Below are 57,671 nucleotides of genomic sequence, written 5' to 3'. Positions count from 1 at the left end.
GGGCGGTTGGCGCTTCTCTGCTGGTCCTCACACTCGCCAGTGCAGGCGGCAAAATGACCTCCGTCAAGCTGGTGCTGGCCGGGATGGTCATTAACGCTCTATGTACCGCCTTCGCCAACTTCATTGTCTATTTCGCGAACAATGCCGAAGGCATCAAGACGGTTACCTTCTGGACGATGGGCAGCCTGGCCGCCTCCAGCTGGGACAAGCTGCCGCTGATCTCGGTTACCGTCCTGCTCGCCGTTATCCTGTTCCTCTCGCAGTTCCGTGTGCTGAATGCCATGCTGCTCGGAGATGAAGCGGCGGTTACGCTGGGCATTCATCTGGGTGCCTACCGCAGAGTCTACATGATTCTCACCGCGCTGATTACCGGAGTTATGGTAGCAAGCTGCGGGATGATCGGCTTCGTGGGACTGATTATCCCCCATCTGGTGCGGGGACTGGTGGGCTCGGACCACCGCAGGCTGCTGCCGGCGTCGATTCTGTTCGGAGCGATCTTCCTGATCTGGACGGATGTCATTGCCCGGACCATCGTACCGAATGTGGAGCTGCCGATCGGGATCATTACCGCCTTGATTGGCGCACCGATGTTCATGTACATGCTGATTAGAAAAGGCTATGCCTTCGGAGGGAAAAGCTGATGAATCTGAATGTTGAACGGCTAAGTGTCTCTTTCGGTGAGGCGAGGATTGTGCAGGAGGTCTCGCTGAGGGTGCAAAACAAGCAATTCGTTGGCCTGATCGGCCCGAACGGCTGCGGCAAATCGACGCTGCTCAAAAGCATCTACAAGGTCATCAAGCCCCGTCAGGGAGAGGTCTTCCTTTCTGAGCTTAATGTGATCAAGGCCAGCCCGAAGCTTGTTGCCCAGAAGCTGGGCGTAGTCGGCCAGTTCAACGAGCTGAGCTTCGACTTCACCGTCCGTGAGATGGTGGCGATGGGCCGGACGCCCCACAAAGGGATGCTGGAAACCGATACCCAACAGGATGCTGACATTATCTCTGCAGCACTCCGCAAGGTCAATCTGGAGGGGCATACAAGCCGCAGCTATAACTCCTTATCCGGCGGCGAGAAGCAGCGTGTCATTCTGGCGCGTGTGCTGGCCCAGCAGCCGGAATTCATGATTCTGGACGAACCGACCAACCATCTCGATATCAAATACCAGCTGCAGATTCTGAATATCGTTAAAAAGCTGGATATCGGCATTCTCGCCGCCCTCCATGATCTCACCCTGGCCGCAGAGTACTGTGATTATCTGTATGTCATGAAGGAAGGCAGGGTCGCCGCCAGCGGAGTCCCTGAGGATATTCTGACCAAGGAATTAATCGGCGAGGTCTTCGATGTGGAGTGCGAGACCTACCGCAATCCGGTCACTGGAGCGCTGGGCATCGCCTATCTGGAGACAAGGTAACTCTTAGGCAGAAACAATAGATCTTCTACAACCTGCGGCTCCTTGCCCGCAGGTTTATTCTTTTTGCAGGATGTTGAAACTATTCTCACCCCTTGACGGTCTAATAGTCAATCAAATGCTTCAAGAAGCCAATAAAGGAGTGAAAGAACTGAAAGCCCAGCCGCAAGTATACCAACCATTCGCTGAACAACTTCAAGACTGCCGGAACAACCTGTTCCGCAAGGCCTACTGTTATGTCAAAAACGAGCATGAAGCGCTCGAAATCGTCTCGGAGGCTACCTACAAAGGGTATCTTGCCTTCGGAAGGATGAAGACACCGCAGTATTTCGAGACCTGGATGACCCGGATTGTCATCAACACCGCTATTGACCATCTTAACCGGAACAAACGGGTTACTTACATGGAGGATCACTCGCAGAGCTATGCCGGGGATGAGCATGCTGTTCCACTGGAGGAGAAGCTGGATCTGTACCAGGCTCTGGACAGACTATTGCCCGAGGAGAAGGCGTATATTATCCTGAAATTTTTTGAGGATCTGCGCTTCAAGGACATGGCGGATATTCTGGAGCTGCCGGAGAACACCGTCAAGACCAGGTTCTACCGGATCATCGGCAAACTGAAAGCTCACTTAAAGGATGGGGAGGTCGAGGGAATATGACAGGAAAAGACCGTTATACACAGATCGAAATTCCCGCACAGCTCGGAGACGTTCTGGTGGAAGCGCAGAATAAAGCAGCGGCCCGCAGTAAAAGAACCGTACGCTTGCGATGGTTAGGCTCGGCGGCCGCAGCCCTCATAGCCTGTCTGCTAGTGTTGAATATCCCGGATGTGGCAAGCGCCCTCTCCAAGGTTCCTGTAGTGGGAAGCATCGTGAAAGTGCTGCAATTCGGGTCTGGAGGCGAGCGTACTGACGGCGCTGCCGTAAGCACGGTGACCGCTGAGGATACGATTCGCATCGTATTCAATCAGGAAGGTAATACAGCCGCAAGTGTACCTTCCTATACTGTCGACCAGCGGGAGGCTCCGAACCGTCTGATCTTCACTTTTGGCGGCGTCCGCAGCTTTGATTATGACGCACTGGAGCAGGATATGATCGCCTCTCCGCTGGTCAGCGATGTCTACAGAAATATCATCCTGGACGACTCCGCCATGCGGTTCGTGGTTGAACTGAAGGAAGGCACCCGCCATACCCTGACCGAGTTCAGTAATCCGGGTACGCTTGAGCTTAAGCTGACAGCAGAGGGCAAGGCCGCTGCACCTAAAGAAGTCTATTATGTACGCAGCGAAGGAATGCCGCAGGGAGAATCACTGGCTATCCTGGAAGAGGTCTATCTGGAGGATGATGTCACCTTCCTGAAGACTGCCTCCGGTGATTTCGCCGCTGTCATCGGGGGGTTTGCCACCCGTGAAGAAGCTGAGCAGAAGCTCGCGGAAATAACCGCGCGTGAGAACTATGCCGGGGACCTGCACGTGGACAGCTGGATGAGCAACGGGCATCCGGAGTAATTCTCGTATATAAAAGTCTAAGCCGCTTGTCATGCCAATTCCGTCCGGTATTAGCCGGTAGAATTAGGGGCTGTCCCAAAATTGACAGCCCCTTTTATTGCGGGAACGAAAAACAGCATACATTTGCTGACGTGCAGGCGTGTGGCCTGAATGTATGCGGAAAACAGCATACATTGGCGAGGTGTCCCCCTCCCCCAAGTGCTCACGCTAAATCTTCTCCATCATAAAGAGCTATCCCAAGCAGCCGTTTCACGGCTTCCGAGACAGCTCCTTCATTATGTTCTGCATTTGGGGCGGAACTTACGCCGCTGCACTATATTTCATCCGGCGGATAGACCAGGCCGACAGGATGACCAGATACACTCCGCTCATGGAGAAAAACAGCAGATTCTCCATAGCTGTCAGCCCGCGCTGGGTAAGCACGCCCATACCAATGGTCAGCAGTGAATAAGGAAACAGCAGCCCCAGCTTCAGCACATACAGCCCCAGCCCGACAAAAACCGCACACAGGCTGATTCCGACCGGCGTGGCAAAGCTGCGGATACGGATGGACAAGCCGAGCTGCAGAGCGGCAATGCTGAGCGAAGCCACCCAGCCGCGAAAGGTCCACAGGATGATGTCCAGCGGAAAAGCCCCCGTCAAAGACAGCATCTGTCCTGCCGCCCAATACATTAGAAGGAATAGCGCCTGCGCTCCGGCAATCAGCGCGCCTACAATAACAAGCTTGGCTATAAAGATGCCGGTTACGGATACTGGAGCAGCCAAAATCATATTCCAGTTCCGGTTCACATGCTCCAGCCGGCAGACAAAGGCGCAGCAAATGGCAATCAGAATTGGCAGGAAGAACTCCCCGTAAAATAAGCTGACCTGCGTCCACAGGCTAAACCAGCCGCCTTCGAGCGCCTCACGATTCATAACAAAGTTGGCACAGCCGATCATCAGGCTGACCACAGGCAGGCTGACCAGCACCAGTCCCATCCGCGAGTGGCGCAGCTTAGGCCATTCGGCAGCAACACTTCTGAGCATAAGTTCCCTCCTTATATCGCTTGTCTTGAGATATGGGCATTTCCGCCCACATACAGCAGCAGTGTAATAACTAAAGCTGTAATGCATTGAAGGACAGGTATTGTCCCTGTAATATATGACCCGGCAGAAGCTTGATAGAGATAAGTCACCGGACTGAGATCCAAATAATAAGACCAGACGATCATCTGCCGGACAGCGGCTGGGAATAGGCTTGCGGTCGTCCCCAGGAATCCGCCCAGCATGCCAAGACATAGGGCAAACGCCTGATTCTTCACCACCAGCGATATCCATTGCTGCATGGCAATAATCAGCAGACTGGCAATCAGAGTACCCGCAGTGAACTGAAGCAGCAGGCCTGCCGGAAGCGGTTCTGCGAGTCTATGGAACATGCCAAGGCCGGCAATAAAAACAACCTGGGCCAGAATGCCGTAGAGAATCAGACTTCCGGCACAGACGAATTTGGCGGCATAGACCGCCTGGCGTCCGACAGAGGTGGTCATCAGCATTTTCCAGGTATCCCCTTTATGCTCCATGTCGCAAATCCTTGACACCACAATCGCCGACAGAATCGGCAGGAACAGCCCGTTCATGGACGAGAGGCTGAAAATCAGCGCTTCCCAGGCGGCATTGTCTGCACTCCGCGAGATCGAGATGCTTATGGACATGGCCGCCCAGCCCAGCTCGGCGGCCAGAAAGAGCGTCAGCATCGCCCACACCTTTCTCCGCCGGATTTTGTAATATTCGAGGAACAAGGCTCTCGTCACAGGCTCCGCTCCTTTCCGGTAAGATCCAGGAAGATATCCTCCAGGCTCTTCCTCGACTCCACGATCCGGCTCACAGCAAGCTGGCCTGACACCAGGATCTCATTGATCCGCGCCACCTCAGAGTCCGGCATGGCACTGAACACCAGCTGCCCCTCTTGCATTCTGGGCCGGTACCCGTGCTCCGACAGTATCCTTACTGCCCTGGCTGGATCATCAATCCGAAAGTGAACCGCCGCCCGGTTCTGCGCCTGAAGCGCAGCCATCGTCCCCTGGAACAGCAGCTTGCCGTCACTGATAATTCCAACAGAGGTAGCAGTCTGCTCGATCTCGGACAACAGATGGCTGGATACCACAATCGTCATGTCATACTGGGCAGGCAAGGATTTAATCAGCTCCCGGATCTCTCCGATCCCCGCAGGATCAAGACCATTGGTGGGCTCGTCCAGTATGAGCAGACTGGGGAAAGCCAGCAGGGCTATCGCCAGACCCAGGCGCTGCTTCATTCCGAGTGAATATTGCCTGGCAGGCTTATGGCGGTGATTATCCAGCCGCACAATCTGCAGCACCTTATCGATATTCTTGGCGGGCAGGCTGCGCAGCCGCTGCATCACTCTCAGATTCTCAAGACCTGTCAGATGTCCGTAATAGGAAGGCGACTCGATCAGGGAACCCGTCCGGTTCAGAATCTCCAGCCGGTGGTTCCGCAGCTCTTGGCCGAACAGCTTAACTGTTCCCTGGGTGGGCTGCACCAGTCCCAACAGCATCTTGAGCGTAGTCGTCTTCCCTGCTCCATTCGGACCGAGGAAGCCAAAGATCTCTCCCTGCTGCACCTTCAGATTCACCTGATCGACCCGTGGTGTTCCCCCATAGGTCTTGGTCAATTGCTGTGTCTCTATCATTGGATGAGTGTTCATAGGCTCCAGTTCAGCTCCATTTCTGTCAAGTTGACTCTTGCTTCCAAGCATAGAGGCCTTCCCTTGCTACAGACTGAAGATAACCTTACGCCTACCTTAAATACTCCGGCCCCTCCCATTCTTCAACGCCTGATCGTGTATACTAATTCATGGGTGATGACGATTGAATACGATGAAGAACCGCAAAATAATGATCGTTGAGGACGAACCGAAGATACGTGAGATGATCGAGCTCTTTTTACGAAAAGAAGGGTATTACCGCATCTATACGGCTGGAGATTATAGCTGTGCCCTCGCCATGTGCCGCCAGGAGAAACCGGATATCGCCATTCTCGATGTGATGCTGCCGGACGGGGACGGGTTCTCGCTTCTCTCTGCCATACGCACCTTCTCCGGGATGCCGGTACTCTTCCTGTCGGCGCGCGGTGAAGATGAGGACAGGCTGCTGGGGCTGGGACTGGGGGCCGATGATTATATCGTTAAGCCATTCCTGCCGCGTGAGTTAATGCTGCGTCTGAGCGCTGTGCTGAAGCGGGTATATGCGCCTTCCATACCAGAGCGGCTGCCTGCCTTCAGAGTGGGTGAACAGGTGGTAGATCTGGACAGCGCTGTGGTACTGAGAGAAGGGCAGGAGCTGCCGCTGACGGCGAAAGAACACGCCATTCTGGTCAAACTCTATGAGAACCACGGCCGGATTGTGACCAGTGATGCCCTTTGCCAGGCGGTATGGGGGGATGACAGCTACGGGTACGAGAACACATTAATGGTACATATCCGGCGTATTCGCGAGAAGATCGAAACAGACCCCTCGAAGCCAGAGCAACTGCTAACGGTCAGAGGGCTTGGGTATAAGCTCTTGGCGCAGGAGGCGCTCTAATGGACAGTGCGGTCCGGATTTTACGCAAATTCGTAGGCTCTACCCTGCTGGTCTCTACGCTGCTGCTCCTGTTCAATCTGATTCTGCTCGGTTCGCTGATCTTCAAGGAGACCCATCAGGAGGCTTCACCGGAAAAGGTTGTGCAGGAGATATCCTCAGCTCTGCAAGGTTCTGACGGCGAGTATTCCCTTGATCCCAAGGCGGCAGCGCTGCTTCAGCTGAACCGGGCCTGGGCCATGCTGCTGGATGCAAACGGCAAGGTGACATGGAGTGAGCAGTTGCCGCCGGAGATTCCGCGCGCTTACAACATCGTAGAGGTGGCGAAATTCTCACGCTACTACTTGCTGGAGTATCCTGTGTACATCTGGGAGCACCCGGAAGAAGGACTTCTCGTCGTGGGCTATCCCAAATATTCATATGAAAAATATCAGCTCGAATACTTGACCGACTGGCTGCGTTCCCTTCCCTTAAGGGTGCTGCTGCTACTGGTCTGCAACGTGGTACTAGCTGTAGCCCTCTCCTTGTTCATCGGCACCCGGCTGATCCGCAGTATCCGGCCCCTGATCAACAGCATTCATGCCCTGGCCAAAGACAAACCGGTTAACCTGGAGACCGCTGGGATCTTCAGCGATTTGTCCGAGAGCATTAATTCGGCTTCCGCTACCCTGCAGACCAGGAACACGCAGCTGAAATCACGGGATGAAGCCCGCTCGAACTGGATCGCCGGGATCTCCCATGACATCCGTACTCCGCTCTCGATGATCCTGGGCTACGCGAGCAATCTGGAGGAGCAGGATAATTTGACCAGAGAGCAACGCCAGCAGGCTGCCATCATCCGCCGCCAAGGAGAGCAGCTAAGATCGCTGGTCAGCGACTTGAACCTCGTCTCTATGCTGGAGTATGATATGCAGCCGTTGCAGCTTAAGCCGGTCCGCTTATCCGCACTGGCCCGGACCGTGGTATCTGACACCATCAATAACGGCCTGGAGGAGCGTTATTCACTGGACCTGTGCATTATGGACGAACGTCTGCAAGTGATGGGCGACGAGAAACTGCTGTACCGTGCGGTAAGCAATCTGGTCCAGAACAGCATCCGCCATAATCCGTACGGCAGGCGGATTACGGTAACGGTCTCCCGCAGTCCGAACCCGAAGGAGCCGGAATGCTGTCTATCCGTATCCGATGACGGGCCTGGGGTTCCGTCAGAGCTTTTGCCGGAGCTGATCCTGCTGCCTTACTCCGGGAAGCGGACCCGCCCCGTCCGTCAGGGCCACGGGCTTGGCCTCCCGATGGTCGCCCGCATCGCTGAAGCTCATATGGGTAAGCTTGTTCTGGAGAGTAACACCGGCCACGGCCTGCGGGCCACCCTGCAAATCCCCCCTTTAGCGTGAAGAAGAATAGACAGCGAATGTACGAGCCTCTTGTGCGGAAAGAGGTTCTTTCATTTAGGCTAAAATCCTCTCTCCAAGATTCCCCATTTTCTGCTATGCTAATAGAAATTCATAGTAGATACAGGAGGCGTAACCCGGAATGGATGCATTTCAATATGAGCTTACCTCAGAGAGTTCGATTAACCTGAAATATGAGTACGGCGGTGAGTACTTCACGTTCAGCCTGTACCGGGATGACAGAGGGTGGGTGCTTCATCCGTTTGACGGGATGCTGCTGCGGAATCAGGCGATGTGTACGCTGGTTGCGCAGGAGCTGTTCAAGCACAAGCCTTTTCAGGTGATGCTGGCCAAGGAAGGGATTCTGTTCACCGATATACGCTCCACCGTCAATCTGGATAATGTCAACGCGCCGGTTGCCGCACGCAATGAACGCGAGCCGCGCGGTAATCCTGCAGACGACCTGATGGAATTCGTTCAGCAGCACTCGATTGAAGAGGTCATTGACTACGAAGGCAAACTGGTGGGGAGCCGTATCTCCTTTTACAAAGAAATTCTGCAGCGCATGTTCATGGACAACCTGGGCCCCTCAGACCCCGAGTTCCAGAAGATACAGGATATTGTACGGATCTACGAGCAATGCCTGGAGCGGCTGACGGATCTGAACGGTCCGAACCTGGATGCCGGAAGCCGGGGCAGATTCTGATTCTGCCCGTGCACTTATACAAGCTTGAACTACTCATAGGAAAGGCTGGTTCTCATGACACTTGAGCTTATCAAGGGGCAAAAATACAGCTTAACCAAAGACAACCCCCGCCTCACGCATCTCATCATTGGCCTGGGCTGGCAGGCTGCGGGAGCCGGAATTGAGATTGATAGCTCTGCTGTTCTGCTTACAGAGACACAGCGGGTCTCTTCTGCGGCGGATCTCATATTCTATGGGCATCCCGCTGCCGATGATCAGTCTGTAGCTCTATTGCCGCCTGAGCAACAGAGCAGCACAGGCATGGCGGAACACGCACAAATCGCTGTCCGGCTGGACCAGATTCCTGCGGAGTACGAGCGCATTACGTTTGCGCTGACGATTCATGAAGCCGTGAAGCGGCAGCAGAGCTTCTCTTCCTTGGACGGCGCCTATCTGCGGATCATGAGCGCTGCGGACGGAACGGAGCTGCTCCGTTATCCGCTGGGTAACGGTTATACGGTGGAAACTGCCATCGTTGCCGGGGAGCTCTACCGGTATCGGAGCGAATGGAAATTCAGCGCGGTCGGCTCTGGTTATGCCGGCGGCCTGCCCGCCCTATTCCATAGCTACGGGATATCGGCGGATGAGGCTCAGGCATTGGTTCAGACAGCGAGACCGGAGGCTCCGCCCCGGGAGTCTCCTTTTGTTCTGCCGGAGCTGCGGCCACGCCCTAAGCAGAGGCCAGCAGACCTGTTGCCTCCGGCTTCGCCGCCGGGTTCTCCGGGTAATTCGGGAGACCGGCTGCTGAAGAACCACGGGGAGGCGGTCCGGCTTCAGAGCGGGCCGGGAGCTGCGGGCGAGATCGTAATCAATCTCAACTGGGTTCAGACCGAATCCTCCAGCTGGTTTGGCAGAAAAGGAATAGATCTCGATCTGGGCTGTCTGTTTGAACTGAGCAATGGTCTCAAAGGCGCGGTCCAGGCGCTCGGAGAATCCTTCGGCAGCCTGAACCGGCCTCCTTACATCCTCCTGGACGGAGATGACCGTACCGGCTCGATTGCCACAGGCGAGAATCTGCGGATTAACAGCCGCCATCTCTCCGAGATCAAACGGGTTGTTATCTTTGCCCTCATCTATGAGGGAGTGGCAAACTGGTCGCAAGCTGGTGCCGTTGTAACCATAAGCCAACAGGGTGGGCCTGAGATCAAGATCCAGCTGGACGAGCACAACAACGATAAGGGAATGTGCGCCATCGCCATGCTTCACAGCCAGCCGGATGGAACCATCCTCGTGGAACGGCTTGTAGAGTATTTCAGCGGTCATGAGGAGCTGGACCAGCGTTACCAGTGGAATCTGCGGTGGGAGGCCGGGAGCAAGTAGGGAGCAGTCATAATCATGTGCGGCATCACCTTAACGGGGGACGCCGCTTATTGTGTGTGTTCGGTTTTTCGATTTCATTGAGCTCACTCGCGCCCACACTGCAAAAACAGCCCTTCCCCGTCAAAGACGGATGGAAGGGCTGTTTTGTGCTGTAATTATTTTATTCTGCAGTATGATCTACAGAAGCTGCCTGGATGCTGCCGAATGCCCAGAAGCCCGCCGGGACATCTGTCCATTTCTGGGCCGCACTGGTCAGCGGAGCGATGCCAAGGGCACGGTTAACGATGGTTACGGCTTCTGCACGCGTTAACGTCTGGTCTGGACGGAAAGAGCCGTCTTCGTAACCGCTGATGATGCCTGCCTGAGACATCCGTTCAATGGCTGCCTGAGCCCAGTGTCCGGCAATATCACTGAAGCCTGCCGCTTGGTCTTGAGCGCTTGTAATCAAACGGGACAGGAGGGTCGCCATTTCAGCTCTTGTAATCGTCTGGTTAGGCTTGAAGCTGCCGCCCCCATAACCTTTCATGATGCCGCTTCGGGTCACTTGACCGATTGCGTCTGCCGCCCAGTGTCCGGCAGGAACATCAGAATACACTACGCCAGCAGTAGCAGCGGACTGGCCGAAGGTGCGGGCAATGATGCTGGCCGCTTCTGCCCGGGTGATGCTGTTCCCTGGCTTGAAGGTGCCATCGGCATAACCTGTCATATACGCCTTCACCTGTACCTCAGGATCTTGTGCAAGTACAACGGTAAAGGTACTAAATTTGCTGATGCTAAATTGAATGCCTGACTTTCCGGTCTGGCCAAAAGGTACGATCTCTCCCTTGACCAATTCTTTGGTACCGTCGCTGTGCTGGGTGAAGACCGCAAGTGCCTTCAGTTGCTCCGCCGTTAACGAAGAGTTGTTAAGCGGTAATACCAGCGTAACCGGACGGCTCTGCAGATTGGTCTCAATCGTTACCGGACGGCTTACGAGCGTGACCGATGCACCGCGGGATACACTCTGCACCTGGGTTTTCGCAAGGGCTTCTACCTCTGCGCTCTGCTGTGATGTCTTCAGCGGAACGAGGTTGAAGTAAATATCTGTACCGAACCCAGCCATCGAGCTGCCCGGAACCTTCACCTCAGCATTCACTGTGAATAGATCCAGCGTGATCTGATTATCAGCAAATTGCTTGCTGGAAGTTGCCGGAATGGTCAATCTGGTCCCAGCCACCTCATCATTCTTATCAGGCACGTTGATTCTGGCAATACTGGACCCAGCGGCCTTAAGCTCATGAACTGCCCGGATAGCTTGCTCCAATGTGAACGTAAGCGTATCACTCTTCACTCCGTTTGCATCCTTAGTGCGGGTAATGACAACGGAGGATACCATGGAGCCTTGAGCGGCGCCGTTCTCAACGTTCGCATTAATGCTTTCTGTCTGCGGAGAAGGTGTCGGTACCGGAGCCGGCGCTCCCCCTCCTGATCCTGAACCACCGCCGCCCGGTGCCGGTGCAGGAGGATCAGTTGGCGTGACCGGAACAGGAACTGTCGAGAAGCTCCAGACCTTACTATCCGTAATTCCTGCATAGCTGTTACCTGATTCATCTGTAAAAGCACCCGGGTGAATCAGCACATAATAGCTGCCGCCCTGCTTGAGCAGACCGCTTGTATTGATGCTGACGGTAGAGTCCGTGACAGCGACAAGTGCTTTATTTCCCGCTTGAATTCTCGTTACAACCTCATTATTCGCTGCATTCACAAGCTCAATAGCGGCATCTCCAGCTAACACATTCTCGTTAAAAGTCAATGTGAGTGTAGCAGATACAGGTACATGCGTTGTATTGCCTGCCGGACTGTAAGATGTTACTACAGGCGGTGCCGTATCTGGTGCACTGGTGGTCACAAACCGCCAAGCGTTAATGCCTGAGATGCCGCTATAGCTGTTGCCAGCGAGATCTGTAAATGCTCCTTCCGAGATACGTACAAAGTAGCTTGTCCCATGCTCCAGATTATCCGCCGGATTGATGGTTACGACATTGTTCAGAATGGTTACCCTGTCCGAAAGAGCAGGAATCGCCGCTAACGGATGAATATCATCGGTGCTGCGGAATATCTCAATGGTACCCACTGCCGCCCGTACATTTTCGCTGAAGGTAAGGACCAGATTCGCGTTCACTGCCAATTCGGTGGCCCATGGCTCCGGCGAATACGTGATCACCGTTGGCGAGATCCGATCCGGTGCATCTGTGGTTGTGAACTGCCAGAGTGTATTCTCCGCATTACCATCATAGCCGTTACCTGCGAGATCAGTAAATGCCCCGGCTCCAATCTGTACATAGTAGCTCACACCATACTTCAGATCATTCGTAGGATTAATCGTAACTACATTGCTATGAATAATTACATTCCCGGAAGCTGCAGGAATCGTCGCTACTGGTGCATGATTCGCACTATTGTAGATGACGATATCGCCTTCCCCTGCTCTTACTTTCTCGCTGAAGGTAAGCTCCAGATTAGCTCCAATAGCTACACCTGTTGCACCATTCGCAGGTGAGTACGTGTTCAACACAGGTGCAGTTGTATCTGGCGCAGCCGGGGTGGTGAACTGCCAAATGGTGTCGTCTGCGATACCAGCATAGTAATTGCCGGATGAATCTGCAAATGCATTATTGCTAATCCGCACATGGTAGCTTGTGCCATACTGCAGATTGTGGACCGGATTAATCGTTACTACATTGTTCAGGATGCTTACATCCTTGGCAGCAATGATAGCTTCCAATTTGTCAGTTGTGCTGTTGTAAATCACAATACTGCCTTCCCCTGCTCTAACATTTTCGCTAAAAGCAAGCTCCAGGTTAGCTCCGATAGCTACCTCTGTTGCCCCATTCTCAGGCGAGTAAGTGCTTACGATTGGCGCTGTCGTATCCGGTTCGCTGGTGGTACTAAAGCGCCAGGTTGTATCGTTAGTGATACCGGCATAAGGGTTGCCCGCTTTATCCATGAATGCATTATTTGCAATCAACACATGGTATTTCCTGCCATAATCCAGATTCTCTTCTGGATTAATCGTTACTACGTTGCCGTCAATGGTTACCACATCCGAAGTGACAGGAATGCTCATCATTGGGGCATTTAGAATCTCGCTGTAGATCTCAATTTGGCCCGCACCCTTCATTACATCCTCATTAAAAGTAAGCGTCAGGTTGTTGCCAATCTCTACATCCTTCGCTCCATCTGCAGGATAATAACTGCTCACCACCGGCGGTGTAGTATCAGGCGCTTCGGCGGTTGTGAACTGCCAGGTGTCCTTGTCCGAGATACCTGTATAGGAGTTAGAGTTTTCTGCTAGATCTTTGAATGCTCCGTCATCGATGTTTACAAAGTACGTAGAACTGTATTTAAAATCTTCATACGGAACAATGGTTACCACTTTATCCTTAACCGTAACATTCTCTGAGTTAACCGGAATTACCATTAGATTACCTTCGTCTGTACTGTCATAAATCAGAATGTTACCGCTATCCGTTGTTACATTCTCATCGAAAGTTAGTGTCAGTTGGGCATCAGTCGCTACTCCCGCTTCGCCCTGGTCAGGAGAGTAGCCGGTAACAGTCGGAGCTTTCGTATCTCCTGATCCAGCAACAGTCGTGAAGCTCCACTCACCCGCTGCGATCGCTACATTGCCACTGTCACCGTTAGTAAAAGCATTCGCGTCAACTGTAACGGCATATTTCGTCCCTGGATCAAAATTGATGCCCGGATTAATCGTTACCGCATTAGTGTCCGGATCTAATGTTACTCTGCTGGCCTCATCAGCCGGGATGGTTTCAACCGGAGAGGACAGATCTGCAGCTTTAAAAATATGGATATTTTCAGTTCCTGCCTCTACCAGCTGATTAAACATGATCTCGAGATTTGCATCTATTTCTACATCTGTCTCATCATTCCCTGGATTCAGACTGAGAACCCGCGGAATGTTGGGAATGACATAAGACATAATGATCACACCGGAATCACCCGCTGCAATAAATTGATTAAGACCTCGGAAAAATACGATGCCGTTAAGCTTAGTAGTCGCGTTTGTAGTCTCAGGCTTCCATGTCCGCCACAGATCGGTAGTGGAGAACACTTTCCCCCCATCTCCTGCAGCTATAAACACGCTGTTTCCGAAAGCTACACCGTTTAGATTTATATTAGCTTCAAGAATCTTCTCTGCGCCTTTAGTACCCTCCGGAGAGGTAACAATAAGTCCAGAATCACCGACAGCTACGAAGATCCCGCCGCCAAAGGTAATTCCGTTCAAGTTAAGGTTTGAGTAATCGGTTGTTTTGCGCGTTACCTTTACCCATGTCGTTCCATTTCCTGAAGTTAAAACTGTACCGTTATCACCCACTGCAACAAACTTGTTGTTGCCATAGGCAATACCATTCAGATTAACATTAACGCCTGCAACGGATGATGCAGTCCAATTGCTACCGCCGTCGATCGATGTAATTATCTTTCCAGCATCGCCGACTGCGACTAATTTATCTTTGCCGTCGTAGGCGATGGCATTCAAGTTGTTAATGATGCCTGTATTCCGGGAAGTCCAATCCTCATTATCTGTAGACACTAAAACTGTTCCAGCATTGCCTGCAGCAACATATTTGCCATCCGTCCCTGTATGAACAATACCGTTCAAATCTACAGTTACACCAGAATTACGAACTGCCCATGTCGAAGGGTCGCTTGCGGCAACAATTCTTCCTCCTTCCCCGACTGTAACTAAAATATTTGAGCCTACAGCCACTCCGTTTACTTTGCTGCTGTCTGGCAGCGGACCAACATTCTCCCAGCTTGCCTCACCGTTGTCTGTTGAACCTGCATATACCGGAAAGGCCCCGGTCCAAACTAAGCTGATCACGAGTAGCAACGAGAAATATTTTTTCAATCCCTTACCCTTAAACAATGTATCGCTCCCCCTTGTTCATTCATCACTTTTCATCCGCTGCAGAGCAGTAGAAATTTTCATATATGCGCCCATTCTAGCAGACAGCTCTAAACAAACTCTTAACAATTCTCGACAAAAACCGATTCATCAGGACCTAATTGGGGATAGCTCTAAAAAAAATGAAAAAACAGTGATTTTCTAACCTCTTATCAATAAAAATGTCTAAACCTAAAAAAAGCGCACGGAGCTTTTGCTCACATGCGCAATTGTGTTCACATTTCCCCGAAAAATCCCTTGGCAACCAGGATCGCCGATGCGGAACGCGGCCAGCCTGTATAAAAAGCGAGGTGAGTCATTGCCTCGATCAATTCTTCTTCGGAGTAGGCCTTCCACGCACCGCACCATTCCCTCTGTATTGAATTCAATCGGCACTCAAGCCTAACCCTTCTAAATCAGACTGAAATCGGTCTGAGTCAGACCTCCATGTGAAATGTGTTACATGGTACCTTCAAGCAGAGGACTTTTTCCTCGTAGATCATTAGGGAGGTAACTGCATGATGCAAAAAAAACACTGGGGATACAAAGGGATTCTGCTGGTTGTGATCACGATTCTGCTGATCTCGATGGTAGGCTGCAACAACGCGTCGAACAAGGCAGCCGAAGGAGCGGTAGAGAACGATCAGAAGCCAGCGGCGGCAAGCCCAAGCCAGACCACGGGGACAGGCACTTCCGATAAAAGCGCTGCACTCTCCTTCAAGCCGGGGAAATACACAGCCAAGGGGAACGGGAAGAACGGCCCGATCGAGGTTGAGACAGAATTCACTGATAACGCTATTAAAGACGTAAAGGTGTTAAGTCAGAATGAAACAGAAGGCATTGCCCAAGGGCCGCTAAAGATTGTTCCTGAAAAAATCATCAGTGAGCAAAGCCTCGCAATCGATGCCGTCTCCGGCGCATCTATGACCACCAAGGGGATTCTGGAGGCTGTAGAGGATTGCGCCAAGCAGGCAGGCGGGGATCTGACGGTCTTGAAGCAGGCCAAAGCCACTGCTGAGAACAAGGAAGTGGAAGAGATCACAGTTGATGTGGCCGTAGTGGGCGCCGGTGCTGCCGGTACAGCTGCGGCGCTTGCCGCCGAAGACAGCGGAGCCAGCGTCGTACTGCTGGAGAAGACAGCTACACCTATGGGAGCCGGCACTATGGCCGGAGGCATGTTCGCAGCCGATTCCCAGCAGCAGAAGGACAGAAAACAAACGGTCAGCAAGCAATGGCTCTATGACCAGTACATGGCAGCCTCCGATGGCTACATGAACTCGCTGCTGGTCCGCAACATCATTGATGAAGCAGGGAAAACCGTTGACTGGCTGAATGCGAACGGCGCCAAAATGACCCTGGTGGATGCCGGTACCGGCTTTGCCTTTGAGCATATCGGAATGCCTGCCACGCTGCACGGATACCAGGAAGGCGGCACAGTAGCGATCACCAAGCTGATCAAGTCTTTTGAAGCCAAATCGGGACAGGTTCGCTTCAGCACTCCGGTGACTGAGCTGCTGACAGACTCTAACGGTGCAGTAACCGGCGTGCTGGCTAAGAAAGAGGATGGCTCCAAGCTCAAAGTGAACGCCAAGGCTGTCGTCATTGCAACAGGCGGCTTCGGCGGCAACAGCGAGATGATGGAGAAATATTTCGGCAAGAAGTTCACTCCGGGACAGATTGCTACAAATACAGGTGACGGCATTCAGATGGCCTGGAAGGTTGGTGCAGACCCATACGGGATGACCTCGACCCAGTATTTTGCGCAAATCTTTACGCCGGAAGAGATCGCTAAACTGGCCCCGATCAACAAGGATTGGTACAGCCTGACCAAGTTCAGCGAGTACCCGAACCTGAGAGTGAATACGCTGGGCCAGCGCTTTTCCGATGAGACTAAGGTTACCCTCTTCGCTGTACACGGCGCTGAGATTCACATGCAGCCCAAAGAGACGGAATTCCTGATTCTGGACTCCGCCATGCTGAACACCATCAAGAAGAAGGGCCTGGCAGCCATCGAACCCCACTTCTCCAAATGGAAGGGCAAGCGCCAGTTCTACATGGAATTCAATGAACCGAATGATACAGATGTTATTCTTGCAGATGAGAATAGACCTACGGACTACACCCCTTTGCTGGATTCAATGAAAGATACCGGTGTTGTTCACAGAGCAGATTCACTGGAGGTACTGGCTCAAGAGATCGGTGTGGACAAGGATACCTTCCTCGCATCCGCCAAGCAGTACAATACAGCCATTGCCCAGGGCAATGACCCTATGTTCTTCTCCGACACGAAGCGGCTGGTTCCGCTCAAGCAAGGTCCTTATTATGCCATTAAGTATGTCGGACGTAACCTAGGAACGCTGGGCGGCGTACGCATCAATGAGAAGATCGAAGCTACCGATTCGGACGGCCGGGCCATCCGTGGACTTTACGTCGCCGGTGCTGATGCAGGCGGGATGTACGGACAGGCTTATGTTGATTTTGAAGGCGGTACACTGGGCTTTGCCTATACCTCCGGCCGGCTGGCCGGTATCCATGCTGCGGGGTACTCGCATAAGTAATTAGACAACGAATTGCACAATTGTTAAAAAATCGCCCTACCTTTACCCGGTATGGGCGATTTTTGCTGATTCTCCTGAATTGGATTTGGATTATAATGAAGCAAAACTATAAAGGGAGTCTGTGCATCATGTTAGATATTCTCGCGCTGCTGGAGTGCTATAACACCTATGATCAGGATGATATTTACTTTGATGTAGCCAAAACTATGCTGGAGAACTATAACCGACTTCAGACTTCAAGCATACAGGAATTCGCTGAGTCCAACCACATCTCTGTCTCTACGGTCAGCCGCTTCATGCGGCAGATGTATTATGACAACTTCTCAAGCTTCCGGATGATCTATGAGCAGACGCCTCTGCAATATCAATATGACGGCAAATACTATCCTGCAGTGAAGGAAGAGGACATAGATCCGGTAGCCTACGGTGAGCTGCTGGCCGAGAAGATTAAGGCAACCACCAGCCAACTGGATGAACAGGCGATCACTTCGCTGCTGTCCATGATCGAATCCAGTGACGAGATCGTTTTCATCGGCATTCCCTTGCATTCCGAGATCTGGCGGCTGCAGGTCGAGCTGGTGCTCCTGGGCAAAAAGACCAAAGCGTTCATCGACCCCAACTATCAAGTCAATGCCGTTGACGGTGTGAACGAAAAGTCGGCCGTCATCAGCTTGATCTATATGCCGCAGTATAATCTTCATCAGGTGCAACAGTTGAAGAGAGCTAAGGAAAAAGGCGCTCGGACTGCCTGCATAGCTCACGTAAGATTACAAGGTATAGAGAACATTGTTGACCTGTCGCTGCAATACGAAGGCACCGGCACACAAGTAGACAGCCTGCTGATGCAGGTGCTGCTCAATTACATTGGACTCCGCTTACGGAACAAGCTGCTCTTAGGGAAGAGATAGAGGGGAGGCCATTTATGAATCACGATTATTATGTGAATTGCATCACTCAGGGAATGGAACAATATCTGCATACCCTGGCGTTGGCAGAACATATGCAATGACGTTAGATTTAGCAACAACCCCGTAACTGGCCACATTCTAGTCCGCGACTACATATACACAGGGTTACGTCATCGTCTGAATTTACATTATGGATTGATGTGGTGAATGAGGCGCTGCATGGCTGGCCTATGTTGAATCAGGCATATTACGAATTTTGGCTTTCACGTAGCGAGCTATCTTTTTATCTTGCTTACCTGGATGGTGTTCCCATAGCTACCTCCGCTGCCATGCAGACCGGTAATCAGGCATCCATTGAGTTTGTATCCACCCTGCAGCAGTATCGAAATCAAGGTGCTGCAAGCGCTCTGTGCCTCACAACCCTCCATGATTTACATAACAAAGGTGTACATACAGCAACCTTGAGAGCAAGCCACAAAGCCAATGCGCTTTATACAAAGCTTGGATTTAAGCCTTATTTTCAAACCGTAGTTATGTCTTATGAAGAAATAGAACGCTAGCCTCATGTATGCCAGCGATGCGTTCTTTTCCTCAGTTCAGCTATAGCACCGTTCCCGGCACTCGATAAGAACTTTGTGATATCCGGCCTAAATTCAATTTCAATCTGATCTTTGAATACTGTTATCCTTTCAATGATCCATCTCAACATAACTTTTTTGTGGTCATGGCTAGCTTCATTATATTTTAAATTCCACCCACTAATATTTTTGGCCAATTCTTTAATTTCACTTAATTCTAGTTTTTTCGTCTGAAGTTGCTCCTCAAGTGATCTGACTTCCTGATCAAGTTTTTGCAATTCCTTTTCTTTATCCTCAATCATTTCATTTAATAGTTCTGGCTTGAAGGCACTCTTTCCCAAAATACTTTTTGTCACTTCCTTTTTAAGTAAGTTCAATTCAACATATTCGCTTGCCAACTCTTGATTTTTTTTATCAAGGAATTCTTTAATATCCTTATACTCCTCTAGATCATAACCTCTGGAAAATTCTATGTAGTCTATCTTTTTCAAAGATGCGAGATATTGATTAACAACATCAGCTACAGTATCTTCAATTTTATTTTGTGCATAAATAGTCTGCCCCTTGCAATCAACCTTCCTTAACGCTTTGCCAGAACATCGATAAACCGCCCGTTTCCACATTTTAATCGTACCATCAGCAAGAGTGTATTTTTTGGCATTATATGTTGTAGTCAAAGGGGAGCCACAATAACCACATTTTATAAACCCGACCAATAGAAGCGGGCCTACCGAGGTGTTAACTCGTTCCCGATTATGGTCTTTAACTTGTTCTTTCGACCTAGAACTTCTTAGCAATTGAATATTATCAAAATCTTCTTTATCGATAATTACTAATTGAAGTTGTTGTTTTTCGGGCATCGTCCATTCTGCTTTACCTTTAGTCTCAAAAATCCCTTCAACCGATTTTCTTTTCCCATAGGCCGGATACCCTTTATACACAGGATTTCTAAGAATAAAGTTCACAGCAGCAGTGTTCCATTTACCTCCGGTAGAAGTGGGGATTGTATTTTCATTAAGAAACTTAGCAATTCGATTACTTCCAAAACCCTCTTTTATCACCATATTGAACATCTGTTTGACGATAGTAGCTTGTTCTTTATTTATTTCCAGCTTCATCAGCTCTTTGCCTTTCTTATTTTTAATTCCTGAAGGTGTTAACCGGTATCCGAATGGTGCAGTGCCACCTCTAAATACACCATCTTCGGCCATTTGTGTATGTTTTTCATCAACGCGCATCGAAGTTTTTTGAGATTCGTTATTCGATTGCCAGAATCTAAGGAAGTTTGTAATGTCATGCCCTTCGTCTGTAAATTCTTGTTGACCTTCTTTTACTGACCAGACTTCAATTCCCATTGAGTTGAACCATTTTAATAACAGAGGAGTTTCATATGTCCTTCTTCCTAATCTGTCGAACATGAAACAAAGCAATACATCAAAGTGACTATTTTCCGCATCATATCTAGCACGTTGAATTTCATCTCTGTCCTCATTCGCTGTCTTATATCCAGAAACGCCTTTCTCCGTAAACTCTTTTACCAACACCCAACCCTTACTATTAATAAACTCTTGACAAGCCCTACGTTGCATAGGAATATCATTTCCTTCAAGCTGCCCCTTTGTTGATACTCTATAAAATGCTGCGACCCGTCTCTTATCCCCCATACCGAAAGCCCTCCCATCAGTCATATGTACTACCATATTTTATCCTTATTATTCTTTTTGTAAATAATGTTGACTGAGAATTATATTTATGATATATTATTTCTTGTGAGAAAAACGAATGGGGAATTAGTTCAGTGGGAGAACGCTTCGCTGGCAGCGAAGAGGTCAGGGGTTCGAATCCCCTATTCTCCACCATTCTATGGACTCTTAGCTCAGTTGGTAGAGCAGTAGACTCTTAATCTATTTGTCCAGGGTTCGAGCCCCTGAGAGTCCATCACATTTTTAAAGACCCTGACCAGGGTCTTTTTTTTGTTCAAATTAAAGCCCCTTAATCCTATACGTTCATAAGCAATTCAACAAAAAGGCACCCATCGGTTTATTCACCAATAAGTACCTTGTACATTGTGCGGCTGTCCCGTAAACCCCAGAGCCAGCCCCCCCCAATGAGGGCTTACCCTCCCTAAACCGCTTACAGCCCGTCCAGCTCCTCCGTGTTCTTGGACAGCAGTCCTTTCAGTTCCTTCATGAACATGTTAATGTCCTTGAACTGGCGATACACGGACGCGAAGCGGACGTACGCTACCTCGTCGACAGGGTAGAGCTGCTCCATGACCAGCTCGCCGATCTGGCGGCTCTCGATCTCGGCGAGGGCGATGCCGCGCAGGCTTTTCTCCACCTCGGATACGATGACCTCCAGGCGCTCTACAGGGACCGGACGCTTCTCGCAGGCACGGATCAGGCCGCGGAGGATTTTGTCACGGCTGAACTCTTCACGGCTGCCGCCTTTTTTGATCACAATCAGCGGGGTCTCTTCAATCATCTCGAAGGTGGTGAAACGGCGGCTGCATAGCTCGCATTCCCGCCTGCGGCGGATGGACTTATTCTCATTAGCCGGGCGCGAGTCCAGGACTTTGGTATTGGTGTGGTCACAGTAAGGGCATTTCATAAGCTTCTTCACTTCCTCATCATTAGAATGGATAGGCCCGGTCCATTGATACACAAGGGCTATGCGGGCATTATTTAATTTCCAGAAAACACCGTTTATTTGTTGTTATGAATCTGACATGTCCGGCACATAATACAGTTACCAACCGATAGGAGGTGAACAGCAATGAGCCAAAATAACAACTCCAATAACCTGGTAGCTCCAAACTCACGCGGTGCCTTGGAACAACTGAAATATGAAGTTGCCCAGGAACTAGGTATTACCCTCTCCCCAGACGGATACCAAGGCAATAAAACTTCTTACGAAAACGGTTCGATCGGTGGTTACATCACTAAACGTCTTGTAACCCTGGCTGAACAGCAATTGGCAGGTCAGTACAAATAAGTACAAATAACCTGCTAAACACGACATAAGCTTGCCTAAGAAGTATCGAACGGCCTCCGGCCGTTTGATGCTTCTTTTTACATAATAGCAGCAGAAGTAACAAGCACCCTAGAACTCACTGTAGAGCTCGGTGTATTGATCATAATAATAAATCACACGCTGCACGTAATGCCGGGTCTCACCGAACGGAATGTCCTTCACAGAGGCTTCTGTTCCGTCCCACTGCCCTTCATCCAGCCAGCTCTGCACCTTGCCGGGTCCGGCATTATAGGCGGCTATAACTGCTATACGGTTGCCGTCGAACTGCTTAGAGAGCGTAGACAAATACCAAGTGCCCAGTTCAATGTTGGAGGAGGGCTCTTCCTTTAGCCGTTCCAGCGATACCTCAGGAAGCTTGGCCTTTTCGAGCGCCCACTTGGCGGTATCCGGCATCAGCTGCATGAGTCCCAGCGCGCCTTTTTTGGATTCGCGGCCGGTCTTATAATTGGTCTCCACACGGATAATGGATGCTACCAGGAACGGGTCCATCTCATACGTCCGGCTGTGCTGGCGGATCTCTGCTTTATAATGAATAGGATAAAACCATGACATCCAGTTGGAGCCTAGAAACAGGATCGCGGTGAAGCCGATGAACAGCAGCAGCAGGACTCTTTTGGAGCGCAGCCACTTCATCATATCAGGCCCAGCCTGTCCCACAGCCGGGCAACCTGAAGCTCGGCAGACTCCGGATCACCGCTATTGTCGATCACATAATCCGCTTTCCTGCGCTTCAGTTCAATATCCATCTGCGACCTCAGCCGGTCCTCAGCCTGCTCCAGCTTCATTCCGCTGCGCTCCATGAGGCGGGCTAACTGCACCCTTCTCGGAACATAGACCACAATAATCTGCTCAAACAAGGAATCCAGCTCTGATTCGTAGAGCAGCGGAATGTCGACAATGACCAGCCGCTGCGGATTCTCCTGCTCAAGCGCATACATTCTGTCCTTGATCTCCCTGCGGATTGCCGGATGGGTCAGGTTATTCAGTGTCTTGAGCGCCTCCGGGTCCCGGAAGACAATCTCACCAAGACCCGCCCGGTCCAGCGAACCGTCAGGCAGCAGGATGCGGTCTCCAAAAGCCTCCACCGCTGCCGCCAGCACCGGATGTCCGGGGAGCATCACCTCTCTGGCGATGACATCGGCATCCACCAGTGCAGCTCCCTTGCGGACAAACAGTGCAGACACGGTGCTTTTTCCCGAAGCTATGCCTCCGGTTAAGCCTATAATCATGTACTCACCTCATAATAACTTCATTATACCCATTACAATTAATAATATCGCGGGCAGCGCAGCCGCATGCTTCATCCAGTAGCTGCCGGATAATCTAAGTCCCGTCTTCATTCCCATTAGCAAAAAGGTTCCGCTGAATACAGCGATCATCAGCGAGGTGGACCACGGGCTGAATCCGAGCAGTGCCGCACCGAGGCCGGCTCCGAAGGCATCCAGCGACAACGCGATCCCCAGAATCATGGCTTCCATGGAGGAGATGCTCCCCGAGGCATCCATATCAGCGGAAGACGGTGTGCGGAGAATCTGTATCACCACGCCCAGATGGCGCAGTTCCAGCGAGAATACAGCCGGCTTCAGCACCGTTTCCGCATTCTGTGCGGCAGCAGCCGTCTCCAGTATGGTCTCTAATCCTGAATGATCCTCTGCGGCAGCTGGCGCAGTCTCTTCCTGCTCCTTCTGCGTCAGCATCTGAAACAGTGACCAGCAGCCCATTAAGACGAGAATAACCGCTCCGACACTGGAAGCGGCATTCGGCGAGACTACCTTGGCCAGCAGCACGCCGACCTGCATAGAACCATAAATGACGACCCCTGAACAGAGCGAAATAATGATAATGGAGAGCAAGGGGATTTTCATTTTACGCAGTCCATATGTAATACCTACACCAAATCCATCCAGACTAAGCGCAAACGCAAGCAACAGCAAAGACAACAATGGGCTCAGCACCCGCAATCCCTCCCGTGAAGAACCGGAGCCGGTGGATTAAGCATCCAAGCCGGAGCTCCGTTTCGCCATAATCAGCAATCTTCACACATTATATGGGCGGGACGGGCAGTAAGTGCCTGCCTTTATACATAGCAGTTATAACTCAAGTGTAACTAACCCGTAAACGGGCTCTAACCGCAGCGCTGACTCTAAATAAAAATCACAGAATCAGTACAGGTACGGGCTGGCAGCTGGGACAATAATGCGTTCCCCGTCCGCCGACCACGCTCTTCTCAATCAGCGTGCCGCAGGTAGCACACGGCTGATCCTTGCGTCCATAGATCTTGTGCTGATCCTGGTAACTCCCGCTCTCCCCCTGGCCGTTGACATACGACTTCACGGAGGAGCCTCCGGCATTCACCGCTTCCGTCAGTGTTGCGACAATAGCATGGTGCAGTCTGGCCAGCTGATCCTCGGTGAGGGACTTCGCGGTCTCCTCCGGGTGGATTCCTGCACGATGCAGGGACTCATCTACATAAATATTGCCGATGCCTACTATATATTCCTGATTGAGCAGCAGCGGCTTGATCTTGGTGCTCCGCTTCGCGACAATCTCCTTGAACCGTTCCAGCGTGAAATCGGCATCCAGCGGCTCCTGCCCCAGCTTGTTCAGCGGCTTCAGCTGCAGATCCTCTCCCGGCTGGAACAGATGCATCGTCCCGAATTGGCGCACATCCGTATAACGCAGCTCCGTCCCATCTGTGAAATGGAAAATAACATGCGTATGCTTGTCCAGCAGCTCGCCCTTACGGTACACGCCGTAACGGCCCTCCATCCGAAGATGTGAGACCATCACCAGCCCGTCAAATACGAAACGCAGGAACTTGCCTCTGCGTTCAACTGTAACCACACTATGACCTGCCAGCATATGGGCAAAGGCCTGAATATCATCCGGGCGCTGAATAATCCGCGGCAGCCGGACGGTGACATGCTCTATCTGCTTGCCTGTAATTAACTCATTAAGTGTTCTTCTGACTGTTTCGACTTCCGGCAATTCCGGCATCATGGCTCACCTCCACTCCATTATACCGGATATCTGCCATGTGCGGGGAGCCTATTTCGCTTCGTACCAGTTGCTCCCAAAACTTACCTCTGCCTTCAGCGGAACAGACAGCTGCAGTGCTCCGGCCATCACCTCGGGCAGCAGCAGCTTCATCTGCTCCAGCTCCTCCTCCGGCACCTCGAACACTAACTCATCGTGTACCTGGAGCAGCATCCGGCTCTTCAGGCCGCGCTCATGCAGTGCCTTATCCATATGAACCATGGCCAGCTTGATAATATCCGCAGCGGTTCCCTGGATCGGCGTATTCATCGCCGTACGTTCTGCGAAGGAACGCAGATTGAAGTTCTTCGCATTGATCTCCGGCAGGTAACGGCGGCGTTCCAGCAGCGTAGTCACATACCCCTGCTTACGGGCCTCGACTACGATATCATCCATGTAACGGCGGACACCCTGGAACACCTCAAAATACTGCTCAATGAACCGGGCCGCTTCCTTACGCGGAATGTTCAGGTTCTGTGACAAGCCGTAATCGCTGATGCCGTACACAATTCCGAAGTTTACCGCTTTGGCGGAGCGGCGCATATTACTGTCCACACTCTCCGCAGGGACGCCGAATACGTCCATCGCAGTCTTGGTATGAATATCCATATCCTCGACAAAAGCTTCCTTCATCCGCTCATCGCCTGAGATATGCGCCAGCACACGCAGCTCGATCTGTGAGTAATCCGCCGCCAGAATCGACCAGCCCGGCTCTGAGGGCACGAATACCTTACGGAGCTTGCGGCCCTCTTCGAGCCGGATCGGAATATTCTGCAGGTTCGGGAACTGGCTGCTGAGCCGGCCTGTGGCCGCAATCGTCTGCCGGTAAAAGGTGTGTACCTTGCCGGTCTCCGGCGAAATTTCCTTCATTAAACCTTCGACATACGTAGATTGCAGCTTGGCCAGGGTACGGTATTGCAGAATCAGGCGCACGGCGTCATGATAAGGCGCAAGCTTCTCCAGTACCTCGGCATCCGTCGAATATCCGGTCTTCGTCTTCTTCACGACCGGCAGGCCCAGCTTCACGAACAGAACCTCACCCAGTTGCTTCGGAGAATTAAGATTGAATTCAGTTCCGCATGCGGAGTAGATCTCAGTGACCAGCCGGGAGATTTGGGCTTCGAATTCCTTGCCGAGCTGGATAAGATCGTCCTTGTTAACAGCAATGCCCTGCTTCTCCATATCGGCGAGAATCCGCGACAGCGGCATCTCCAGGTCCTGGAACAGACCGGTCATGTCCGTCTTGTCCAGCTCTTCCTGCTGCTTCTGCACAATGCCAAGCACAGTCGCACTCTTGCGGGCGACATGCTCACCGAGAATCGCAAGCTCAGGAATTCTATATTTGGCCCCTTTGCCGAAAACATCCTCATCCGGCGACAAGCGGGGCAGGCCGTATTTCGTGGTCAGGTCATTCAGATTCTGGCTCGCTTCAGTCGGGTCCAGCAGGTAAGCGGCCAGCTGAACATCGTGAGCGGCTCCGGCAAAAGCAATCCCCTGCCAATGCAGCGCCAGATCGGCACGGTGCAGATCATACCCGCTCTTCGGTGCCTGCTCGTCACCGAGCCAGTCACGCAGGGGTGCTGCCGCCTCACTCTTCAGCAGGGCAAAAGGCACAAAGTAATGCTGCTCCGGCGAAGACAGCCCGAGGCCGATCACTTCGGCACGGTGCGGGTTCTCCCCGTTAGATTCCACATGCAGGGCGGAGATGTCCGGCAGTGCCTGAACCAGCTTCTCTAATCCGGCTTCATCAACGATGGTAATCGTAAGCTCTGCCGCTTCCACCGCTGCGGGGCCGGACAGACCGCCGTCCGCCTCATGCGAATAGGCGCTCAGCGACAGGCGCTCCAGCAGGGACTTGAACTCCAGCTTCGCCAGGGCAGGGCCCGCCGTATCGGCAACAATACCGCTGAACACCATATCCTCCCAGGTATGCTCCAGCGGAACTTCACGGTAGATCGTCGCCAATTTTTTGCTCATGATGGCGCTATCCGCGTGCTCTTCCAGCTTCTCCTTCATCTTCCCCTTCAGCTCACCGGTTCCGGCAAGCACACCTTCCACCGATCCGAACTGCTGGAGCAGCTTAAGCGCTGTCTTCTCCCCGACTCCCGGTACCCCGGGGATATTGTCGCTGGCATCGCCCATCAGCCCCTTCAGATCAATGATCTGCTCAGGGGTGAGATCATATTTGTCCCGGATCTGCTTAGGCCCGTACAGCTCCACTTCCGTAACTCCCTTACGCACCATCGCTATGGTGGTATGCTCAGAAGCCAATTGCAGCATATCCTTATCCCCGGACACAATCATCACCTGACGGCCGGCGGCATCCGCTTCCCTGGAGATGGTGCCGATAATATCGTCAGCCTCGTAGCCGGCAATCTCGAACTGCGGAACTCCCAGACCCTTCAGCAGCTCTTTGAGCAACGGGAACTGCTCGGACAGCTCCGGCGGGGTCTTTTGGCGTCCGCCCTTATAATCTTCATAGCCTTCATGCCGGAAAGTAATCTTCCCCGCGTCGAAGGCCACAATCATATGTGTCGGTTTATGCTCCTCCAGCAGACGGAGCAGCATCGTCGTGAAACCGTATACCGCATTCGTCTGCTGTCCTGCTGTATTCGTCAGCGGCGGCATGGCGAAGAACGCCCGGTAAATGATATTATTTCCATCAATGAGTATCAGCTTGTCCACACTAGCACCTCGCCTTTATCTTGCTTTCTCTTTACATAGTACCATATGCTCCGTACAAAAAAGAACCTGAGGCTACAGATCCACACCTGCTCCGGCCTTTAGCTGCTGCTAATGGTATGGAATACAGGTTTGCCAAGTGAAGCGCGCTTTAAAACAAAAAAAGGCAAGCCCCGGGGAGGTGGCTTGCTGTCTGATGTTCAAGGCGCAGAGCTCTGCTAAACTGTATCTATGCGCCAACATTATGCGGTTATTGGTTCAAATCCGGACGTTTACCTGTAACCAGATACACTACACTCTCGCCAATATTCGTGGCATGGTCGGCAATCCGTTCAATGTAACGGCCAACCAGTGTGAGCAGCATCGCCTGATTCACGGTTTCAGGCTTCTGAACCATATACGTGTACAGTTCGTTTATCATCGCGCTGTACAGACCATCTACCTGATCGTCATCCTGCGCCATTTTGTAGGCCAGATCCGTATTCTCGTCCAGATAAGACTGAATAGCCTCCGTGGTCATGATCGTGACCAGCTCAGCCATGCGCGGAATATCCACAAGCGGCTTGATCAGCTGCTGCCCCTGGATGCGCATCGTTACCTTGGCTACATCCAGTGCCAGATCGCCCATACGCTCCAGATCGCTGGAGATTTTGAAGGCTACAATAATGCGGCGCAGATCCTTCGCCACCGGCTGCTGGGTGATGATCAGCCGTGAGCCGATCTCCATAATCCGGTCTTCCATGGCGTTCAGCCGCAGGTCCGCTTTGACAATCTCCTGCGCCCGTGCCGTATCAAGGGTCTGCAGGGCCAGTATCGCACCATCCAGGGCATCCGTTACATGCTCGCCCATCTGCTGCAGCAGGGTGCGCAGTTCTTCCAGATCTTTGTCGAATTCTTTTCTGCGAATCATATCGAAAGTGATCCTCCTCAAAAACATATGGTCATATCGGGTGAACGGAGTGAACCTAAGACTTACGAATCAGCCATCCTTAGCCGAAGCGGCCGGAGATATAGTCTTCTGTGCGGGAATCCTTCGGGTTGGAGAATAACAGCTCCGTGTCCGCAGCTTCCACAATGACACCGTTCAGGAAAAATACAGTGCGTCCCGATACCCGGGCGGCCTGATGCATATTATGCGTGACCATTACAATCGTATACTTATCCCGCAGCTCCTGAACCAGCTCCTCAATCTTGAGCGTGGACACCGGGTCGAGCGCTGACGTCGCCTCATCCATCAGCAGAATATCGGGCTGTACAGCAAGGGCTCTGGCAATACAGAGACGCTGCTGCTGCCCGCCGGACAGACTTAAGGCAGACTTCTTGAGGAAATCCTTCACTTCCTCCCAGAGCGCGGACTGGCGCAGGCTTTGCTCTACAAGGACATCCAGCTCGGCTTTGCTCTTCACACCGTGCAGGCGCGGGCCATAAGCCACGTTATCATAGATCGACTTTGGAAAAGGATTGGGCTGCTGGAACACCATCCCCACCTGCTTGCGCAGACTCTCCACTTCGATCTCGTCGCTGTAGATGTTTTTGCCGCCGATATTTACTTTGCCTTCAATACGTGTTCCGGGAATCATGTCGTTCATACGGTTAAGGGTACGCAGCAGTGTGGATTTCCCGCAGCCGGAAGGTCCGATAAAAGCGGTCACCTGCTTCTCCGGAATCTGCAAATCCACGTTCTTCAGGGCATGGAATGACTCATAGTAGAGATCTAGCTTCTCTATGTCAATGATGGATTTCATTAGTTTCTGTTGTCTCCTTCTCATCATCTTCGTTCCCCATGATAAGCTTTCAGTGTCAAAAGAGCTCCAGAGAATTGTTAACGCAGTGTAAAATCCGTGTGTAGTAAGACACGCGCCAGGGAGAAGGTGCTTAACTTGTGAGAAAAGAACACCGCCATGTTAGCTGACAGGTGTTCTCTTCTTGTTGACGACCAGTTTGTAGCCCACGCCGCGGATGGAATCGATATGCACGGATTCAGGGTCAAGCTCCAGCTTCTTGCGCAGGGAGCTGACATGCACGTCTACGGTGCGCTGGCCTCCAATATAGTCGAAGCCCCAGACGGCATTCATCAGATCATCCCGCGTCAGGACGACGCCCGGCTTGCGGGCCAGATACAGCAGCACTTCAAATTCCTTCGGCCGCAGATTGATGCTCTGTCCGCCCAGCGAGACTTCATAACGCTCGGGGTAGATCTCCAGCTGTCCGAGAATAATCGTCGATGCAGATACCGCTGTCTCGGGCGGAGCTTCTTCGGCAATACCGGAGATCCGCCGCAGCACTGCGCTGACCCGGGCCAGCAGCTCGGATACGCCGAAGGGCTTCGTAATATAATCATCCGCCCCGGACTTTAGCCCGCGGACGACATCCTCTTCCGCATTCTTGGCCGTCAGCACTATAACCGGTGTGCGGATGCCTTGTCCACGCAATTTATCCAGAATGTCAATGCCGTTCATGCCGGGCAGCATCAGATCCAGTACGATCAATTCAAAAGGTTCTCTAGTCGCACGGTCATACCCTGCCGTTCCATGATCCTCCACCGTCACCTCGTAGCCTTCCTGTGTCAGGTTATAAGACAGCAGCCGGGCTAGTGTCGGTTCGTCTTCAATGACAAGCAATCGTTGTGCCATAGGTTCCCCCGTCTTTTCATAGGTTATTAATTTTACAAAACTGCATACATGCACATCATAGCACCACAATGTTAACTTAGTGTAAAATTATAAATTTATTCTCTATTAGACTCTGCAGAGTTATTCATTCTCTTCCTGCAGCAGCGGCAATTCCAGAATGAATGAGCTGCCGATGCCCAGATCGCTCTCTACGTTAATAGAACCGCGATGCAGCTCAACCAGATGCTTCACAATGGATAGACCGAGGCCGGTTCCGCCGGAGCTTCTGGAGCGGGCTTTGTCCACCCGGTAAAAGCGTTCAAAGATCCGGGGCAGATCCTTGCGCGGAATCCCCATCCCCGTATCACTGACTGTAAAGCGCACGCTCTCGGTGCCATCCTTCTTCTGGATGCTCACTACGGTCACTCTGACATTTCCCCCGTCCTGGGTATAGTTGATCGCATTAGAGAGCAGATTCATGAAAATCTGGCGCAGCTTGTCTTCATCTCCTTCAATGAATAGCTCTGCAGGCACATCCGAGCTGAGTGTAATCTTCTTCTTCTCCGCCACCTTGCTGAGCGTCTCCAGCACGGAATCGAAGAACTCGATCAGATGAACCGGGGAGCATTCCAGCTGAACGCGTTTGGATTCAATTTTGGACAGCTCCAGGATGTCGCCGATCAGGCGGTTCAACCGTTCGTTCTCATCGTAGATGATCTGCAGGAACGAACGCGCCGTCTTCTCATCCGTAACGCCCCCGCCGAGGAGGGTCTCGGCGAAGCCTTTTACCGCAGCGACAGGGGTCTTCAGCTCGTGGGAGACATTGGCGACGAATTCGCTGCGCATTTTCTCAAGTCTGCGAATCTCGGTAACCTCCTGAAGCAGGAACAGCATCCCCCGGGAGCAGCCGTCCTGGATCATCGGCACCCCGTCCAGACGCACAATCCGCTCCACCGGATTATAGATGCTGCGCTCCTCGTGAATAGGTTCACCTGCGGACACTCCATCATCAATCAGCCGGGTAAGCTCATAATGATGCTTAATCTCCTTGTAGGAATGTCCGGTCATCTCGCTGTGCTTCACATCGAGCAGCCGTTCGGCGGCCCGGTTAAGCAGGGCAATCTCCCCTTCAGCGTTAATCATCACGATGCCGCCGGTCATATTGTCGAGTACGCTCTGCAGCAGATCCTCATTGTCGCGGATGGTCTTCAGCTGGGCCTGGAGACTGTCGGCCATCGCGTTGATGGCTGTAGCCAGCTGGCCGATCTCATCCTTGCGCTTCATCGGCACCCGGGCATCATAATCCAGATCGGTAATCCGCCGCGCCACTCTGGTGATTTGCTCCAGCGGTGAGGTCATACTCGAAGCCACCTTGTAGCTCACCAAGGTTGCGGCAATGAACAGCAGCACCAGTCCCCCTGCCATGATCATCCACGCCCGGTTCAGTCCTTCGGATACGGTATCCAGCCCCATCGACAGCCGGATATACCCGTCAAATCCCTGATCCGAGGACACGGAACCCGCCACATACATCATTTCACGGTCTAATGTATCGCTGTAACGAATCGCCCGGCCAATCCCTTCCTTCGCGGCCAGCAGCTCCTCCTCGCGGGTAGAGTGGTTGTCCATCTCGCGCGGATTCTTCTCCGAGTCACCGATGACCCGGCCTTGCTTCGTAATGAAGGTGACACGCGATCCGGTCAAGATGGAGATCTTCTCTGCCTGTTCTGTATAGTAGTTCAGGGCATCCGGACTACTGGTATCCATGAATGAGAAGGTGCCGGAGAGCAGCTTTATTTCCCGGGACATGTTTTCTTCCAGCACGGAAATATGCGAATCCTTGAACAGCTGAGCCATGGTGATCCCGGCCCCGGTCATTGATATTCCTATCAGAGCCATAAGTATGATGGTAAGTCGAATGCGGAATGGTTTCATCTGCGGCGGTCCTCTTCCCTCGTGTTTATGTCCATGAGAACACTCTACCTGCATTTTCGGCAAAATACCAGTTCCGGCGGCGATTATCAACGGAGTGTAAAATGTGTGGGGAGAGGGATGCGGGGGCTGGGAAGGAGCGCCAGAGAGGATTGGGAGATACTGAGGGGCGAGAGAGGAACCAGAGCGAGGATGGAGCGATGAGTGAGATCGAGAACCGAGGGCGAGGATGGAGCGATGAGTGAGATCGAGAACCGAGGGCGAGGATGGAGCGATGAGTGAGATCGAGAACCGAGGGCGAGGATGGAGTGATGGGGGCTCGTTAAGTGGACGCTCCGCAAACGGACCGTTGTTCCGATCGCTGTTGTTTCCGGATTTAATTAGAATGGACTCAGCGGTAAAAATCCGGGAACAAAGGCGAACGCTGCCGCTTCTCCACAATCAGTCCGCCCGCTCCGCTGTTTAAGAGGTGGGAGTTACACAACCCTAAATCTCCTTAAATAATCAACACCTCAACACCCTGACACCTCAACCCGCAACTATCCGATTCTGCAAACTTTAATTCCTCAACTCCTCATTTCTCCAATCCTCAACTCCTCCAATCCAAATAGTTTCAGCCCTGCTCTTCAGAAGTGACCGGTTCACGGCAAACAATTGGAAAAACGTAGCTTAATTCGCCCTTTTCTGCTAAATTACCGGAAGCAAGTGGATAAATGACAACTAATTATGTTTGTTTCTGCTATTTCTCGTAAATGTGAATGATTAAGTGTTGGTTGTCCAACTATTGTTTCTTCGGCGCAAATTTTGTAAGCAGCAGGTGGAGAAAATCCATCTATTTCTGCATCTTAAGTCAAAAGAAATCGCCCATTCTCAGAGGGCTGTATTACACCATCCAAAAAGGGGCGATTCGTGGATCAGACACTCCTGGATAATAAATTGACCAATAACCTGCTACTGATCCTTCCAGCGCTGCACGGTCAGCGTCACCGTCTGTGCACCGCCTGCGGGTGTAAGCGTACGGTTCGCAATATCCGCTCCGCTGGAAGTGATCTCTACCGTGGCCCAGCTTCCGCGCGTCAGCTTATACGTCACGGCGCTGCCTGCCGGAAGGTTCAAGGTGATGGAATAAATCCCATCACTTCCACGGGTCAGCAGGTAGGCCGGATCTGCCGCATTCCAGCTGTTGAACGAACCCGTCAGATAGACCTGAGCATTCGCTGGAGTCGTGCCCGGAACGCTGACCCGGAAGGTTACGCTATCGGCCTGTGGTTCGCCGGTAATCAGATTTCCTCCCGTCAGACTGGAGCTGCCGGTACCAAAATGATAGTTATTCCCGCCATTGTTGTCCCAGGTACCGCTGCCGTTATTGAAGGCTGCGGTCAGGCCTGTGGCGCTGCCGAGCGGAATGGTAATGGCTTTGTAGCCACTGAAAGTAGAGGCCTGCATCTGCACACCCGGTGAAGTCGTCCAGGCCGTTGCCCCATCCAGCTTGTAATGGATATAGGAGTTACTGAATGCTGTATTTTTGTAATAGATCGTCGCGCTGTTGCCCGCCGGAGTGGCGGTTGGCACAGGTGTCGCCGTTGGCGCTACGGTTGGTGTAGCTGTTGGCGTGGCACTTGGCTTAGGTGTTGCCGTAGCTGTTGGTACTACCGTCGGTGTAGCTGTAGGTGCTACGGTTGGTGTTGGCGTCGGTGTAGCTGTCGGTGCTACGGTTGGCACAACCGTTGGCGTCGCACTTGGCTTAGGCGTTGCCGTAGCTGTCGGTGCTACAGTCGGCGATGCCGTTGGCGTCACCGGACCACCCGACTGAATATTGCCTGTAGGCGTGTAGGTCCAGGTGCCGCTGCCGAATAGATAATTGCTGCCGCCGTTGCTGTCCCACGTGCCGCTGCCGTTGTTGAAGCAGGCTTCAAGCTGGGTGGCTGCGCCGATGTTAATGGTGATTTTGTTATAGCCTGCTAGCTCGGCGGCCGGAATCGCTACGCCCGGGGCTGTCGTCCAAGTCCCTCCAACCGGGCGGTAATGGATGTAAGGAGTGGAATAACCCTGCTTATAATAGATCGTTACATTATTGCCCGCCGGTGTGGTTGCAGTTGCTGCCGCACTGAAGCCGGAGAGGTTACCGGAGGCATCATAGGCTTTAATTTTGTATTCATAGGCTGTACTGGCTGACAAGCCGCTGTCTGTATATGAGGTGGAAGTAGTTGTTCCGATTCTAACGCCATTGCGGTAGATCTCATAGCCGGTAACACGGATATTATCTGTCGCGGCATTCCAGGTCAGCCCGATAGAAGAAGCATTAACCACTGTGGCCTGCAAGTTCGCTGGAGCAGCCGGAGCTTCATTATCCGGGACAGCAGGCACATCTGTGATGAACGGATGCGTCCCTTCAATAGTACCTTGGATGCTCTCCTTATATTTTCCGTTCTCCAGCGTATATTTGCCGGCACCGACATAGACCTGCTGGATATCACTTTTGGTCACATTGCCTTTGGCATCCTTGGCTTCAATGTAGTAGTCCAATAGCTGATCGCGGTAATCGGAGATGTAGGAGAAATACAGGTTCCCGATATCCGTGGCCGGAACCTTCTGCATAATCGTCTTACTGCTTGGCTGCCAGTCGACACCGTTAATATCGGCACTCAGATCGCGGACATTCATCGGGTATTCCGCCCACGCACCGACCTTGGCAGGATCAATACCTGACACCCCGGCTGCGGCCAGACCTGCTGGATCATATACTTTAAAAGTATTATCCGCTGCGTCTGCCGTCTTATCACGGTGTGCCCGGACCTTCACCTTGATGTCGCTGATTCCGCTGGTATCGAAAGCATAGGTATAAATGGCAAAAGCATTATTATAATGCTGAAGGGTCCAGCCTTCTGCCTTACTGACATTCGCGCTGCCCGGATTGTACGGGTAGCGCTGCGGCCACCAGACGGAGGGGCCGGTTTTGTCTTTGGCCAGCTTTTGCGATACATAGGGCTTGGAGAAATACAGCGATTGATTAAAGGACAACGCCGGCTTCACGCTGTCATCCACATTCTCATCATAATAACCAAAGCCCGAGTCCATCGCAGGCAACAGGAAGTACCAGGCCAGCTCGGCGGGATTGGCGCCTCCGGCATAGTCGTTCGCGGTGTTGCCCTTCACGGGATAGGAGAGCATCCACGGATTCAATTGGTTGCCTTCGTAGGTCACCTCACGGTCCAGCGGGTTCGCCGGCTTCCAGTAATTCGGATGCTCCTCCAGCCAGATCTGTTCGGCGGTCTTGGCATAGTTCAGGGAAGCTTGTAATAACGCGAAATTACGCTCCAGATAATGATAGCCCTTCTCGAAGGATACCGTCATGCCTTCCTCGACACCCGCCAGATTCTTCTTCGGGGCGTAAGCAGTCCCGTTCACCTGATTGAAGGCCGCGAACTGGCCTTTCCAGATCCCAAACGGCAGATGCCAGTGGTACCAGGTTGGATCGGAGGACGAATCCCGGGTATCGATCCAGGAGCCGTCCTGCACATGGACCACATCGGAAACGGCTGGTGTATTGCTGCGCAGATACTCGTCGATCCCCATTCCAGTCACACCGCTGCCGGCATAGGTGACATTCCCGGCATTGCGCCAGGTCTCCTCGGAGCCGGCCCGGCCCGAAGAATTATCCCCGTCATGGGCCACGACAAAAATCTGCTTCTGCAGAGCCAGATTCTCATACGGCTTAAGCGCATCTGCTTTTACCTGGCCCAGATACCCTTCTTCCCAGGACTGCGCCTGGGCGACGGGCACGCCAACCACTCTCGATTCTGCCCCGGTTGCCGGGTCCACATAACGGACCCAATGGGCCGTTGAGGCAAAAGGATATTTATTATAGACCACCTGCTGCTCATTGAACATCGGTTCACTCACCCAGGACCCGGCTGTGCTGACATTCTGCAGATCGCTGCGGTTGGGCGGTGAGATCATCGTATCTGTGCCCGGACTATCCAGCAGCGGGTAATCCTTGAGCGTGCGGGAGAAATGGTTGTTGCCGATCACCGACCACTGGATGCCAAGCTTGTTCAGCACCGGGATAATCCGCTCCGAGAACCCGAGTTCTGTCGGAAAAAATCCCTTCGATGACTTATAGCTGCTGCCCAGGAAATAAGGCTGAGCCATCGCCGCTCCATGATAGATCATATCCTTGAGCAAATAATCGTTGCCGACCAGCGGTCCCATAGAATGGTGTCCGGAGAAATGAATCAGATCGAGCATATTGTCACCGCCTGTTGTCCGAAGCTGATTCACCGCGTTCTTCCATGGGGTTCCCCAGGCCGGATTATTGTATCCGCTTACATTTCCTTGTTGAATAATACTGTTTACATTGTTCACCACAGACCCCGACATGGTAACATGCATCTGCGCCTGGGGATGATTGCTGTGCAGCGTGTTCGCCACACTCCAGGGCCAGGTTAAATACGCGCCCGTCTTGGCGTGATGGGAATAATAAGAGACCAGATCATCGTGGGGCATGGGAGATCCATTCGGCAGATAATAGGGATATCCTGCGGGCGGATTCTGCTTCAGCTGGATGACTTCACCATCGTAGGTATAACGGATCGGACTGCCTACAGGGGTAGAATTGTAAGTGTTCAGGTCATAGTAAGCCCAGAAATTCGGCATATGGTTATGGTAGACATGCGTAGCGGCAATATCTGCCGATACAGGGGAGACTATTGCCGGAACGGTCAGGAGTGCGCCCAGGAGCAGGGCTGTAATTTTGCGCAGGGACCTGGATTTCTTGGTCATGGTTCAACTCCTTCTTATCGGGATTATTCTTCGTCAAAAAAACGGGGGCGACGGACATCCATCCCTCGCCCCCTCAAGCTGCTTACTGATCCTTCCAGCGCTGCACACTTAGCGTTACTGTCTGTGCTCCGCCTGCCGGTGTAACCGTCCGGTTCGTGATATCTGTACCATTGGACGCGGTCTCTACCGTGGCCCAGCTTCCGCGCGTCAGCTTATACGTCACGGCGCTGCCTGCCGGAAGGTTCAAGGTGGTGGAATAGACGCCATCACTCCCGCGTGTCAGCAGATAGGCTGCATCTGCCGCATTCCAGCTGTTGAACGAACCCGTCAGATAGACCGGAGCATTCGCCGGAGTCGAACCCGGAACGCTAACCCTGAAGGTTATGCTATCCACCTGCGGTTCCCCGGAGGTCAAGCTTCCTCCAACCAGACTGGAGCTGCCGGTGCCAAAATGATAGTTATTCCCGCCATTGTTATCCCAGGTGCCGCTGCCGTTATTGAACGCTGCGGTCAGGCCGGTGGCGGTGCCGAGTGGAATGGTAATAGCTTTGTAGCCACTGAAAGTAGAGGCCTGCATCTGAACACCCGGTGAAGTCGTCCAGGTGGTTGCCCCATCCAGCTTGTAATGGATATAGGAGTTACTGAAGGCCGTATTCTTGTAATAGATCGTCGCGGTGTTGCCCGCCGGTGTGGCGGTTGGCACAGGTGTCGCTGTTGGCGCTACGGTTGGTGTTACTGTAGGTGTTGCGGTCGGTGCGATAGTCGGTGTAGCAGTTGGAGCTACAGTTGGTGCCACCGTTGGTGTCGCTGTTGGGGCTACGGTTGGTGTAGCCGTCGGCGATGCCGTTGGCGCTACCGGACCGCCTGCCTGGATATTGCCTGTAGGCGTATAGGTCCAGGTGCCGGTGCCGAATAAATAATTGCTGCCGCCATTGCTGTCCCAGGTGCCGCTGCCGTTATTGAAGCAGGCTTCGAGCTGGGTGGCTGCGCCGATGTTAATGGTGATTTTGTTATAGCCAGCTACCTCGGCAGCTGGGATAGCCACGCCTGGAGATGTCGTCCAAGTCCCGCCCACTGGGCGGTAATGAATGTACGGATTGGTGTAACCCTGCTTGTAGTAGATTGTCACACTGTTACCGGCAGGGGTAACGACCAGAGCGGCTGCGCTGAAGGCCGACAGATTCATAGCGGCGTCATACGCTTTTACCGTATAGGAATAATTAGTGCTGCCCACAAGTCCGTTATCTGTAAAAGAGGTCGTAGCGGAAGTCCCGATCTTCACGCCGTTGCGGTAAATTTCGTACCCTGTCACCCCAACATTATCAGTGGATGCTGACCAGGACACCAGGGCGCTGGAAGCGTTCTGTACCGTTGCCGTTACATTTCCGGGAACACTTGGTGCTTGCGTATCGGTTACCGGCTGAGTTTTGGAGTAGATTTTGGCCGAATTGGCGCCCAGGGTAACTGTAATTTGCTTACCGGTAACACCGCCTGCCTGCACGGTCACAGTATCGGAGGGGTTCAGCTGATTCACCAGAACCGTACCTGCGGTAAGCGTGCTTTCGGCGCGCAGCGGCAGCGTCACTGTCTGTGATCCGCTGGAGGCATTACTGAATGCGGAGATCACTTCCTGACCGACATTCGTGCCTGTATCAATCCGCCGGGAGAAGGCGTACAGATTCTGTGCGGACCACATTTCGCGCTGGGTGCCGGTGCGCAGGGCCGGGTTGTTTTTGCGGATCTCGTTCAGCTTGGCTACATGCTTGAAGGTACTGGCATTCTCATTGAAATAATTCTCCAGCACATTGCCGTTTGCATCCCGTTTCACCATCGACCAACGGTTCCACGTATCAGCGATGCCGCCCGTCATGATCTGCCCGTTGCCATTGCCCTTGTTCTGCTCCGTTCCCTGGAAGACCACAGGCGTTCCGCGCACGGTGAAAATAAAGGACAAAGCATTCTGCAGCTTCTCAACACTGCCACCAGCCTCGGTCAGGAAGCGGTTGCGGTCATGATTGTCGATGAAGGTAACCATATGGTTGGCGTTGCCGCCATAGTAGGAGTCTTGAGCCAGAGTGCCTTTAATATTCGCGTCAAAAGACTGCCCGTACGCAAAGCTGTTCAGCACGGAGAAGAATAACGGGAAGTCGAGCATCCCCCACTCCTTGTTGGTACCGACCCAGCGGGAGACGAATTCGGCATTGCCGTCAAAATTCTCCCCAAAAGTATTCACGCCCAGCAAATTCTGGAGTTCGCCGATATCCGTCGGCTTCATCAGCTTGGCCGCATCGACCCGGGCGCCGTCTGCCCCCGTATAGTCAAACCAGCCCTTGATCGAGCTGAAGATGGCCTGCTTGGCGGCAGGAACATCGAAGTCGATATCATCCAGACCGCCCAGATCATGATTCTCCAGATAATCCTGGGCCCACTGATCGTACCGTCCATCGGCAAGAGACCAGTTAATGTCCCCATTGTGGTGGTACCAGGCCGGATTATTGAATGGAGCCGCAGGCTGTAAGGAAGGAATATCATAATAAGCCTGAGTGCCCAGCATGTAATCGCCGATGTGGTTAGGAACGACATCGATGATGACCTTGATTCCGAGCGCATGCGCGGAGTCTACAAGCTCTTTCAGCTTTTCTTTGGTGCCGAAGTAAGGGTTGGCCTTGTTCGGATCTTTGACATTGTAGCCGTGGTAGGCCGTGTTCTTGCCTGAACCGTTGTTCTCACGGTTAGTCATCTGCGGCTCGGCTACCGGTGAGATCCAGATCGCGGTATAGCCCATATTGTGAATATACGGGAGCTTGTCAATGACCCCCTGCCAGTCGCCGCCCTTCATGTAACGGAAATCCTCCTCGGAGTTCTCCCCGTAGCGGATAGCCGCGCCTGTTGCATTATTGGAAGAATCCCCGTCATTGAAGCGGTCAACCATAATCTGATAAATCGTGTCATTCTCGGTTACTGTTCCAATGCTGGCTGCTTCCACCTTAGCTTGCGGCAGGACAAACAGATTCATCATGATCGACAATACAATGGATGTGATTAGAACGGGAACAAGCAGGCGGTTACGTTTTCTTTTCATTCCTCATCTCCCTCTCATGTAAAACCGAATGCAACACTTTGGGCCAGCGGATACTCTGACGTTAACAACTTGTGCTTTGCTTCAGCTTGATAGTGCATAAGCTGATACTGACTGCTTAGCTGGAGCTTAGCTGGAGCTTAGCAAGTGCTTAGCAAGTGCTTGCGTACTCTTAGCTAAAGTGTGTTAATGCTTAGCTAGAGTGTGCTAATACCTAGCTAGATAGTTTGGCTAGAGCGTGCTGATGCTTAGCTAGACAGTTTGGCTAGAGCTTGCTAATGCCTAGCTTGGCTAGAGCTTAGCTAGAGTGTGCTAATGCTTAGCTAGATAGTTTCGCTAGAGCTTAGCTTTACAGCTTCAACACAGCAGTGGGGAAACCGGTTTCCCCACTAAAAATTAACATGTCCCTGTATGCGCTGTCAAGACATATAAATCAAACCTGCCGCCAACCCGTATCCCATATAGGATAACCGCTCTGCAAAAAACACAAAAAACAGTATTCAGCATAAGCTCATACCTGGAAGGAACCCTCAGGGAGGCTGTATTGTTCTCATGCTCCCCTCTTCCTTTGCTGGTAAGATCAATTCAAGCCGGTTGGCGGATTCAGGGGCACAAGTGCTCTTCATTTGCTCGTTGAGCCAACTTTCCTGAAATTCAGGGGCACAAGTGCTCTTCATTTGCTCGTTGAGCCAACTTTCCTGAAATTCAGGTGCACTAGTGCTCTTCATTTGCTCGTTGAGCCAACTTTCCTGAAATTCAGGTGCACTAGTGCTCTTCAGCTACTCTTTCCCCCAATAAACTCTCAGCATAATTCCCATTCATTTCCACTCTCCGACAACTTTCAGCACCATCAGAGGGATTTATCCCTTTCATTTCCGCATCCAGTCCACTTTCAGCACCATCAGAGGGATTTATCCCTCTCATTTCCGCATCCAGCTTTTATTTATCCTTTCCTTTCCCCTCCCAAGCAACTTCCCGTTACGCAGCAGCGTCCCCCCTTATTCACTCACCTCATCCTCCAAAGGAGGTTGCCCTGCGCAATTTCCGCAATCGCCAAAAAACCTCCTTCAGCGAAATGAAGGAGGTCTAGTCTAACGGGATATCCAGCTAGCTTATATTACAGTTTGTTAGATACTATCGCGAAGCAGGAACAATCTACTCAATTACTTAAACACCGGCTCGCGGAACTGGGCGAGCTTTGCGGCGGAATCCTTTTCGACATCAGCATGCAGGCTGTTGCCGTGCGCATCCATGGTGACGATCGCTGCGAAGCCGTCCACCTGCAAATGCCACATGGCTTCAGGAATACCGAATTCCATGAAGTCTACCGCGTTGACCTTCTTGATACATTCTGCGTAATACTGTGCTGCACCGCCGATTGCATTGAGGTAGACTGCGCCGTGCTCACCTAAGGCTTGGAGGGTCTTGGGTCCCATACCGCCTTTGCCGATTACGGCGCGGATACCGAATTTTTTGATAATATCGCCTTGATACGGCTCCTCGCGGATACTGGTCGTCGGGCCAGCCGCCTTCACATGCCAGCCTTCTTCATCCTTCAGCATGACCGGGCCACAGTGATAGATGACGGCACCGTTCAGATCGACAGGGGTGTCGTGATCCATGAGGTATTTGTGTAGGGCATCGCGGCCGGTGTGCATCTCGCCGGAGAGAATAACCACATCACCGACGCGCAAGCTGCGGATATCCTCCTCGCTGATCGGTGTGCTCAGGCGGATCTCACGCGAGCCGCTGGAGCCAACGGAAGCTGCTCCTGCCGATTCGGATACTGCCCTATTCCCTGAGACGGCCGCATCCGAAGCTGCTTCAACCGTACCGGATACAATAGCCGGTGCCGCAGGAATCGTAGCATCCTCTGGCACCACGCCGGAAGCTGTCCCTTCTGCCGCTGCTACACCCACAGGTTCAGCAACAGGCTGCGGTGCTGCTTCCCCCTCAACGGATATCCCGGTGCCGCTCTCATACAGCCATTCCTGAATGTCACCGGTAGCCGGATGGACCAGAATGCCCTGACGGCGGAAGGCCCAGCAGTTATAGGCCACAGAGACGAAAAAGCTGGCTGGCAGCCGGTTCATCACTCCGATTTTGCAGCCCAGCAGCGTCACTTCACCGCCGAAGCCCATCGTGCCGATTCCGAGCTTGTTGGCATTCTCCATAATGTAATTCTCCAGCTTGCCCAAATCTTCAACAGGATTCACATCCTCGACCTTGCGGAACAGCTGCTTCTTCGCCAGCTCATAGCCCGTGGTACGGTCGCCGCCAATACCTACGCCAATGAACCCTGCGCTACAGCCTTGGCCCTGCGCCTGGTACACGGAATGCAGAATGCACTTGCGGATACCGTCGAGGTCGCGTCCGGCTTTGCCGAGTCCCTCCAGTTCTGCCGGAAGGCTGTACTGGATGTTCTTATTCTCGCAGCCGCCGCCCTTCAGGATCAGCCGGACATCAATGCTCTCTTCCTCCCACTGCTCGAAGTGAATCACCGGAGTGCCTGCCCCCAGATTATCCCCGCTGTTCTCGCCTGTTAGCGAATCCACGGAATTGGGACGCAGTTTCCCGTTCTTCGTAGCACGGATAATTGCGCTGTGAATATCCTTCTTCATCTCTATCTGATTCACGCCCACCGGCGTATGGATTATAAAAGTCGGCATCCCCGTATCCTGGCAGATCGGCGATATTTGCTGCTCCGCCATCCCGATATTCTGCGCTATCGTGGTTAGTGCCAGTCCGGAGCGTGTCGCCCGGTCTTCCAGCGCCCGCCCTCTGGCTACCGCCCGGCGTACATCACCCGGCAGGTTCGTGGAGGTCTCTACAATCAAATTATAAATGCTCTCTTCAAAATGCTGCATCTTCATTCAGTCTCCTCTCCATCTGGTTCAAGCGGCCCTAACTCTGGTACAATTAGTTACTATAATAGCACATTAAGCTGCTCATGAAAGGGGTTACCTCAAAATTGAACTACCATTTCTCTGCCTATCTCTACCGGCTGCAATATATCCAGCGCTGGAGCCTCATGCGCAGCACCGCCCCGGAGAACGTGGCGCAGCATTCGTTCCAGGTCGCCCTGCTGGCGCACATGCTGTGCACCATCGGCAATGCCCATTTCGGCCGGTCGCTGAACGCCGACCGTGCATCCACGATGGCGCTGTTCCACGACGCCACCGAGGTCTTCACCGGCGACATCGCCACGCCGGTGAAGCATAACAACTCGCGTCTGCTGTCGAGCTTCCGCGAGATGGAGCAGGTGGCCGCCGACAGGCTGGCGGCCATGATCCCGCCGGAGCTGAGCGCAGTCTACGCGCCGCTCCTGCAGCCGCACACCAGCCCGCCCGGCTCCGAAGATGCCGGACTGCTCCGCTACGTCAAGGCAGCGGATGTGCTTGACGCTTACCTGAAATGCGTCTGGGAGGTCGCCGCAGGCAACCGTGAATTCGCCGCCGCCCGGGAGCAGACTGCCGCGAAGCTGCATGTGCTGGAGATGCCTGAGATGGCATATTTCCTTGAACACATGGCTCCGGGCTTCGAGATGTCGCTAGACGAGCTGTCCTCCAGTGCGAGTCAGGTTCAGTCTGCCGGGCAGCCCGAACCTATAGAGTAAATAGAGTACGGCATTCGCATAGCGTTGGCTCCCAGCGTTGGCTGGAACACTAACGTGTGAACAATGCGAATACCTTATACCGCTCTTAAGCAGAAGCTCATTTATCCATCTGACTGCATTCTGACCGCGTCCAGTGTCAGCCCTGAGGAGCGCACATTCAGTCCATGTAGCATTGCTACGGCACATTGCGATTGTGCTCAGTTTTTCGCATACATCGGGCCCACACGCCTTAGTGGTAGAAGGAGAAGTCAGCACGCGTAGCCTACAACGCTTATACAATACAAATAACCCGCCATGAGCGGGTTATTTGCGTATGGTCAGGTTACGTTAAGCACGGTTAGTCTGGTCAGATAAGTTAAGCACGGTTAGTCTGGTCAGTTTAGCTTGCTTCGGTTAGTCTGTTCAAGTTGCTTGGTTAGCCTGATCAGTTTAAGTGACATCCAGTTTGGTCACATCAAGCTAAGCCAAATCAGCTTGCCTACCTCAAGCCAAGCGGCTCGGACAGGATATCCCAGTCCTTGAATACCGGCTGGAGTCTTTGCGAGCGCAGCATCTCGGCCATCTCAGCCACGCTACGGTTGTCCGATATTTCAAACTGCGGGGTGCCCCCTTCGAGGGAATGTCCGCCCACTTCGGTGGATACCCCTGCGGACATCTTCGTGATGCCGAGCTGGACCAGATGATCGCGCAGAGCGGCAGGCTCGCGTGTGGACAGTGAGATGCCGGAGCGCGGCAGGAATAGGCGGTACGCCAGGATGATCTGCACCAGCGCACGGTCGGTAACATCGCTTGCGGGGTTGAATTCGCCTAAGTAAGGCCGGAATCTGGGAGTAGACAGGCCGATTTCGCATTCCGGGTACTTGTCCTGCAGATACCTCGCGTGCAGGGCCGTTGCCAGCGCCTCCTGGCGCCATTCGTACATGCCGAGCAAGGCTCCGATATTTATTGAACGAAAGCCAGCTTGACAGCCCCGTTCGGGAGCATCCAGCCGGTTGCGGTAGACGCGTTTGGGTCCTTTTACATGCAGCGCACGATAAGTCTCCTGGTGGTAGACCTCCTGATAGAGCGTTAAGCCGTCCACGCCGGCTTCTCTGAGTTCTGCATATTCAGCTGTCGAGAGCGGATTCACTTCAATGCTGACGGAGGAAAAATAGCGGCGCAGCACATTCACGCAGTCCCTCACATAACCGGCCGGACTATCCCTCCGGGATTCTCCGGTCAGGATCAGAATGTGGCGCAGGCCCGTGGCTGCGATGGTCTCTGCTTCCCGGGCGACCTCCTCCAGCGTCAGTTTTTTGCGCGGAAAATCATACATAGAACTGAAGCTGCAATACGTGCAGTGATTCACGCAAAAATCTGCAAGATACATCGGGGTAAACAGCTGCATCACATGGCCGAAATGCGTACGCGTTAACCGGTGCGCCTTCTGCGCCATCTCCTCCAGATAAGGCTCCGCTGCCGGTGACAACAAGGCCATTAGCCCTTCTTCATCCACCTGCTCTGCACGAAGCGCGCGCTTCACATCCTCTGCCGTATACCGGCTCCATAGCGTCCCGTAAGGAAGCTGTTCCAACCGGGTCATCGTCTCATAAAAGCTCATAGCCGTTCCTCTCCTCCCTAATCCATCTGTCAGGCCAAGAACCCGGTCAACGGTGAAGAGGCTGCCGCCGTCTCCTCCACAGGCCCCAGTCCGGCGAGATAAGCTTTGCGCCCTGCGGATACCGCTTCACGAAAAGCTTCTGCCATCAGCAGCGGATCTGAGGCGGTAGCAATCGCTGTATTAAGCAGGACCGCTGCGGCCCCCATCTCCATCGCCTCAGCCGCCTCGGATGGTCTGCCGATTCCGGCATCCACGATCACCGGCAGATCCATCTCGGAGATCAGAATCCGGATCAGCTCCTTGGTCTGCAGCCCGCGGTTGGACCCGATCGGCGCTCCCAGCGGCATTACGGCTGCGGCCCCCGCTGCCTTCAGCCGCAGAGCGGCGGACAGATCAGGACTCATGTACGGAAGCACCACGAAGCCCTCTGCTGCAAGGATCTCGGTCGCCCGGATGGTCTCCATGTTATCCGGCAGCAAATATTTCTGGTCGTTGATGACCTCAATCTTCACCCAGTTCCCCAGTCCCGCCGATCTCGCCAGCCGGGCAATCCGTACTGCTTCCTCTGCGGTGCGCGCACCAGAGGTATTAGGCAGTAAGGTCATATGGGAAGGAATATGGCTGACAATATTGTCACTGCTCTCCGGGTCCACCCGGCGCAGGGCAACGGTAATGACCTGTGAGCCTGATCGCGTAATCACCTTGGGAATGAGGGTGTTACGGCTGTATTTTCCGGTGCCAATGAACAGTCTGCTGGTTAGAGTCACTCCGCCAATCATCAATGGATCTTGCATATTAACGCCTCCTGGGGTAAGTCTTCGTGTTTAGCCTCCGCCTACAAAATGAACCAGCTCCACCCGGTCCCCTTCGCTGAGCAGTGTGTCTCCGTAAGCCTCTCTGCCGGCAAGCTCACCGTTCAGCTCGACAATCACCAGCTTACCGGCCCACTCAGGCCGGGCCAGCAGATCCGCCAGTGTCCGGCAGCTCTCTTCGAACCTCTGTGGCATCCCGTTAACGGTCACAATCATGCCTGTTCACCTCCTGCTGTGCCCTCTACTTGATCCATATCATGCATTACAAGACTGCTCTGCCGCCCTGTGAACCGCTTCCCTGTAGGCCAAGGCCGCTCCCATCGGGTCTGGAGCTCCGCAGATTCCCGACATGACAGCAATGCCAGCCGCCCCTTGGGCCAGCACCGCTCCGGCATTGCCCGGGGTAATCCCTCCGAGCGCAATCAGCGGTATGCGGCACCAGCGGACAGCCTCTGCCAGCTGCTCCAGTCCCCGTGCCTGCTGTCCGGGCTTGCAAGCCGTAGGGAACACATGCCCGTAGAGGCAGAAGTCTGCTCCCTGCCTTCCAGCCTCCGCCGCCACTTCCGGCGAGTGTACCGATCTGCCGATCCGCAGGCCCGGTGCAAGGCCGCGTACTGCGGCTGGCGGAAGGCTATGCCAGGCTAACTGTACACCTCCTGCCCCGGCGGCCAGGGCAACATCGATCCGGTCATTAATGACCAGCTTCGAAGGCGGCACCCCGGCCTGAAGCATCTGCTGCGCTGCCGCCAGCAGTTCCCGGGCGGACATGGCTTTTTCCCGGAGATGGATATAATCCACCATAGAATGCACCGCCACGGCCCATTCAGCCAGCGCTTCAGGCTGCAGCCGCCCGTCCGAGACCGCATGAATCTCGTACAATACCCTTCTCCTCCTGTCTGTTCCAGCTCAATCTACACCACAACACAACACAAAAAAGACCGCTCCCCGTAAAGGAAGCAGTCTGGAATAGAAGCTGGAATACCGGTACTCACCGTGTACCCCCGCTGCAATATTCGTTCTCCACTTCCCTACGCTGGTATAAACCAGATCAGGTTCAAAGGGTCCGGACAACTACGCCCGTCTCAGCCTTGCGGCACCCCTAGTGATCGTTCTATGCTATTGTTTGGCCTTGCTTTTTGTATATTAGCATATTATTCCTGTCAGGGCTATACCTGCCTCGTCTCTCGTCTCACAAAAGCCAGCCTCCCGGCTGGCTTCTCCACATTTGCTAAGCAAATAGTGTATTAGTATGGTCACGCTGCTTCTTATCCGTTGACAACCTCGCCGCCGTTCACATGCATCACCTGTCCGCTCACATAGGAGGAATCGTCCGAGGCCAGGTATACATAAGCCGGTGCCAGCTCTTCAGGCTGTCCCGGGCGCTTCATCGGCTGGGTGCCGCCGAACTCACTGACCTTCTTCGCGTCAAAGGTGGACGGAATCAGCGGGGTCCAGATTGGTCCGGGCGCTACCGCATTCACGCGGATGCCCTTATCGGCCAGATTCATCGACAGCGAACGGGTGAAGCTGAGAATCGCTCCCTTGGTGGACGAATAGTCCAGCAGCTGCGGGCTGCCGCGATACGCCGTGATGGAGGTGGTGTTAATGATCGTAGAGCCTTTTGTAAGATGAGGCATGGCTGCTTTGGTCAGATAGAACATGGAGAAAATATTCGTCCGGAACGTACGCTCCAGCTGCTCCGCTGAGATGTCCTCAATATGGTCCTGCGGATGCTGCTCCGCCGCATTGTTGATCAGGATGTCGAGCTTACCGAGTCCTTCAACGGTTTGACGAATCAGGCTTTGACAGAAGCATTCGTCCCCGATGTCCCCGGCGATCAGAATGCATTTTCTGCCCTCTTGTTCCACCTGGCGCTTGGTCTCTTCCGCATCCTCATGCTCGTTCAAATAGGAGATTACCACATCCGCGCCCTCCTTGGCAAAATGAACGGCAACCGCACGCCCGATCCCGCTATCGCCTCCCGTAATGAGCGCGGCCTTGCCCAGCAGCTTGCCTGCTGCCTTGTACGCCGGTGTCTCAAACTCCGGGAGCGGGTTCATCTCACTCTCAATTCCGGGGCGTTGATCCTGTACCTGCGGCGGCAGGGTTTTAACAGGTTGTTTGTTAGTGTCTGGCATAATCCATTCTCCTTTCGCTATCCACAGTAATGTTGATTGATCATGTTAGCATGGCTTAAGGTCTGGTGTTTATGCATCAGGCAGTGTGCCTGCTTGGCTGTACGTTATGTTACTTACCACACCTGGCAGCCGCCCAAACAGCCAATCTTCATTCACCGGCACCTATAGCGGAACGATAGTCCGGTAAGCAACGAACGTTTCCAAAAAGAATATTATCTATATCCGCCAGGGGGAATGTCCTATACTTTGTGAGGAACGACAACTACCTTTAACTGAAGGGACGCTACTATCATGGGGAATGAGCGCATCTTGCTGACGAACGGAACTGTAATCGATGGAACCGGACGGCCGCCGCTGCATCATACAAGCATTGAGATTGTTAATGGCCGCTTCGGCACCATAACACAACATAGTAATATTCACGGGAGAACCGGGTATGACTCCGCAACAACAGTGATCGACCTAGAGGGTCTGTTCATTGTGCCGGGGTTTATTCACACCCATGCCCATACCAGCTTCAAGTACATACAGAATAAGCCGCTGCACGGATATCATACGGAATATTTGGCCGCGTGCCTTGCAGAAGGAATGACTACGATCCGCGATGAAGGAATGACTACGGCAGCATCGATTGACGATGTAGTCACTCAGACGCAGCAATTGGAGAGCGGTGCTTTTCCCAGAATTCTTACATCCGGCAAGGTATTCACTGCTCCAGGCGGTTACGGTGGTCAGGAGCCTATCGGGGTAGGGAGTGCGGATGAGGCGCGGCTTAAGGTCCGTGAAGTCTTGGGACAAGGAATACATTTCATCAAAACAGCGCTGGAAGACGGCTACGATTCCGCCACCGCCGGACTCCCCCAGCTGAATCAGGAGATTCTCGAAGCGATCTGCCAGGAGGCCCGAAGCATGGGCGCTTACGTATCTGCTCATGTTACAAGTGCACGCAATCTTCAGATTCTGGTGGATGCAGGGATCAGTGATGCTGCGCATATGGTCTACGACCGGCTGGACGATCAACTGATCCGGCAAATGGTGAGCGTGAGCATCCGTATCGTCCCCACGCTCACCGTACTCCAGATGTTCCAGGACAAATTCGGTGCGCCGCTGCTGGAGCAAGGGCTGGATAATGTCCGGAGATTTATTCAGGCAGGCGGGGAGATTGGACTGGGGGATGATTTTATCGAAGAAGCTCCTCCGTGGTACAGAGCCGGTATGCCGTGGAAGGAGATCCAGCTGTTAGGCCAAGCCGGCCTCTCCCCGATGCAGATTATTATGGCCGCCACTTCATCCGGTGCCAAGATCTGTAGGCTGGATCATGAACTCGGTACCATTGAGACAGGCAAGAGGGCCGATCTGTTGGTCGTCGGGGGAGATCCGCTGGCGGATATTAACAACCTGCGTCAGGTCAACTGGGTAATGAAAGACGGCAAGATCGTATCGAAGTCATACTAACAGGAGGTTTACAAAATGAATGCAAGAATCATACTATCTCCTGTCACCCCGGACGATATCGATTTCATCACAGATCTGGAAACTAACAACTCGCTCTGGCCCTTCGAGGATATGATTCCAACCGACAAGGAGGCAGTCCGGAAGACTGTGGAGGAACGAATCCATAGCGATTGGCACAAACAATTCGTGATCCGGCTCGCCTCCCCGGAAGCAACCCCTGTAGGGGAAGTGCATATACACTGGTATGTAAAAGAGCGCGAGAGCTGGGAGCTGGGCTACAGCCTTTTCCCTGAATACCGGGGGCAAGGCTACTGCACTGAAGCAGCGCAGCTGGCCTTGAAGCTTGCTTTTGAAGAATGGAAGGCCCACAGAGTCGTGGCTATGTGCAATGAATACAATACCTCATCCATCCAGGTGCTGGACAGGTTAGGCATGGTCCGCGAAGGCGTATTCCGGGAAGAAATACACTGGAACAACCAGTGGGTCAACCAATACTTTTATGCAATGCTGGACCGGGAGTACCTGGGGCGTAACGGGATATAGATCTATGCAGAGCAGCAATGCTGATCCTAATGCTATTCACAACGCCCCTTAGAAGAGAGCAGCCCTTCATTCAGAATTCTATTCATCTTCTTTTACGATTACATCCAGAACCCTGCCTGCTCCCGTAACCTTCGTTGATGTATTCAGAATAGCCTGAGTAACCGTTGTCCCTCCATCCAGCTCCATCTTAAGTCCTGATGCAGAGGCAGCGGTCTTGACCGTGCGTATGGAGCCTTTTTGCAGGTGGAGGTTGGGGCCATCGGCTTCAATGTTCACGTCTCCGAAATTGCCATTAAGTGTCACTACGAGCCCGGCTGCAATGCCGGATGGCAGATCAATATCTGTGAACCCGGCTCCGGTACCCTCCCCCTCCTCCAGAATCACACTAGATTGTACCGACACCGTCTTCACCGATGTTGCACCTTCAGTTACCAGGCGGGCAGTTCCACTCTTCTTCTGCACAATCACTTGGTTCAAGGTTGTGTTCTTGAGCTGCACTGAGGGATCTCCGCTTCCCTGTATGATGACCTTGCCCAACACTTCAACACTGTCCAAGTCCACCTCTCCGTTGCCAATTCCCTCTTCCAAGACCAGGTCTCCAAATATCTTAAGATTCTGCAGCAGCACATCATAGCCGGATACGGTGACATTGTTATAGTATTTGATGGCTCCCGGCTCAAAGCTTCCCAGCCCCTCAGAACGGCTGATATTTACACTCTGCAAGCCGCCGCTTGTGACGTTGTAGTAATCCAGCAGTGCAATCGCTTCGGCCCGGGTCATCGCTTGTTTTGGAGCAAACCGTCCGTCCGGGTATCCCCTCATTCCTCCGGCGTTAATCATAGCAGCGACATCGGCTTGGCTCCAGCCTGCAATCTGATCCTTATCGCTGAACCGGGATAATACCTCCGTGCTCCCCGTCTCATAATACAGCATTCTGCTCACCATAATCGCCGCCTCCTGGCGCAGAACGGGATCGCCCGGACGAATCGTGCCTCCGTAACCCTTGATGATGCCCGCTTCGAGTGCTTTAGAGATTTCTTCGTATGCCCAGTCCGTCTTAGGCAGATCGCTGAAATCAGCCTTCCCCTTGCTCTCCGCCGTTAGCCCGGCCAACCTGTTCATTAACGCGATAAATTCCGCTCTAGTGATCGCCTGATCCGGCCGCACTGACCCGTCCGCGAATCCCGTCAGCCATCCCTTTTCAAGCCAGCGGCTAATCGGCTTCTGCGCCCAGTGTCCTTCATAATCGGTTGCCGCATACATAAGCCCGCCTGAACCCAGCAGCAAGCCCAGACTTAGCCCCACCGTTACTAATTTCCTTCCTATCATTACTGCGCACGCTCCTATGTATGTGATGGAAATAGCCCTGGAGGCAGAAGCCTCCAGAGCTGTTAGCGCCACACTGCCCATCCGGCAGCAGGCTATTTAGATAATTGTGTTGTACACCATGAAAAAGATCATGACGACCAGCGAGACCATCAGCAGCAGACTCATGGTACGGATCTTGGCAGTCTCCGCAGAGACATCACGGTTCTCTCTCATGCCTGCCGCAGCGAGGCGCAAGGGCTTGGTCATAATCCCGCCGAACGCGAACATAGCCAGCAGAAGCACCGTAACAATGATCATCCAAGGTACAGAATACTCGCCCTTAGTCATCATGTAGCCGCCGGTCAGCAGCTGAATCACCAGCCCGTATTGGGCAAAGCGGTTGAATCCGCCGATTGCACTGAGCGTGCCTTCCTTCGCCGGGGAGGACAGCTTAGCCGTCCCGCTTAAGATAAACGGCAGCACCAGATAGAAGCCAAGTGCCAGCGTCCCGATCATATGCAGAAAAAAGAAAACATGACCCATCGTAATCTCCTCCAATTTCAATTTGAGGGGCTCCGGCAAATTGCCGGGGTTAGCCTCCACCATCTGAACCAGGGATGCTGCGGGAGCATAATATGTACTGCCGTTGCCAGCACCTCGCCCGGATTCTCAAGCTGGGGAATGTCAAGCAGCCTAACCTGATGATAGTCTACAGGCGGCTACATAGATATAAGCTACACGGATGTGCAGCTTATATCTGTAGTATTTACCGGCCAGGTCTGCTTACAGATGGTTGATGATCTCGTCAGCAAAAGCAGAGCATTTCAGCTCGGTCGCGCCTTCCATCTGGCGGGCAAAGTCATAGGTAACCGTCTTGTTGTTAATCGCCGTACTCATTCCCTTGTAGATCAGGTCAGCCGCTTCCTGCCAGCCCAGATGCTCAAGCAGCATGACGCCGGAGAGGATAACAGAACCCGGATTCACTACATCCTTGTCTGCATACTTAGGTGCCGTACCGTGTGTAGCTTCAAAAATAGCATGTCCCGTAAGATAGTTAATATTCGCTCCCGGAGCAATACCGATCCCGCCGATCTGGGCAGCCAGTGCGTCGGAGAGATAGTCACCGTTCAGGTTCAGCGTCGCAATGACATCGAAGTCTGTCGGGCGGGTCAATACCTGCTGCAGCGCAATATCCGCAATGGCATCCTTGACGATGACCTTGCCTGCTGCTTCAGCTTCCTTCTGGGCAGCATTCGCAGCTGCTTCACCGTCGCGTTCCTTGATGACATCGTACTGGTTCCAGGTGAAGACCTTGTCGCCGAACTCTTGTTCAGCCACTTCATAGCCCCAGTTCTTAAAGGCGCCTTCAGTGAATTTCATGATGTTGCCTTTGTGTACCAGGGTCACGCTCTTGCGTCCGTGCTTGATCGCATACTCTACTGCTGAACGAACAAGGCGCTTCGAGCCTTCCTCGGATACAGGCTTAATACCGATACCGGATGTTTCCGGGAAGCGGATTTTGTTCACGCCCATTTCCTTCTGCAGGAATTCGATTACCTTCTTGACTTCGGCAGAGCCTTCCTGATATTCGATACCAGCATAGATATCCTCAGTGTTCTCACGGAAAATAACCATATCCACCAGCTCAGGATGCTTCACCGGAGAAGGAACGCCGTCGAAGTAGCGCACCGGGCGCAGACATACATACAGGTCAAGCTCCTGGCGCAGCGCTACGTTCAGGGAGCGGATACCTCCTCCGATTGGAGTGGTCAGCGGGCCTTTGATTGCCACAATGTACTCGCGGATCGCTTCCAGCGTGTCGTTCGGCAGCCATTCACCATATGTATTGAAGGCCTTCTCGCCGGCAAACACTTCGTACCACGCAATTTTCTTCTTACCGCCGTAGGCTTTCTCTACAGCTGCATCCAGCACCCGCTTGGAGGCTTTCCAAATGTCACGGCCTGTCCCGTCACCCTCGATGAATGGAATGATCGGCTGATCCGGAACCAGCAGCTTGCCGTCTTCGATTGTAATTTGTTCGCCTTCTGTGGGCAGATCGTATTGTTCCAGTTTCAACATTGGTAGATATTCCTCCTAAAAGTATGATGTATAAGCATTCATATCATTCATTGTACTAAAGGGGTAGAGCAGCCTGCAAGGGCCGCCCTCCCTGCCGCCCTGTTATCGCTCGTCTACAGGGACGTACTTCATGTCTGACATGCCTGTATATTCCGCACGCGGACGGATGATACGGTTGTCTTCGTACTGCTCCAGAATGTGCGCCGTCCAGCCCGAAGTGCGGCTGATGGCGAAGATAGGGGTGAACAGCTCCCGTTCAATCCCCAGCTGTGTGTAGACTGATGCCGAATAGAAGTCGACGTTCGGCTTCAGCCCCTTTTGGCTGGTGATCAGCTCTTCTACCTTGACAGACATATCATAGAGACTGGTGTCATTCTTCATCGTGCCCAGCTCGCTGGACATCTTCATCAGATGCTTAGCGCGCGGGTCGCCGTTCTTATAGACACGGTGTCCGAAGCCCATAATCTTCTCCTTGCGCTCCAGCTTGCCCTGAATATACGGCTCAACTGCCTCCAGACTGCCGATCTCCTCCAGCATCTTCATGACGGCTTCATTTGCCCCACCATGCAGCGGCCCCTTAAGCGCACCGATCGCCGAGGTCACACCGGAATAGATGTCGGACAAGGTCGCAACCGTTACCCGCCCGGCAAAAGTCGAAGCATTCAGCTCATGGTCAGCATGCAGCACAAGTGCCGTATCCAGCGCCTTGACGGATACCGCATCCGGCTCTTTGCCCCACAGCATATAGAGGAAGTTCTCGGCGATGGTCAGGCCCGCCTTGGGGGCTACCGGCTCCAGGCCTTTGCGGATGCGCGCCAGTGCGGCAACTACGGTCGGAATCTGCGCCTGCAGCTTCAGCGCCTTGGTCTGGTTCGCTTCCTTGCTCATATCATCGGCGGCTTTGTCGTACAGCGCCAGACTCGATACGGCAGAGCGCAAAGCGGCCATGGTGTTGGCTTCCTTGGGATACAGCTTCATTTGAGTGAGCACCTGCTCCGGGATCGCAGCATGAGCGCTGAGCTCGCGCCGCAGAGCTTCAAGCTCCGGCACCGTCGGCAGACTGCCGAACCACAGCAAATAAGCAGTCTCCTCAAATGTGGCATGGTCCGCAAGATCGTCAATATCATAGCCGCGGTAAGTGAGCACTCCATCTACGATAGAGCTGATTGAGGAGGTCGTTGCAACAATGCCTTCAAGTCCTTTAGTAGCTGTCATAGTATCTCTCTCCTTTGCCAACAAGAGTGTATAGTGCCGCTTCAAACCTCATGTAAACATTTACATTTCCAAGTATTTCAACTCTCTCTGAAAAAACTTCAGAACCGGCTCAGAAGATTGCAACTAAATTTCTGCTCTTTAACCTTTAATTATCATACCGGATTTTGACGGTTATGTGAACAACGTGGAAGCTTTGCAGGACATCAAATGATTTTATCGGAGGGATAGAAAAAAACGAACGCAAAATCTGTTTCATGAACCGGCTTCCAGGTTATGGATATGCCCGCCGTCTGAGCTTTTCTACCGCTGCTAGTCTTTTCACACCCCCTATGAATATATATAAGACGAGCCGTTATTTCTGGAATCCGCCAGAGTAGGAGGGACCGAAGATCGATACACTTGTGCTTAAAAGAATGCTGCGCGGCCTCTGGGTCGTGCTTGCCGCCGCCCTGATTCTGCTGGCCGTATATGTACTGCTGCCGCTTCTATACCCCCTGCTGATCGCCTGGCTGCTGGCTTATCTCATGCACCCGCTGGTCCTGATCCTGAAGGGGATGAAGCTCCCCGGCTGGCTCGCCGTATCCCTCTCGCTGCTCTTCTACATCGGAGGCATCGCTCTTGTACTGACCGCACTCATCACAAGGCTGGTCAAAGAGCTGATCGGGCTGCTCCAGACCTTCGATCTTCATACCGATCAATGGCGGGAGCTGCTGCTGTCCCTGAGCCGCAATGCCAGCATTCAGAATATTATTAACCAAATCAACCAGTTTTACCACGACAACCCGGGCTATCATGCCACCATTGACAGCAATATCAACCGGACCACTGAAACAGTCGGTCAAGCTGTGACGCAGATGATTACCGGATTCTTCAATATCATCCTGAAGCTGATCTCCTCACTGCCGAGCCTCGGCACCATTCTGATTGTTATCGTATTAGCCGCCTTCTTCCTCAGCACCGGCTGGGAACGGCATAATGCCAAGCTGACCGCCCTGCTCCCGGCTCCGCTGATGAGACCGGTCTCGGAAATCTGGAAGGATCTGCGCAAGGCGCTGTTCGGCTACATCCGCGCCCAGCTAGTGCTAATCTCCGTAACGGCGGTAATTGTGATCATCGGCCTGCTGCTGCTGGGCGTCAAATCAGCCTTCGCCATCGGCCTGACCATTGGCATCGTCGATCTGATTCCTTATCTGGGCGTCGGTATCGTCATTCTGCCCTGGGCCTTGTATTCGTACATGACCGGGAACATGGCGCTGGCCATCGGACTGCTGGTGCTCTACGGCATCATCCTGATCACCCGCCAGGTGCTGGAACCCAAAGTACTCGCCAGCAGCATCGGCGTCGATCCGCTTGCCATGCTGATCGGCATGTTCGCCGGCCTTCAGCTGATGGGCATGCTCGGGCTGATCCTCGGCCCGGTGCTGCTCGTTATTCTTGATGCGTTCTCCCGCGCCGGCGTATTCCGCGCCCTGCGCAGCTATATCCTCAGCGGCAGGCTGCATTAGTGGGCAGGGTTCGAAACTAATTGAGCATAGCGAATCATTAGCGATAAGTGTAGTCTGTGCAACTAAAAGCAGCGAAACGGAAAGCTATCCTCTTCTAACTGTAGTTTGTACAACTGTATTTGTCCAAAGGGGCAAAAATCCAGGTATAGAGGCATTTTAATTGTACGAAATACAGCAAAACAGAGATTCGGCGGTATATCCGGCGATTTAATTGTATAGTCTGCAATTAAGCCTACCTCTTACATCCTAATCAGGGCGTGATAAACCCTCAGTAAGCAATTTTTAAAAATAATTCTCACACTTTTAAATCTGATGCGCTATTAGTTGGATAAACGTATCTTATTGGGGAGATTTCAGAGCTTTTTGGAGTAGCAGTTGGAAAAACGTCACTTAATTTTACGATCATCCGCCCCCTGGGAAAAATTGCAGTCTAATAAGTGTTGTTTTTCCAACTATACCTGAGAGTGCCTCTTGCGAACATCAGTAAGTGTACAATATCCAACTGTTTCCGTCCGTTACTGCTCTTCCCTCACCACTCCCTAACGCCAAAAAGGCATCCAGCCGCAGCACCCTGCAACTGAACACCTTCTGACAAACCCGATTACTCCATAGTGCTCCTAAGTAACCTTACCACTGCTTAATACTCCATAGCACTCTTTACTATTCCTTACAAGTCCTTCATACCGCCAGCAACCGCCAGCCTGCTCTAGCTCTCTACCCGACTACCTGCGGTAGAAGGTGAACGTGCCGTTTTTCATCTTCTTCTCGATCCATTTCAGCAGAAAAACCCGGTAGAGCGGCCGGGTCAGCGGAAATACCAGAGTAAAGCCGATCAGATCCGTGACAAATCCAGGCAGAATCAGCAGCAGACCGCCGAAGAAAATACATAAGCCGTCCAGCATGGTCCGTCCGGGCACCCGTCCCTCCTGCATATGTGTTCTGCTGTCCTGCAGTACCTTCTTGCCCTCGAACCGCATCATTAGCAAACCGATGACTGAAGTAGCCAGCATGATCAGCAGTGTCTTGGGCGCTCCAAGAAAACTTGAGACATAGATGAAACCGAATAATTCCACGGCCGGGACTGCAAATAAGGCGGCCCACAGCCATTTGTTCCTGATCATACTGCTCCTCCTTCTTCCTTACATTAACGCTATTCTTCTTCGTTCAGCGCAGCCAGGAGGGCCTGGAACAGCTCAGGCTGTGCCCTGTCGATCCGCACAGGCCTCCATTCCCCGTTCAGCCAGACATGGCTCGTCGAGCCGCTGACCAGAAGCTCGCCAGCGGTCCGCTCCTGCCCTTCC

The 57,671-nt window shown here is 52.9% G+C and carries 44 protein-coding genes, 2 tRNA genes and 1 riboswitch (1 of these 47 running past the window's edge); of the genes, 18 read left to right on the top strand and 28 right to left on the bottom strand.

All coding sequences use genetic code 11. The features are described from left to right. The 4 genes from C162_RS17455 to C162_RS17440 form a co-directional block, all read left to right on the top strand. Window positions 1-641, top strand: partial view of a FecCD family ABC transporter permease gene (locus C162_RS17455; protein WP_051493633.1) — the 3' portion only. It extends 466 nt beyond the left edge of the window; 641 of the gene's 1,107 nt are visible here — the last part of the coding sequence; its start codon lies off the left edge, out of view; its stop codon occupies window positions 639-641. After that, entirely contained in the window at window positions 641-1,408 is a 768-nt protein-coding gene (locus tag C162_RS17450) for an ABC transporter ATP-binding protein (RefSeq protein ID WP_036695899.1), read from the top strand. Before C162_RS17455 ends, C162_RS17450 begins: the two co-directional genes overlap by 1 nt. A gap of 139 nt (window positions 1,409-1,547) precedes the next feature. Continuing rightward, window positions 1,548-2,066 carry a sigma-70 family RNA polymerase sigma factor gene (locus tag C162_RS17445; RefSeq protein WP_036695898.1) on the top strand — a complete coding sequence of 173 codons (519 nt, stop codon included), beginning with the start codon at window positions 1,548-1,550 and terminating at the stop codon, window positions 2,064-2,066. Beyond that, the gene (locus tag C162_RS17440; protein WP_036695896.1) at window positions 2,063-2,914 is read left to right on the top strand and encodes a hypothetical protein; all 852 of its coding nucleotides are present in this window, start codon (window positions 2,063-2,065) and stop codon (window positions 2,912-2,914) included. Before C162_RS17445 ends, C162_RS17440 begins: the two co-directional genes overlap by 4 nt. 300 nt (window positions 2,915-3,214) lie before the next feature. Here the strand turns inward: C162_RS17440 and C162_RS17435 are convergent, their stop codons facing one another. From C162_RS17435 to C162_RS17425, 3 genes are read right to left on the bottom strand one after another with little or no spacing between them, the layout of a single operon-like run. Then, window positions 3,215-3,940, bottom strand: a complete 726-nt coding sequence (locus C162_RS17435; protein WP_036695894.1) for an ABC transporter permease — start codon at window positions 3,938-3,940, stop codon at window positions 3,215-3,217. 11 nt (window positions 3,941-3,951) lie between these two features. Next, a complete protein-coding gene (locus tag C162_RS17430; protein WP_036695893.1) occupies window positions 3,952-4,704 on the bottom strand; it encodes an ABC transporter permease in 753 nt (250 codons plus the stop codon). Beyond that, entirely contained in the window at window positions 4,701-5,618 is a 918-nt protein-coding gene (locus C162_RS17425) for an ABC transporter ATP-binding protein (protein WP_036695962.1), read from the bottom strand. Before C162_RS17425 ends, C162_RS17430 begins: the two co-directional genes overlap by 4 nt. A 172-nt stretch (window positions 5,619-5,790) precedes the next feature. Here C162_RS17425 and C162_RS17420 point away from each other — a divergent pair, with 172 nt between their 5' ends. From C162_RS17420 to C162_RS17405, 4 genes are all read left to right on the top strand, one after another. Then, entirely contained in the window at window positions 5,791-6,495 is a 705-nt protein-coding gene (locus C162_RS17420) for a response regulator transcription factor (RefSeq protein WP_036695960.1), read from the top strand. Beyond that, the gene (locus tag C162_RS17415) at window positions 6,495-7,886 is read left to right on the top strand and encodes a sensor histidine kinase (protein WP_036695891.1); all 1,392 of its coding nucleotides are present in this window, start codon (window positions 6,495-6,497) and stop codon (window positions 7,884-7,886) included. Before C162_RS17420 ends, C162_RS17415 begins: the two co-directional genes overlap by 1 nt. 139 nt (window positions 7,887-8,025) lie before the next feature. Then, window positions 8,026-8,589, top strand: coding sequence for a hypothetical protein (locus C162_RS17410; RefSeq protein WP_036695889.1), 564 nt, complete (start codon window positions 8,026-8,028; stop codon window positions 8,587-8,589). 54 nt (window positions 8,590-8,643) lie between these two features. After that, a complete protein-coding gene (locus tag C162_RS17405) occupies window positions 8,644-9,948 on the top strand; it encodes a TerD family protein (RefSeq protein ID WP_036695886.1) in 1,305 nt (434 codons plus the stop codon). A 160-nt stretch (window positions 9,949-10,108) separates the two neighbouring features. On the opposite strand, the gene C162_RS34430 is transcribed toward C162_RS17405, so the two are convergent. Continuing rightward, window positions 10,109-14,881, bottom strand: a complete 4,773-nt coding sequence (locus tag C162_RS34430; RefSeq protein WP_051493630.1) for an Ig-like domain-containing protein — start codon at window positions 14,879-14,881, stop codon at window positions 10,109-10,111. A gap of 536 nt (window positions 14,882-15,417) precedes the next feature. On the opposite strand from C162_RS34430, the gene C162_RS17390 reads away from it, so the two are divergent. The 3 genes from C162_RS17390 (at window position 15,418) to C162_RS17380 (ending at window position 18,925) form a co-directional block, all read left to right on the top strand. After that, window positions 15,418-17,457 carry an FAD-dependent oxidoreductase gene (locus tag C162_RS17390; protein ID WP_051493628.1) on the top strand — a complete coding sequence of 680 codons (2,040 nt, stop codon included), beginning with the start codon at window positions 15,418-15,420 and terminating at the stop codon, window positions 17,455-17,457. A gap of 128 nt (window positions 17,458-17,585) precedes the next feature. Then, a complete protein-coding gene (locus C162_RS17385) occupies window positions 17,586-18,365 on the top strand; it encodes a MurR/RpiR family transcriptional regulator (protein WP_036695876.1) in 780 nt (259 codons plus the stop codon). Between the two features lie 203 nt (window positions 18,366-18,568). Continuing rightward, window positions 18,569-18,925: a GNAT family N-acetyltransferase gene (locus C162_RS17380; RefSeq protein ID WP_156949644.1), complete on the top strand. Its 357-nt coding sequence runs from the start codon at window positions 18,569-18,571 to the stop codon at window positions 18,923-18,925. A 2-nt stretch (window positions 18,926-18,927) separates the two neighbouring features. Here the strand turns inward: C162_RS17380 and C162_RS17375 are convergent, their stop codons facing one another. After that, the gene (locus C162_RS17375) at window positions 18,928-20,607 is read right to left on the bottom strand and encodes a recombinase family protein (RefSeq protein WP_036695872.1); all 1,680 of its coding nucleotides are present in this window, start codon (window positions 20,605-20,607) and stop codon (window positions 18,928-18,930) included. Between the two features lie 120 nt (window positions 20,608-20,727). Between C162_RS17375 and C162_RS17370 the strand changes: the two genes are divergently transcribed. Next, window positions 20,728-20,802 (top strand) — tRNA-Ala (locus tag C162_RS17370). A gap of 6 nt (window positions 20,803-20,808) precedes the next feature. Beyond that, window positions 20,809-20,881, top strand: a tRNA-Lys gene (locus tag C162_RS17365). Window positions 20,882-21,076: 195 nt separating this feature from the next. Here the strand turns inward: C162_RS17365 and nrdR are convergent. Further along, window positions 21,077-21,553, bottom strand: a complete 477-nt coding sequence (gene nrdR, locus C162_RS17360; protein WP_036695870.1) for a transcriptional regulator NrdR — start codon at window positions 21,551-21,553, stop codon at window positions 21,077-21,079. A 165-nt stretch (window positions 21,554-21,718) separates the two neighbouring features. Here nrdR and C162_RS17355 point away from each other — a divergent pair, with 165 nt between their 5' ends. Continuing rightward, window positions 21,719-21,937 (top strand): alpha/beta-type small acid-soluble spore protein, encoded by a 219-nt coding sequence (locus tag C162_RS17355; RefSeq protein WP_036695868.1) that lies wholly within the window; start codon window positions 21,719-21,721, stop codon window positions 21,935-21,937. A gap of 108 nt (window positions 21,938-22,045) precedes the next feature. Here C162_RS17355 and C162_RS17350 read toward each other — a convergent pair whose 3' ends face one another. The 12 genes from C162_RS17350 to C162_RS17290 form a co-directional block, all read right to left on the bottom strand. Continuing rightward, complete coding sequence (locus C162_RS17350) at window positions 22,046-22,609, bottom strand: lytic transglycosylase domain-containing protein (protein WP_036695954.1); 564 nt, start codon at window positions 22,607-22,609, stop codon at window positions 22,046-22,048. Continuing rightward, window positions 22,609-23,205, bottom strand: coding sequence for a dephospho-CoA kinase (gene coaE / locus C162_RS17345; protein WP_036695867.1), 597 nt, complete (start codon window positions 23,203-23,205; stop codon window positions 22,609-22,611). Before coaE ends, C162_RS17350 begins: the two co-directional genes overlap by 1 nt. A gap of 9 nt (window positions 23,206-23,214) precedes the next feature. Continuing rightward, window positions 23,215-23,931, bottom strand: coding sequence for a manganese efflux pump (locus C162_RS17340; RefSeq protein WP_084648958.1), 717 nt, complete (start codon window positions 23,929-23,931; stop codon window positions 23,215-23,217). Between the two features lie 199 nt (window positions 23,932-24,130). Continuing rightward, window positions 24,131-24,973, bottom strand: coding sequence for a DNA-formamidopyrimidine glycosylase (gene mutM / locus C162_RS17335; RefSeq protein WP_036695952.1), 843 nt, complete (start codon window positions 24,971-24,973; stop codon window positions 24,131-24,133). A 51-nt stretch (window positions 24,974-25,024) separates the two neighbouring features. After that, window positions 25,025-27,697: a DNA polymerase I gene (gene polA, locus C162_RS17330; protein ID WP_036695864.1), complete on the bottom strand. Its 2,673-nt coding sequence runs from the start codon at window positions 27,695-27,697 to the stop codon at window positions 25,025-25,027. A 247-nt stretch (window positions 27,698-27,944) separates the two neighbouring features. Continuing rightward, a complete protein-coding gene (gene phoU / locus C162_RS17325; protein WP_036695863.1) occupies window positions 27,945-28,604 on the bottom strand; it encodes a phosphate signaling complex protein PhoU in 660 nt (219 codons plus the stop codon). Between the two features lie 79 nt (window positions 28,605-28,683). After that, complete coding sequence (gene pstB, locus C162_RS17320) at window positions 28,684-29,439, bottom strand: phosphate ABC transporter ATP-binding protein PstB (protein WP_036695861.1); 756 nt, start codon at window positions 29,437-29,439, stop codon at window positions 28,684-28,686. Window positions 29,440-29,598: 159 nt separating this feature from the next. Beyond that, a complete protein-coding gene (locus C162_RS17315) occupies window positions 29,599-30,327 on the bottom strand; it encodes a response regulator transcription factor (protein ID WP_036695860.1) in 729 nt (242 codons plus the stop codon). Between the two features lie 120 nt (window positions 30,328-30,447). Beyond that, a complete protein-coding gene (pnpS, locus tag C162_RS17310; RefSeq protein ID WP_036695858.1) occupies window positions 30,448-32,241 on the bottom strand; it encodes a two-component system histidine kinase PnpS in 1,794 nt (597 codons plus the stop codon). A 948-nt stretch (window positions 32,242-33,189) separates the two neighbouring features. Beyond that, on the bottom strand, window positions 33,190-37,020 hold the full coding sequence (locus C162_RS35465; protein WP_036695857.1) for a carbohydrate binding domain-containing protein: 3,831 nt from the start codon (window positions 37,018-37,020) through the stop codon (window positions 33,190-33,192). A gap of 82 nt (window positions 37,021-37,102) precedes the next feature. Beyond that, the gene (locus tag C162_RS17300) at window positions 37,103-40,102 is read right to left on the bottom strand and encodes a carbohydrate binding domain-containing protein (RefSeq protein WP_036695854.1); all 3,000 of its coding nucleotides are present in this window, start codon (window positions 40,100-40,102) and stop codon (window positions 37,103-37,105) included. Between the two features lie 1,160 nt (window positions 40,103-41,262). Further along, entirely contained in the window at window positions 41,263-42,966 is a 1,704-nt protein-coding gene (locus C162_RS17290; RefSeq protein WP_036695950.1) for a fumarate hydratase, read from the bottom strand. Between the two features lie 104 nt (window positions 42,967-43,070). On the opposite strand from C162_RS17290, the gene yfbR reads away from it, so the two are divergent. Further along, window positions 43,071-43,715, top strand: a complete 645-nt coding sequence (gene yfbR / locus C162_RS17285) for a 5'-deoxynucleotidase (RefSeq protein WP_083677796.1) — start codon at window positions 43,071-43,073, stop codon at window positions 43,713-43,715. A 478-nt stretch (window positions 43,716-44,193) separates the two neighbouring features. Here yfbR and thiH read toward each other — a convergent pair whose 3' ends face one another. The 5 genes from thiH to C162_RS17260 form a co-directional block, all read right to left on the bottom strand. Further along, the gene (gene thiH, locus C162_RS17280; protein ID WP_036695851.1) at window positions 44,194-45,315 is read right to left on the bottom strand and encodes a 2-iminoacetate synthase ThiH; all 1,122 of its coding nucleotides are present in this window, start codon (window positions 45,313-45,315) and stop codon (window positions 44,194-44,196) included. 29 nt (window positions 45,316-45,344) lie between these two features. Then, window positions 45,345-46,109 carry a thiazole synthase gene (locus tag C162_RS17275; RefSeq protein WP_036695849.1) on the bottom strand — a complete coding sequence of 255 codons (765 nt, stop codon included), beginning with the start codon at window positions 46,107-46,109 and terminating at the stop codon, window positions 45,345-45,347. A 30-nt stretch (window positions 46,110-46,139) separates the two neighbouring features. Further along, window positions 46,140-46,343: a sulfur carrier protein ThiS gene (gene thiS / locus C162_RS17270; RefSeq protein ID WP_036695846.1), complete on the bottom strand. Its 204-nt coding sequence runs from the start codon at window positions 46,341-46,343 to the stop codon at window positions 46,140-46,142. 39 nt (window positions 46,344-46,382) lie between these two features. Next, window positions 46,383-47,006, bottom strand: coding sequence for a thiamine phosphate synthase (locus C162_RS17265; RefSeq protein ID WP_036695844.1), 624 nt, complete (start codon window positions 47,004-47,006; stop codon window positions 46,383-46,385). Window positions 47,007-47,135: 129 nt separating this feature from the next. Beyond that, window positions 47,136-47,238: riboswitch (TPP riboswitch) on the bottom strand. A 154-nt stretch (window positions 47,239-47,392) separates the two neighbouring features. Next, window positions 47,393-48,265, bottom strand: coding sequence for an SDR family oxidoreductase (locus tag C162_RS17260; protein ID WP_036695842.1), 873 nt, complete (start codon window positions 48,263-48,265; stop codon window positions 47,393-47,395). 291 nt (window positions 48,266-48,556) lie between these two features. Between C162_RS17260 and C162_RS17255 the strand changes: the two genes are divergently transcribed. Together C162_RS17255 and C162_RS17250 are read left to right on the top strand one after the other, a co-directional pair. Then, window positions 48,557-49,720 (top strand): amidohydrolase family protein, encoded by a 1,164-nt coding sequence (locus tag C162_RS17255; RefSeq protein WP_036695839.1) that lies wholly within the window; start codon window positions 48,557-48,559, stop codon window positions 49,718-49,720. A gap of 15 nt (window positions 49,721-49,735) precedes the next feature. Continuing rightward, on the top strand, window positions 49,736-50,263 hold the full coding sequence (locus tag C162_RS17250) for a GNAT family N-acetyltransferase (RefSeq protein WP_036695838.1): 528 nt from the start codon (window positions 49,736-49,738) through the stop codon (window positions 50,261-50,263). A 78-nt stretch (window positions 50,264-50,341) separates the two neighbouring features. Here the strand turns inward: C162_RS17250 and C162_RS17245 are convergent, their stop codons facing one another. The 4 genes from C162_RS17245 to citZ form a co-directional block, all read right to left on the bottom strand. Next, the gene (locus C162_RS17245) at window positions 50,342-51,592 is read right to left on the bottom strand and encodes an S-layer homology domain-containing protein (RefSeq protein WP_036695836.1); all 1,251 of its coding nucleotides are present in this window, start codon (window positions 51,590-51,592) and stop codon (window positions 50,342-50,344) included. Window positions 51,593-51,688: 96 nt separating this feature from the next. Further along, complete coding sequence (locus C162_RS17240; RefSeq protein WP_036695834.1) at window positions 51,689-52,114, bottom strand: hypothetical protein; 426 nt, start codon at window positions 52,112-52,114, stop codon at window positions 51,689-51,691. 240 nt (window positions 52,115-52,354) lie between these two features. Next, complete coding sequence (icd, locus tag C162_RS17235) at window positions 52,355-53,650, bottom strand: NADP-dependent isocitrate dehydrogenase (RefSeq protein WP_036695832.1); 1,296 nt, start codon at window positions 53,648-53,650, stop codon at window positions 52,355-52,357. Between the two features lie 102 nt (window positions 53,651-53,752). Further along, window positions 53,753-54,865, bottom strand: a complete 1,113-nt coding sequence (gene citZ / locus C162_RS17230) for a citrate synthase (RefSeq protein ID WP_036695829.1) — start codon at window positions 54,863-54,865, stop codon at window positions 53,753-53,755. A gap of 389 nt (window positions 54,866-55,254) precedes the next feature. Here citZ and ytvI point away from each other — a divergent pair, with 389 nt between their 5' ends. Continuing rightward, window positions 55,255-56,370, top strand: a complete 1,116-nt coding sequence (gene ytvI / locus C162_RS17225; RefSeq protein ID WP_036695827.1) for a sporulation integral membrane protein YtvI — start codon at window positions 55,255-55,257, stop codon at window positions 56,368-56,370. A gap of 722 nt (window positions 56,371-57,092) precedes the next feature. Here ytvI and C162_RS17220 read toward each other — a convergent pair. Beyond that, window positions 57,093-57,491 carry an FxsA family protein gene (locus tag C162_RS17220; protein ID WP_036695825.1) on the bottom strand — a complete coding sequence of 133 codons (399 nt, stop codon included), beginning with the start codon at window positions 57,489-57,491 and terminating at the stop codon, window positions 57,093-57,095. Window positions 57,492-57,671: the final 180 nt, after the last annotated feature.

Source organism: Paenibacillus sp. FSL R7-269, from assembly GCF_000517865.1.
Classification (GTDB): domain Bacteria; phylum Bacillota; class Bacilli; order Paenibacillales; family Paenibacillaceae; genus Paenibacillus_AQ.
The sequence above is the reverse complement of the archived record's forward strand: the minus strand, read 5'-3'. Positions and strand labels throughout refer to the sequence as shown.

Coding starts and splice junctions, on each gene's coding strand:
- C162_RS35465 (WP_036695857.1), bottom strand. CDS start 37,020: ATGACCAAGAAATCCAGGTCCCTGCGCAAAATTACAGCCCTGCTCCTG.
- C162_RS17410 (WP_036695889.1), top strand. CDS start 8,026: ATGGATGCATTTCAATATGAGCTTACCTCAGAGAGTTCGATTAACCTG.
- nrdR (WP_036695870.1), bottom strand. CDS start 21,553: ATGAAATGCCCTTACTGTGACCACACCAATACCAAAGTCCTGGACTCG.
- mutM (WP_036695952.1), bottom strand. CDS start 24,973: ATGCCGGAATTGCCGGAAGTCGAAACAGTCAGAAGAACACTTAATGAG.
- C162_RS17250 (WP_036695838.1), top strand. CDS start 49,736: ATGAATGCAAGAATCATACTATCTCCTGTCACCCCGGACGATATCGAT.
- C162_RS17375 (WP_036695872.1), bottom strand. CDS start 20,607: ATGGGGGATAAGAGACGGGTCGCAGCATTTTATAGAGTATCAACAAAG.
- C162_RS17300 (WP_036695854.1), bottom strand. CDS start 40,102: ATGAAAAGAAAACGTAACCGCCTGCTTGTTCCCGTTCTAATCACATCC.
- C162_RS17290 (WP_036695950.1), bottom strand. CDS start 42,966: ATGCAGCATTTTGAAGAGAGCATTTATAATTTGATTGTAGAGACCTCC.
- phoU (WP_036695863.1), bottom strand. CDS start 28,604: ATGATTCGCAGAAAAGAATTCGACAAAGATCTGGAAGAACTGCGCACC.
- C162_RS17220 (WP_036695825.1), bottom strand. CDS start 57,491: ATGATCAGGAACAAATGGCTGTGGGCCGCCTTATTTGCAGTCCCGGCC.
- C162_RS17260 (WP_036695842.1), bottom strand. CDS start 48,265: ATGCCAGACACTAACAAACAACCTGTTAAAACCCTGCCGCCGCAGGTA.
- C162_RS17425 (WP_036695962.1), bottom strand. CDS start 5,618: ATGAACACTCATCCAATGATAGAGACACAGCAATTGACCAAGACCTAT.
- C162_RS17255 (WP_036695839.1), top strand. CDS start 48,557: ATGGGGAATGAGCGCATCTTGCTGACGAACGGAACTGTAATCGATGGA.
- C162_RS17315 (WP_036695860.1), bottom strand. CDS start 30,327: ATGGCACAACGATTGCTTGTCATTGAAGACGAACCGACACTAGCCCGG.
- C162_RS17390 (WP_051493628.1), top strand. CDS start 15,418: ATGATGCAAAAAAAACACTGGGGATACAAAGGGATTCTGCTGGTTGTG.
- C162_RS17350 (WP_036695954.1), bottom strand. CDS start 22,609: ATGAAGTGGCTGCGCTCCAAAAGAGTCCTGCTGCTGCTGTTCATCGGC.
- C162_RS17240 (WP_036695834.1), bottom strand. CDS start 52,114: ATGGGTCATGTTTTCTTTTTTCTGCATATGATCGGGACGCTGGCACTT.
- icd (WP_036695832.1), bottom strand. CDS start 53,650: ATGTTGAAACTGGAACAATACGATCTGCCCACAGAAGGCGAACAAATT.
- thiH (WP_036695851.1), bottom strand. CDS start 45,315: ATGAGCTTTTATGAGACGATGACCCGGTTGGAACAGCTTCCTTACGGG.
- C162_RS17405 (WP_036695886.1), top strand. CDS start 8,644: ATGACACTTGAGCTTATCAAGGGGCAAAAATACAGCTTAACCAAAGAC.
- pnpS (WP_036695858.1), bottom strand. CDS start 32,241: ATGAAACCATTCCGCATTCGACTTACCATCATACTTATGGCTCTGATA.
- C162_RS17420 (WP_036695960.1), top strand. CDS start 5,791: ATGAAGAACCGCAAAATAATGATCGTTGAGGACGAACCGAAGATACGT.
- C162_RS17355 (WP_036695868.1), top strand. CDS start 21,719: ATGAGCCAAAATAACAACTCCAATAACCTGGTAGCTCCAAACTCACGC.
- pstB (WP_036695861.1), bottom strand. CDS start 29,439: ATGAAATCCATCATTGACATAGAGAAGCTAGATCTCTACTATGAGTCA.
- C162_RS17450 (WP_036695899.1), top strand. CDS start 641: ATGAATCTGAATGTTGAACGGCTAAGTGTCTCTTTCGGTGAGGCGAGG.
- thiS (WP_036695846.1), bottom strand. CDS start 46,343: ATGATTGTGACCGTTAACGGGATGCCACAGAGGTTCGAAGAGAGCTGC.
- C162_RS17435 (WP_036695894.1), bottom strand. CDS start 3,940: ATGCTCAGAAGTGTTGCTGCCGAATGGCCTAAGCTGCGCCACTCGCGG.
- coaE (WP_036695867.1), bottom strand. CDS start 23,205: ATGATTATAGGCTTAACCGGAGGCATAGCTTCGGGAAAAAGCACCGTG.
- C162_RS17440 (WP_036695896.1), top strand. CDS start 2,063: ATGACAGGAAAAGACCGTTATACACAGATCGAAATTCCCGCACAGCTC.
- C162_RS17245 (WP_036695836.1), bottom strand. CDS start 51,592: ATGATAGGAAGGAAATTAGTAACGGTGGGGCTAAGTCTGGGCTTGCTG.
- C162_RS17415 (WP_036695891.1), top strand. CDS start 6,495: ATGGACAGTGCGGTCCGGATTTTACGCAAATTCGTAGGCTCTACCCTG.
- C162_RS17275 (WP_036695849.1), bottom strand. CDS start 46,109: ATGCAAGATCCATTGATGATTGGCGGAGTGACTCTAACCAGCAGACTG.
- C162_RS17385 (WP_036695876.1), top strand. CDS start 17,586: ATGTTAGATATTCTCGCGCTGCTGGAGTGCTATAACACCTATGATCAG.
- citZ (WP_036695829.1), bottom strand. CDS start 54,865: ATGACAGCTACTAAAGGACTTGAAGGCATTGTTGCAACGACCTCCTCA.